The sequence below is a fragment of the Xenorhabdus sp. PB62.4 genome, assembly GCF_014467285.1.
GTDB lineage: Bacteria > Pseudomonadota > Gammaproteobacteria > Enterobacterales > Enterobacteriaceae > Xenorhabdus.
On sequence record NZ_NKHR01000003.1, the window covers coordinates 132,577 to 190,247 of the forward strand.

At 44.9% G+C, this 57,671-nt stretch carries 48 protein-coding genes and 6 tRNA genes (1 of these 54 running past the window's edge); 40 read left to right on the forward strand and 14 right to left on the reverse strand.

The genetic code is table 11. The annotated features are described in order from the left end of the window. The first annotated feature begins 48 nt into the window (after positions 1 to 48). Positions 49 to 125 (forward strand) — tRNA-Asp (locus Xenpb_RS03855). An 8-nt stretch (positions 126 to 133) separates the two neighbouring features. After that, positions 134 to 209 (forward strand) — tRNA-Trp (locus Xenpb_RS03860). A 173-nt stretch (positions 210 to 382) separates the two neighbouring features. On the opposite strand, the gene hdfR is transcribed toward Xenpb_RS03860, so the two are convergent. Continuing rightward, positions 383 to 1,219, reverse strand: coding sequence for an HTH-type transcriptional regulator HdfR (hdfR, locus tag Xenpb_RS03865; protein WP_208620372.1), 837 nt, complete (start codon positions 1,217 to 1,219; stop codon positions 383 to 385). A gap of 116 nt (positions 1,220 to 1,335) precedes the next feature. On the opposite strand from hdfR, the gene Xenpb_RS03870 reads away from it, so the two are divergent. Next, positions 1,336 to 1,674, forward strand: coding sequence for a DUF413 domain-containing protein (locus Xenpb_RS03870; protein WP_099112763.1), 339 nt, complete (start codon positions 1,336 to 1,338; stop codon positions 1,672 to 1,674). A gap of 55 nt (positions 1,675 to 1,729) precedes the next feature. On the opposite strand, the gene Xenpb_RS03875 is transcribed toward Xenpb_RS03870, so the two are convergent. Then, positions 1,730 to 3,256: a YifB family Mg chelatase-like AAA ATPase gene (locus tag Xenpb_RS03875; protein ID WP_187653172.1), complete on the reverse strand. Its 1,527-nt coding sequence runs from the start codon at positions 3,254 to 3,256 to the stop codon at positions 1,730 to 1,732. A 601-nt stretch (positions 3,257 to 3,857) separates the two neighbouring features. Between Xenpb_RS03875 and ilvL the strand changes: the two genes are divergently transcribed. From ilvL to ilvA, 6 genes are all read left to right on the forward strand, one after another. Beyond that, on the forward strand, positions 3,858 to 3,953 hold the full coding sequence (gene ilvL / locus Xenpb_RS03880) for an ilv operon leader peptide (RefSeq protein WP_099112761.1): 96 nt from the start codon (positions 3,858 to 3,860) through the stop codon (positions 3,951 to 3,953). A gap of 144 nt (positions 3,954 to 4,097) precedes the next feature. Continuing rightward, positions 4,098 to 5,753 (forward strand): acetolactate synthase 2 catalytic subunit, encoded by a 1,656-nt coding sequence (gene ilvG / locus Xenpb_RS03885; protein ID WP_187653173.1) that lies wholly within the window; start codon positions 4,098 to 4,100, stop codon positions 5,751 to 5,753. Then, positions 5,750 to 6,007, forward strand: a complete 258-nt coding sequence (ilvM, locus tag Xenpb_RS03890) for an acetolactate synthase 2 small subunit (RefSeq protein ID WP_187653174.1) — start codon at positions 5,750 to 5,752, stop codon at positions 6,005 to 6,007. The genes ilvG and ilvM overlap by 4 nt, the downstream gene beginning before the upstream one ends. A gap of 24 nt (positions 6,008 to 6,031) precedes the next feature. Next, on the forward strand, positions 6,032 to 6,958 hold the full coding sequence (locus tag Xenpb_RS03895) for a branched-chain amino acid transaminase (RefSeq protein ID WP_099112758.1): 927 nt from the start codon (positions 6,032 to 6,034) through the stop codon (positions 6,956 to 6,958). A gap of 89 nt (positions 6,959 to 7,047) precedes the next feature. Continuing rightward, positions 7,048 to 8,898: a dihydroxy-acid dehydratase gene (ilvD, locus tag Xenpb_RS03900; protein WP_187653175.1), complete on the forward strand. Its 1,851-nt coding sequence runs from the start codon at positions 7,048 to 7,050 to the stop codon at positions 8,896 to 8,898. Beyond that, positions 8,898 to 10,448, forward strand: coding sequence for a threonine ammonia-lyase, biosynthetic (gene ilvA / locus Xenpb_RS03905; protein WP_187653176.1), 1,551 nt, complete (start codon positions 8,898 to 8,900; stop codon positions 10,446 to 10,448). The genes ilvD and ilvA overlap by 1 nt, the downstream gene beginning before the upstream one ends. Positions 10,449 to 10,520: 72 nt before the next feature. Here the strand turns inward: ilvA and Xenpb_RS03910 are convergent, their stop codons facing one another. From Xenpb_RS03910 to ilvY, 4 genes are all read right to left on the reverse strand, one after another. Further along, a complete protein-coding gene (locus Xenpb_RS03910; RefSeq protein WP_187653177.1) occupies positions 10,521 to 12,053 on the reverse strand; it encodes a DHA2 family efflux MFS transporter permease subunit in 1,533 nt (510 codons plus the stop codon). Between the two features lie 7 nt (positions 12,054 to 12,060). Next, the gene (emrA, locus tag Xenpb_RS03915) at positions 12,061 to 13,236 is read right to left on the reverse strand and encodes a multidrug efflux MFS transporter periplasmic adaptor subunit EmrA (protein ID WP_187653178.1); all 1,176 of its coding nucleotides are present in this window, start codon (positions 13,234 to 13,236) and stop codon (positions 12,061 to 12,063) included. Between the two features lie 124 nt (positions 13,237 to 13,360). Continuing rightward, complete coding sequence (locus Xenpb_RS03920) at positions 13,361 to 14,164, reverse strand: helix-turn-helix domain-containing protein (protein WP_187653179.1); 804 nt, start codon at positions 14,162 to 14,164, stop codon at positions 13,361 to 13,363. Positions 14,165 to 14,202: 38 nt separating this feature from the next. Then, positions 14,203 to 15,084, reverse strand: coding sequence for an HTH-type transcriptional activator IlvY (gene ilvY, locus Xenpb_RS03925; protein ID WP_187653180.1), 882 nt, complete (start codon positions 15,082 to 15,084; stop codon positions 14,203 to 14,205). A 156-nt stretch (positions 15,085 to 15,240) separates the two neighbouring features. Between ilvY and ilvC the strand changes: the two genes are divergently transcribed. Further along, complete coding sequence (gene ilvC, locus Xenpb_RS03930) at positions 15,241 to 16,719, forward strand: ketol-acid reductoisomerase (protein ID WP_187653181.1); 1,479 nt, start codon at positions 15,241 to 15,243, stop codon at positions 16,717 to 16,719. 111 nt (positions 16,720 to 16,830) lie between these two features. On the opposite strand, the gene Xenpb_RS03935 is transcribed toward ilvC, so the two are convergent. Then, positions 16,831 to 17,946 (reverse strand): class II histone deacetylase, encoded by a 1,116-nt coding sequence (locus Xenpb_RS03935; protein ID WP_187653313.1) that lies wholly within the window; start codon positions 17,944 to 17,946, stop codon positions 16,831 to 16,833. Positions 17,947 to 18,510: 564 nt separating this feature from the next. Between Xenpb_RS03935 and rep the strand changes: the two genes are divergently transcribed. Continuing rightward, complete coding sequence (rep, locus tag Xenpb_RS03940; RefSeq protein WP_187653182.1) at positions 18,511 to 20,541, forward strand: DNA helicase Rep; 2,031 nt, start codon at positions 18,511 to 18,513, stop codon at positions 20,539 to 20,541. Positions 20,542 to 20,596: 55 nt separating this feature from the next. On the opposite strand, the gene gppA is transcribed toward rep, so the two are convergent. Then, positions 20,597 to 22,108, reverse strand: a complete 1,512-nt coding sequence (gppA, locus tag Xenpb_RS03945; protein ID WP_187653183.1) for a guanosine-5'-triphosphate,3'-diphosphate diphosphatase — start codon at positions 22,106 to 22,108, stop codon at positions 20,597 to 20,599. Positions 22,109 to 22,165: 57 nt separating this feature from the next. Continuing rightward, positions 22,166 to 23,449 carry an ATP-dependent RNA helicase RhlB gene (gene rhlB, locus Xenpb_RS03950; RefSeq protein ID WP_187653184.1) on the reverse strand — a complete coding sequence of 428 codons (1,284 nt, stop codon included), beginning with the start codon at positions 23,447 to 23,449 and terminating at the stop codon, positions 22,166 to 22,168. Positions 23,450 to 23,569: 120 nt separating this feature from the next. Here rhlB and trxA point away from each other — a divergent pair, with 120 nt between their 5' ends. From trxA to Xenpb_RS04045, 19 genes are all read left to right on the forward strand, one after another. After that, positions 23,570 to 23,896, forward strand: a complete 327-nt coding sequence (gene trxA, locus Xenpb_RS03955; protein ID WP_187653185.1) for a thioredoxin TrxA — start codon at positions 23,570 to 23,572, stop codon at positions 23,894 to 23,896. Between the two features lie 674 nt (positions 23,897 to 24,570). Beyond that, positions 24,571 to 25,830 (forward strand): transcription termination factor Rho, encoded by a 1,260-nt coding sequence (gene rho, locus Xenpb_RS03960; RefSeq protein WP_074020680.1) that lies wholly within the window; start codon positions 24,571 to 24,573, stop codon positions 25,828 to 25,830. A gap of 356 nt (positions 25,831 to 26,186) precedes the next feature. Beyond that, positions 26,187 to 27,275, forward strand: coding sequence for a UDP-N-acetylglucosamine--undecaprenyl-phosphate N-acetylglucosaminephosphotransferase (gene wecA / locus Xenpb_RS03965; RefSeq protein WP_187653186.1), 1,089 nt, complete (start codon positions 26,187 to 26,189; stop codon positions 27,273 to 27,275). 30 nt (positions 27,276 to 27,305) lie between these two features. Next, complete coding sequence (wzzE, locus tag Xenpb_RS03970; protein WP_187653187.1) at positions 27,306 to 28,385, forward strand: ECA polysaccharide chain length modulation protein; 1,080 nt, start codon at positions 27,306 to 27,308, stop codon at positions 28,383 to 28,385. Positions 28,386 to 28,531: 146 nt separating this feature from the next. Beyond that, positions 28,532 to 29,662, forward strand: coding sequence for a non-hydrolyzing UDP-N-acetylglucosamine 2-epimerase (gene wecB, locus Xenpb_RS03975; protein WP_187653188.1), 1,131 nt, complete (start codon positions 28,532 to 28,534; stop codon positions 29,660 to 29,662). Further along, a complete protein-coding gene (gene wecC, locus Xenpb_RS03980; RefSeq protein WP_187653189.1) occupies positions 29,659 to 30,921 on the forward strand; it encodes a UDP-N-acetyl-D-mannosamine dehydrogenase in 1,263 nt (420 codons plus the stop codon). The genes wecB and wecC overlap by 4 nt, the downstream gene beginning before the upstream one ends. After that, on the forward strand, positions 30,918 to 31,988 hold the full coding sequence (gene rffG / locus Xenpb_RS03985; protein ID WP_187653190.1) for a dTDP-glucose 4,6-dehydratase: 1,071 nt from the start codon (positions 30,918 to 30,920) through the stop codon (positions 31,986 to 31,988). The genes wecC and rffG overlap by 4 nt, the downstream gene beginning before the upstream one ends. Positions 31,989 to 32,006: 18 nt before the next feature. Further along, entirely contained in the window at positions 32,007 to 32,888 is an 882-nt protein-coding gene (gene rfbA, locus Xenpb_RS03990; RefSeq protein WP_187653191.1) for a glucose-1-phosphate thymidylyltransferase RfbA, read from the forward strand. After that, positions 32,866 to 33,579, forward strand: a complete 714-nt coding sequence (gene rffC / locus Xenpb_RS03995) for a dTDP-4-amino-4,6-dideoxy-D-galactose acyltransferase (protein ID WP_187653192.1) — start codon at positions 32,866 to 32,868, stop codon at positions 33,577 to 33,579. Before rfbA ends, rffC begins: the two co-directional genes overlap by 23 nt. Position 33,580: 1 nt before the next feature. After that, positions 33,581 to 34,711, forward strand: coding sequence for a dTDP-4-amino-4,6-dideoxygalactose transaminase (gene rffA / locus Xenpb_RS04000; protein ID WP_187653193.1), 1,131 nt, complete (start codon positions 33,581 to 33,583; stop codon positions 34,709 to 34,711). A 1-nt stretch (position 34,712) separates the two neighbouring features. Beyond that, positions 34,713 to 35,963 carry a lipid III flippase WzxE gene (gene wzxE / locus Xenpb_RS04005; protein WP_187653194.1) on the forward strand — a complete coding sequence of 417 codons (1,251 nt, stop codon included), beginning with the start codon at positions 34,713 to 34,715 and terminating at the stop codon, positions 35,961 to 35,963. Further along, positions 35,960 to 37,060: a TDP-N-acetylfucosamine:lipid II N-acetylfucosaminyltransferase gene (locus Xenpb_RS04010; RefSeq protein WP_187653195.1), complete on the forward strand. Its 1,101-nt coding sequence runs from the start codon at positions 35,960 to 35,962 to the stop codon at positions 37,058 to 37,060. Before wzxE ends, Xenpb_RS04010 begins: the two co-directional genes overlap by 4 nt. Continuing rightward, positions 37,057 to 38,481, forward strand: coding sequence for an ECA oligosaccharide polymerase (gene wzyE, locus Xenpb_RS04015; protein WP_187653196.1), 1,425 nt, complete (start codon positions 37,057 to 37,059; stop codon positions 38,479 to 38,481). The genes Xenpb_RS04010 and wzyE overlap by 4 nt, the downstream gene beginning before the upstream one ends. Then, on the forward strand, positions 38,468 to 39,205 hold the full coding sequence (gene wecG / locus Xenpb_RS04020) for a lipopolysaccharide N-acetylmannosaminouronosyltransferase (RefSeq protein ID WP_187653197.1): 738 nt from the start codon (positions 38,468 to 38,470) through the stop codon (positions 39,203 to 39,205). The genes wzyE and wecG overlap by 14 nt, the downstream gene beginning before the upstream one ends. 344 nt (positions 39,206 to 39,549) lie before the next feature. Continuing rightward, complete coding sequence (locus tag Xenpb_RS04025) at positions 39,550 to 40,926, forward strand: amino acid permease (RefSeq protein ID WP_099112735.1); 1,377 nt, start codon at positions 39,550 to 39,552, stop codon at positions 40,924 to 40,926. A gap of 161 nt (positions 40,927 to 41,087) precedes the next feature. Further along, positions 41,088 to 41,164, forward strand: a tRNA-Arg gene (locus Xenpb_RS04030). A 104-nt stretch (positions 41,165 to 41,268) separates the two neighbouring features. After that, positions 41,269 to 41,344: transfer RNA gene (locus Xenpb_RS04035), tRNA-His, on the forward strand. A 15-nt stretch (positions 41,345 to 41,359) separates the two neighbouring features. Further along, a tRNA-Leu gene (locus Xenpb_RS04040) sits at positions 41,360 to 41,446 on the forward strand. 23 nt (positions 41,447 to 41,469) lie between these two features. Beyond that, positions 41,470 to 41,546: transfer RNA gene (locus Xenpb_RS04045), tRNA-Pro, on the forward strand. A 756-nt stretch (positions 41,547 to 42,302) separates the two neighbouring features. Here Xenpb_RS04045 and hemY read toward each other — a convergent pair. The 4 genes from hemY to hemC are packed head-to-tail and all read right to left on the reverse strand — an operon-like array spanning position 42,303 to position 46,436. Next, positions 42,303 to 43,508: a protoheme IX biogenesis protein HemY gene (gene hemY, locus Xenpb_RS04050; RefSeq protein ID WP_187653198.1), complete on the reverse strand. Its 1,206-nt coding sequence runs from the start codon at positions 43,506 to 43,508 to the stop codon at positions 42,303 to 42,305. A 2-nt stretch (positions 43,509 to 43,510) separates the two neighbouring features. Next, positions 43,511 to 44,737 carry a uroporphyrinogen-III C-methyltransferase gene (gene hemX / locus Xenpb_RS04055; protein ID WP_187653199.1) on the reverse strand — a complete coding sequence of 409 codons (1,227 nt, stop codon included), beginning with the start codon at positions 44,735 to 44,737 and terminating at the stop codon, positions 43,511 to 43,513. Positions 44,738 to 44,757: 20 nt separating this feature from the next. Then, positions 44,758 to 45,498, reverse strand: coding sequence for a uroporphyrinogen-III synthase (hemD, locus tag Xenpb_RS04060; RefSeq protein WP_187653200.1), 741 nt, complete (start codon positions 45,496 to 45,498; stop codon positions 44,758 to 44,760). Next, positions 45,495 to 46,436, reverse strand: a complete 942-nt coding sequence (hemC, locus tag Xenpb_RS04065; protein WP_187653201.1) for a hydroxymethylbilane synthase — start codon at positions 46,434 to 46,436, stop codon at positions 45,495 to 45,497. Before hemC ends, hemD begins: the two co-directional genes overlap by 4 nt. A 630-nt stretch (positions 46,437 to 47,066) precedes the next feature. Between hemC and Xenpb_RS04070 the strand changes: the two genes are divergently transcribed. Further along, the gene (locus tag Xenpb_RS04070) at positions 47,067 to 49,664 is read left to right on the forward strand and encodes a class I adenylate cyclase (RefSeq protein WP_187653202.1); all 2,598 of its coding nucleotides are present in this window, start codon (positions 47,067 to 47,069) and stop codon (positions 49,662 to 49,664) included. Positions 49,665 to 49,751: 87 nt separating this feature from the next. Here Xenpb_RS04070 and cyaY read toward each other — a convergent pair whose 3' ends face one another. Beyond that, positions 49,752 to 50,072: an iron donor protein CyaY gene (cyaY, locus tag Xenpb_RS04075; protein ID WP_187653203.1), complete on the reverse strand. Its 321-nt coding sequence runs from the start codon at positions 50,070 to 50,072 to the stop codon at positions 49,752 to 49,754. 78 nt (positions 50,073 to 50,150) lie between these two features. Here cyaY and Xenpb_RS04080 point away from each other — a divergent pair, with 78 nt between their 5' ends. The 9 genes from Xenpb_RS04080 to Xenpb_RS04120 form a co-directional block, all read left to right on the forward strand. Continuing rightward, a complete protein-coding gene (locus Xenpb_RS04080; RefSeq protein ID WP_099112782.1) occupies positions 50,151 to 50,339 on the forward strand; it encodes a lipoprotein in 189 nt (62 codons plus the stop codon). A 31-nt stretch (positions 50,340 to 50,370) separates the two neighbouring features. Next, positions 50,371 to 51,195 carry a diaminopimelate epimerase gene (gene dapF / locus Xenpb_RS04085; protein ID WP_187653204.1) on the forward strand — a complete coding sequence of 275 codons (825 nt, stop codon included), beginning with the start codon at positions 50,371 to 50,373 and terminating at the stop codon, positions 51,193 to 51,195. Positions 51,196 to 51,243: 48 nt separating this feature from the next. Next, positions 51,244 to 51,948 carry a DUF484 domain-containing protein gene (locus Xenpb_RS04090; RefSeq protein WP_187653205.1) on the forward strand — a complete coding sequence of 235 codons (705 nt, stop codon included), beginning with the start codon at positions 51,244 to 51,246 and terminating at the stop codon, positions 51,946 to 51,948. After that, positions 51,945 to 52,859 carry a tyrosine recombinase XerC gene (gene xerC, locus Xenpb_RS04095; RefSeq protein ID WP_187653206.1) on the forward strand — a complete coding sequence of 305 codons (915 nt, stop codon included), beginning with the start codon at positions 51,945 to 51,947 and terminating at the stop codon, positions 52,857 to 52,859. The genes Xenpb_RS04090 and xerC overlap by 4 nt, the downstream gene beginning before the upstream one ends. After that, on the forward strand, positions 52,859 to 53,575 hold the full coding sequence (yigB, locus tag Xenpb_RS04100; protein ID WP_187653207.1) for a 5-amino-6-(5-phospho-D-ribitylamino)uracil phosphatase YigB: 717 nt from the start codon (positions 52,859 to 52,861) through the stop codon (positions 53,573 to 53,575). Before xerC ends, yigB begins: the two co-directional genes overlap by 1 nt. Positions 53,576 to 53,631: 56 nt before the next feature. Then, positions 53,632 to 55,806 (forward strand): DNA helicase II, encoded by a 2,175-nt coding sequence (gene uvrD, locus Xenpb_RS04105; protein ID WP_187653208.1) that lies wholly within the window; start codon positions 53,632 to 53,634, stop codon positions 55,804 to 55,806. Positions 55,807 to 55,894: 88 nt separating this feature from the next. Beyond that, positions 55,895 to 56,845: a magnesium/cobalt transporter CorA gene (gene corA / locus Xenpb_RS04110; protein ID WP_187653209.1), complete on the forward strand. Its 951-nt coding sequence runs from the start codon at positions 55,895 to 55,897 to the stop codon at positions 56,843 to 56,845. Positions 56,846 to 57,127: 282 nt separating this feature from the next. Continuing rightward, positions 57,128 to 57,448, forward strand: a complete 321-nt coding sequence (locus Xenpb_RS04115; RefSeq protein WP_187653210.1) for a type II toxin-antitoxin system RelE/ParE family toxin — start codon at positions 57,128 to 57,130, stop codon at positions 57,446 to 57,448. Continuing rightward, a protein-coding gene (locus Xenpb_RS04120; protein ID WP_187653211.1) for a helix-turn-helix transcriptional regulator crosses the window boundary here: on the forward strand, positions 57,438 to 57,671 show its 5' portion. It continues 72 nt past the right edge of the window; 234 of the gene's 306 nt are visible here — the first part of the coding sequence; its start codon is at positions 57,438 to 57,440; its stop codon lies off the right edge, out of view. The genes Xenpb_RS04115 and Xenpb_RS04120 overlap by 11 nt, the downstream gene beginning before the upstream one ends.

Sequence of the window (57,671 nt, forward strand, 5' to 3'; positions counted from 1 at the left end):
TAACAGCCGGTTGCCGGTACCAAAGGCAGCGGGAAAAAGAAATTCGGTGGTGCGGTAGTTCAGTTGGTTAGAATACCGGCCTGTCACGCCGGGGGTCGCGGGTTCGAGTCCCGTCCGCACCGCCACCGTATTTAGGGGCGTAGTTCAATTGGTAGAGCACCGGTCTCCAAAACCGGGTGTTGGGAGTTCGAGCCTCTCCGCCCCTGCCAGTTAACAACTAAGTAATAATTGATATAGCTTTCAGATTAATAGCCCAGCTAGCTTTAGCTGGGTTTTTTCTTTATTTATCATTTCTCCGTGTAGTTTCTTATCTATCTTTCTAATTTAATTGCAGGCTTTGTTCTCCTGCGCATTTTCCCTATTTTTACTATGAAAACAGCTTTCAGGCAGTTATAGGTGCTTTTTCAACAGGAATTTTTAGTAACTGTTGGATAAAGGCTTGTTGATCACTATTTTGCAGCCACACAGCGTACAGTGGGCGTTCTATTAACTCATTATCAAGTGAGGCTACGAGTTTTGGGTATTTTTCTTGCCAGTGTATTGGGAGGAAGGTTGCAGCATTCACGCTATCCAATAATTCTCTCGCAATATGTGCTGATGTGGTTGTAATGATAGGAGGGTGATCATGCTTTAAAATTTGTTGTTCTTGTTGATGGAAATCAGCGCCCCATTCCAACTTAATGTAGTTCTCAACGCCTTTTTCAAGATTACGCTGGGTCGTTAATAGAACAAGCTGGATGTTACCAATCAACTGACTTTGGAACTCATCCATTTTTGGCGGTTCCGTGGTAATTAAAAGATCTAATTCACGAGAATGTAATTGTTTGACCAGTGATTGGCGCGTAGATACCAGAGATTCGATTCTCGTTTCTTGATGGAATTTGTAAAACGTATTTAACCAGGATGTCAGGTAGCCTTCCCATAAGGAGGCTGTAGCCCCGATGGAAAGTTTTGTATGTTGGGCAACGTAGTTGATTTCTTTCTTTGCTAATTGCCATGTATTCATTAGCGACTCTGCATAGGGCACAAGGCGCTCTCCGGCCGCAGTTAAGCGGATATTATTGCGATGCCGTGTAAATAAATTGGTACCCAACTGGTTTTCGAGTTGGCGGATCCGAAAGCTAACAGCAGATTGTGTTAGATAGAGCGATTCAGCTGCCCGACCAAAGTGACGAGTCTTACTGACTTCCAAAAAGGTTTTCAGTAATTCAGTGTCCACATGCATCTCCAATAGTTTTTGTCGTTAAGATTTAAATATTTTGTTTTACAGAATGTCAAGCCTCCCTAATACTCCGCGCCATAATTGGTATGACATCAGAGTTAGGAGTGTGTCAGATGGCTGAAAGCTTCATCACGACTAATCGTTTTTTTGATAATAAAAACTATCCACGTGGATTTTCCCGTCATGGTGATTTCACCATCAAAGAGGCCCAATTGTTAGAACGTCATGGTCATGCGTTCAATGAATTGGATCTTGGTAAACGTGAACCTCAAACAGAAGAAGAAAAACTGTTTGTTGCAGTTTGTCGAGGTGAACGTGCACCTGCAACGACAGAGGAAAAAGTATGGACTAAATATTTGGCAAAAATTAGCCGTCCAAAACGTTTTCATACTCTTTCCGGCGGGAAACCGCAGGTAGACTCCACAGAGGACTATACCGATACTGATGATTAATACCAGCATTGATATTAATCATCTATTAAGAGGGGCAAATCGCCCCTCTTCTAATTTACCCAGTCTGTTTTTGTAGTTGAATAAGTAACCTATCCATACATCGGTAGCTGAGTGCCTCCATAATATCGGGTTTTTCTATTTCTTTTTGTTCTTTTAAGTCTGCAATTGTACGGGAAACTTTGAGTATTCTGTGCCAAGCACGTATAGATAATCCCAATTTCAATAAAGTATTTTCCAGAAAAATGGCATCTTCAATTTTAATTTTGCAGATCTTTTCAGTTTGTTTGCTATTGAGATGAGCATTGATATACCCACATCGCTCTATTTGTATGTTTCTGGCGGCTTGTACCCGTTTTTTAACTTTATGGCTACTTTCTCCATGTTTTACTAATGATTGACTGAGAATTCCGGGAGGAAGCAAAGGGACTTCAATCGAAAGATCAAAACGATCTAAAAAAGGGCCTGAGAGTTTGGAAAGGTAACGTAATACCTGTTGCGGGCTACTTCTGTTATGTAATCCCTGATGGTAGCCAGTTGGGCTTGGGTTCATGGCTGCAATCAGTTGAACTTGGGCGGGGAAACAGACTTTTGCTCTTGCTCGGGATATTATTATTTCACCGGACTCTAAAGGCTCACGGAGTGCATCAAGAACGCTTCGATTAAATTCAGGTAATTCGTCCAGAAATAACACCCCATTATGAGCAAGAGAAATTTCTCCGGGTTTAGGTATTGAACCGCCTCCAACGAGAGCGGCCATTGATGAACTGTGATGAGGCGCTCTAAATGGCCGTGTATGCCATTTTTGAGGGTTAACCGGATTACCAGCTAAGCTTTTGATTGCTGCGACGTCTAGCGCTTCCTGATGCGTTAATGGAGGCAGCAAACTACATAACCGGCTCGCAAGCATAGTTTTACCTGTTCCAGGGGGGCCAAGTAGCAGAAGATTGTGACCGCCGGCGGCAGTAATTTCCAGCGCTCGTTTTGCCTGCTCCTGTCCGATAATATCCTGCATATCTAAGATAGATGATTCAGTTTGTATTTCTATGGGAGAAGGGGAGGATAAAGAAGTTTTTTCTCCCTTCAGGAAATGGCAGACTTGAAGTAAATGGTTTGCCATTAATGTTTCGTTCTGGGACAAGATTGCCAGTTCAGCTTGGTTCTCTGAGGAGAGAATAAGTTGCCTTCCTGCCTTTTTTGCACTCAATGCTGCTGGGATAGCTCCCGTGACTCGTCGTATTTCACCAGAAAGCGCTAATTCTCCTAAAAATTCATAATGGTGTAGCTTTTCTGTTGTGATTTGCTCTGATGCTGCCAAGATTGCTATAGCGATAGGTAAATCATATCTTCCTCCTTCTTTGGGGAGATCTGCTGGTGCTAAATTGACAGTTATCCTTTTAGGGGGATAAATAAAACCGCTATTGATCAGAGCGCTCCTGACACGATCTCTGGCTTCCTTAACAGTCGTTTCAGGTAAGCCGACGAGTGTTAAACCGGGTAAGCCATTACTGATATGTGCTTCTATTGTGACGATTGGGGAATCAATACCAATTGTTGCCCGTGTGTGAATGACAGCGAGTGTCATGGTGCTCTCCTTAGCAAGAAAGCAGTTATCATGAATCGATAAAAAATAATAAAAAGTCGTCTTTGCCTATTTTGCGAAAAGGCTCGTAAATATATTTATCATTTCGACTGTTGTGGGATTATTTTTTATTTAGAGATAGATAATAACTTAATGTTATTTATGAATAATGTAACAACCAGAAGTCTTCCCACTAACACCTTCTAAAGGCACACAGATGTCATAGTTTTCAAACTGCTTTACTTATTTTATTAATGATTTTTTCTAATGTTTCTTTGGGGCGTATTTTGTTAATGGTAATAACTATTAACCAACTATACTAATTTGGGTTATGTTGTTATGTCGTATTATTTGTAGCGAGATGATTAACTTTCTTTTTATTATTTGGTTTATTAAATATTTTACAAAACAAACAGATAGTGATTCTTTACGAGTGAAAAAGTAATAAATTTCAGTGAATTTATCTGTTTATATATCTATCTGAATGAAAAATATAAATAAAATAATTTTGTTATGAAAAAATAAAAATAATCATTGTCAATGATCACAGAAAGTGGTAACTCTTAAATATACGTCAAGCATACGAGTTAAAACGAACAAAATTATGAACACATTTGTCCTAGTGATTAGCCTAATTATTGTGAGCGTGGTGGTGATTATTCCACCGTGCGGGGCTGCACTTGGACGAATGAAGGCTTAGACAGAAAAATAGCCGGATTCAAAAAAGACCCCCGCACCGAAAGGCGCGGGGGTTTTTTTTGGCACGGTTTTTAGCACCTGACAACGAGCATAACACAACATCACAATGGCCAATTGCAAGGTAAACATAACAGGGGAGGCGGCAATGAACGGGGCACAATCGGTTATAGAAGCATTACGAACGCAGGGAATTGAAAAAGTTTTTGGTTATCCCGGCGGGGCTATTATGCCGGTTTATGATGCGCTGTATGACGGAGGAATTGAGCACGTGTTATGCCGTCATGAACAAGGTGCTGTCATGGCAGCAATCGGCTATGCCAGAGCAAGTGGTAAGCCAGGAGTCTGTATCGCAACATCAGGGCCGGGTGCAACAAATTTAATCACGGGGTTAGCTGATGCCTTGTTGGATTCTGTTCCTGTTGTGGCGATTACTGGTCAGGTGAGTTCGGAATTTATAGGGACGGATGCCTTTCAGGAAATCGATATGTTGGGAATGTCCCTGTCCTGCACAAAACACAGTTTTCTTGTAGATTCACTGGAAAAATTACCCCAAATCATGGCTGATGCTTTTACGATTGCCATGAGTGGACGTCCCGGCCCTGTTTTAGTTGATTTACCGAAAGATATCCAGTTGGCTCAAGGTGATTTTACTCCGTATCTGGTATCAGATTTATCAGACTCGCCAACATTTCCATTCCCTGAGCAAGAGCTGGATCAGGCTCGTCAACTGTTGGCGTTATCGTGCAAACCCGTCTTGTACGTAGGCGGCGGCGTTGGAATGTCTGGTGCCGTTCCTGAATTTCGCAGTTTTGTTGCAGAAACCGGAATACCTGTTGTTTCCACCTTGAAAGGTTTGGGGGCTGCGGATCCTGAGCATGAGTGTTATTTGGGCATGTTAGGGATGCACGGAACCAAAGCGGCTAATTTTGCTGTTCAATCCTGTGATTTATTAATTGCCGTTGGTGCTCGTTTCGATGATCGCGTAACTGGAAAGCTGAATACCTTTGCTCCTCATGCCAAAGTGATCCACTTAGATATTGATCCTGCTGAGTTCAATAAATTACGTCAAACCCATGTTTCATTATTGGGTGATTTAAAAACATTGTTACCTCAGTTACAGCAATCTGTATCAATTCAGGACTGGCAGCAAGAAATCAAGCAATTAAAAAATGATCATGCGTGGCGTTATGACTATCAGGGGAAAAGCATTTATGCCCCGCTGTTGTTGAAACAGATTTCGGATCGTGCATCGCCTAATACTGTGGTTACAACTGATGTTGGACAACATCAAATGTGGACTGCCCAGCACATGACATTTAGCCAGCCAGAGAATTTCATCACATCAAGTGGTTTGGGCACGATGGGGTTTGGCATTCCAGCGGCAATTGGTGCTCAGATGGCACGTCCTGAAGATACGGTTATCTGTATATCTGGTGACGGCTCTTTCATGATGAATGTTCAGGAGTTGGGAACAATCAAACGTAAACAATTGCCGGTTAAAATGATCTTATTGGATAACCAACGACTAGGGATGGTTCGCCAGTGGCAAGAGCTGTTTTTTGAAAAACGTTACAGCGAAACTATCTTAACTGATAACCCGGATTTTCTTACGTTGGCACAAGCCTTTGATATTCCGGGGCAAAGAATCACCGATACAGCGCAAGTAAGTGAAGCTTTGGATGCTTTGTTCAACAGTGATGGCGCTTATTTATTACACGTATCTATTGATGAATTAGAGAACGTCTGGCCATTGGTTCCACCAGGCGCAAGCAACGATACCATGTTGGAGAAGTCATTATGATGCAGCATCAACTTGCTATTCAGGCAAAATTTTGTCCTGAGATTTTGGAACGAATTCTGAGAGTTACCCGTCATCGTGGATTTCAGATACGCGCATTGAATATGGATCATACAATAGATAGTGATAATGTAAGCATTGAACTCACAGTAGCCAGTCAGCGTCCCGTTAATTTACTTTTTTCTCAATTGATGAAATTAGTGGATGTTGCTGGTGTTGAGATCCAACATAAAAAATCACAATTAATAAGCGCATAGTGCGCAATCGAAGGAAGATTTAGAATGACAAAGCAAGCTGATTATATTTGGTTCAATGGTGAAATGGTGCCTTGGGCTGATGCTAAAGTTCACGTTATGTCCCATGCCCTGCATTATGGCACTTCAGTATTTGAAGGTATCCGTTGCTATGATTCTCACAAAGGTCCTGTTGTATTTCGTCATCGTGAACATATGCAACGCTTACGTGATTCAGCCAAGATTTACCGTTTTCCAGTGAGCCAGAGTGTTGATGAGTTAATGGAAGCTTGCCGCGAAACACTCCGCAAAAATAAATTGGTTAGTGCTTACATTCGTCCATTAGTATTTGTTGGTGATGTTGGAATGGGGGTGAATCCTCCTGCTGGCTATAAAACAGATGTCATTATTGCGGCTTTTCCGTGGGGCGCTTATCTCGGAGAAGAAGCGTTGGAGCAAGGCATTGATGCGATGGTTTCGTCATGGAATCGCGTAGCAGCAAATACTATCCCGACAGGAGCGAAAGCAGGAGGTAATTATCTCTCGTCTCTGCTGGTGGGAAGTGAAGCAAGGCGTCATGGTTATCAGGAAGGGATTGCTTTGGATGTTAATGGTTATATTTCAGAAGGGGCAGGTGAAAACCTATTTGAAGTGAAAGATGGAATTCTGTTCACGCCGCCATTTACTTCCGCTGCCCTGCCGGGGATCACTCGTGATGCGATTATCAAGTTGGCGCAGGATCTTGGCCTGGAAGTCCGCGAACAGACACTTTCTCGTGAATCACTCTATTTGGCGGATGAAGTATTCATGACAGGAACTGCGGCGGAAATCACGCCAGTTCGTAGTGTAGATGACATTCAGGTTGGTATTGGCAAGTGTGGCCCTATCACCAAAAAAATCCAAAATGCGTTTTTTGGCCTGTTTAATGGTACGACAGAAGATAAATGGGGTTGGCTGGATCCCGTTAATCCTTAATAAAAAATATAACCCCCAACAGGCGGTCGTTCCCCGCCTGTTTTAATTGTTGAAGTTAATTAGATAAGACAGATTTGGGAGTGAAGACAATGCCGAAATACCGTTCTGCTACAACAATACACGGCCGCAATATGGCGGGAGCCCGTGCTTTATGGCGGGCTACAGGTATGACAGACGCCGATTTTGGGAAACCCATCATTGCCGTTGTTAACTCATTCACACAGTTCGTGCCGGGCCATGTCCATCTGCGTGATCTCGGCAAGCTGGTGGCAGAACAGATTGAAGCATCAGGGGGAGTGGCGAAAGAATTCAATACCATCGCGGTTGATGATGGTATTGCGATGGGGCATGGCGGCATGCTCTATTCACTGCCTTCGCGTGAATTGATCGCAGACTCGGTGGAATACATGGTCAATGCCCACTGCGCTGATGCCATGGTATGTATTTCTAATTGTGACAAAATCACGCCGGGGATGCTTATGGCCTCTTTGCGTCTGAACATTCCGGTTATTTTTGTTTCCGGTGGCCCAATGGAAGCGGGTAAAACACGCTTATCTGATCAGATCATCAAGTTGGATCTGGTTGACGCCATGATTCAGGGAGCCAATCCAAACGTCAGTGATGAACAAAGTGACCAAATCGAACGTTCGGCTTGTCCGACATGCGGTTCTTGCTCTGGCATGTTCACTGCGAACTCAATGAACTGTTTGACTGAAGCATTAGGGCTTTCGCAACCGGGGAATGGTTCACTGCTCGCCACACATGCAGATCGCAAAAATCTATTCATCAACGCGGGTAAGCGCATTGTTGAATTAACCAAACGTTACTACGAAGAAAATGATGACAGCGCTTTACCACGCAATATTGCAACTAAAGCCGCATTTGAAAATGCCATGACACTGGATATTGCGATGGGCGGTTCGACGAACACTGTTCTGCATTTATTGGCAGCGGCGCAAGAAGGTGAAGTTGATTTCACGATGGCAGATATTGATCGCCTGTCTCGTCAGGTTCCTCATTTATGCAAGGTTGCTCCAAGTACCCAGAAGTATCATATGGAAGATGTACACCGTGCTGGTGGAGTGATTGGTATTCTTGGAGAACTGGATCGTACAGGGTTGTTGCAGCGAAATGTAAAAAACGTCCTGGGTTTGGACTTACCACAAACATTGGCTCAGTACGATATCATGCTGACAAAAGATGAAGATGTTAAGAGCATGTATGCGGCAGGGCCGGCCGGAATTCGTACTACCCAAGCTTTCTCGCAGGATTGTCGTTGGCCATCGTTGGATACTGACCGTGAGAAAGGTTGTATTCGTGAGCGTGCACATGCTTACAGTCAAGATGGAGGTTTAGCTGTTCTGTTTGGTAATGTTGCTGTGGATGGCTGCATCGTGAAAACGGCGGGGGTGGATGAAGGCAGCTTGATTTTCCGTGGCCCTGCCAAAGTTTATGAGAGTCAGGAAGATGCGGTAGACGCGATTTTGGGTGGGAAAATCGTGGCAGGCGATGTCGTTGTCATTCGCTATGAAGGCCCGAAAGGTGGCCCCGGCATGCAGGAAATGCTCTATCCCACGACCTACTTGAAATCGATGGGATTAGGCAAAAGCTGCGCATTGATCACTGATGGCCGTTTTTCGGGAGGCACATCGGGGTTATCCATTGGTCATATCTCCCCAGAAGCGGCAAGTGGCGGTTTAATAGGGTTAATTTATGATGGCGATATCATCGATATTGATATTCCAAACCGCAAAATCCAGTTAGATGTTAGCGAAAAAGAACTTGCTGAACGCACACAGGTTGAATTATCCCGCGGTGATGAGGCGTGGACACCTAACTCCAGAAAACGTCAGGTTTCTTTTGCATTGCGGGCTTATGCTTCGTTGGCGACCAGTGCTGACAAAGGGGCTGTGCGTGATAAGGCTAAGCTAGGGGGTTAATGGTGGCGGTTTATTCTCTTAATTCTGAACCCAAAGGCGCGGAATATCTCAAAGCCGCACTGAGTTCACCAGTTTATGATGTTGCACAAGTTACCCCGTTACAGGAAATGAAAAAAATCTCTGCTCGTTTAAATAATACCATTTTAGTTAAACGGGAAGATCGCCAGTCAGTACACAGTTTCAAATTGCGTGGTGCATACGCGATGATTGCAGGTTTGAAGGGAGAGCAAAAAACCAAAGGCGTTATTACGGCATCGGCGGGCAACCATGCGCAGGGCGTTGCGTTATCGGCCAGTAAGGTTGGTGTAAAGTCTATTATCGTGATGCCAATAGCTACCGCGGATATTAAAGTCGATGCAGTACGCGGTTTTGGTGGGGAAGTGCTGTTACACGGCGCAAACTTCGATGAAGCGAAAGCAAAAGCGATCGAAATGGCAAAAGAGCATGGCTACACCTTTGTTCCCCCGTTTGACCATCCTACAGTGATCGCGGGTCAGGCAACGTTGGCGATGGAATTATTGCAGCAGGATGTTTACCTTGACCGCATCTTTGTTCCTGTTGGTGGAGGGGGATTAATTGCGGGGATCGCAGTTCTTATCAAACAACTTGTGCCTGAAATGAAAGTGATAGGCGTGGAAGCTAAAGACTCTGCTTGTCTGAAAGCCGCGCTGGAAGCAGGGCATCCGGTTGATTTACCAAGGGTTGGATTATTTGCGGAAGGTGTAGCCGTTAAACGTATTGGTGATGAAACATTCCGTTTATGCCAGCAATATGTTGATGATGTTATTACGGTAGACAGTGATGCTATTTGCGCTGCCATGAAAGATATTTTCGAAGATGTCAGGGCAATTGCTGAGCCTTCTGGTGCACTGGCATTGGCGGGATTGAAGAAATATGTTCAGCAACATCAGATTCAAGGAGAGCGGTTAGCGCATATTCTTTCTGGTGCCAACGTGAATTTTCATGGTCTGCGTTATGTTTCAGAGCGCTGTGAGCTGGGAGAGCAACGTGAAGCTTTGCTGGCGGTCACTATTCCTGAACAAAAGGGCAGTTTCCTGAATTTTTGCCAAATATTGGGCACCCGTGTTGTGACAGAATTCAGCTATCGTTACTCAGATTCCACCGATCCAAGCAAAGCCTGTATTTTTGTTGGTATCAGATTAAGTCGTGGAAATGCTGAACGTCGAGAAATCATTGAAGAACTAAAAGCATCGGGATATCAGGTAGCTGATTTTACTGATGATGAAATGGCGAAACTGCACGTTCGCTACATGATAGGCGGCAGGCCATCCAAGCCATTGCAGGAACGATTATTTAGTTTTGCCTTTCCTGAATCTCCGGGGGCGTTGCTGAAATTTTTGCAAACATTGGGCACTCATTGGAATATCACCTTGTTCCATTATCGTAGCCACGGCACAGACTATGGGCGTGTATTGGCTGCTTTTGAGCTTTCAGGCTCGGAGTTATGCTTTGATCGCCATTTAGATGAGTTGGGCTATGAATATCATGATGAAACAGAAAATTCCTCATTTAAATTATTTTTGACTTAAGCAATTAATAGCAGAATAGCCCCCTTTTGGGGGGTATTTGCTGATTTTACTCTTTATTTTTACTCCTGTTTTTTATTCCTTATTTTTATGCTTTTTATCTGTGGTGGTTGGATGGGCCAGCCAAATTAGAAAGAGCATGATCAGGAAAAGAAAGGCGAATAACCAATAAATTTCATTGGCAGCAATAATCAGCCCCTGATTAGTGATTTCGTGTGCTAATTTACTACTGATTTGTGCATGTGACAGGCCAAATTGCTGCATATTTTCATAGGCTTGGGTTGCAATGGGATTATAGGGGCTTACTGCTTGTGTAAGTTGGACATGATGAACTGACTCGCGGTTTGACCAAATCGTTGTTGTGATAGAGGTTCCCACCGATGTTGCCAGAGTGCGCAGGAAGTTGAACAAACTCACCGCAGAGGCAATTTTATCAGGCTTAATATCGGATAGGATGATGGCGTTAAGCGGCATAATCAGGCAGGCGATGGCGAATCCTTGCATAAATTGAGGCCAGGCTGCGGCGGCAAAATCCATAGAACGTTCGAAAGTATAAGCTCGCCAGAAGAAGCACAAAGTAAAAACAATAAAGCTGAACATCACCAGATAGCGCATATCGATTTTTGAACCGAGGCGACCAATAAGTGGTGCAAGAATGATTGGCATGATACCCAAAGGGGCCAGAGCTAATCCTGCCCAAGTTGCGGTGTAGCCAAACACCATCTGTAATAACTGAGGTTGCAGAACAAGCGTCCCGATGTGAAGCAAAAACGCCAGACTGATACACACGGTTCCAATCGTAAAATTACGGGATTTAAATAACGATAAATCAATGATAGGGGCGTTGTCAGTTAGTTCCCAGATAATCAGAAAAGTGAGGCAAACCACTGCGATGATGGCTAATGTAATAATTTCCGATGAGCTAAACCAATCAAGCTCTTTCCCGCGGTCAAGCAACAACTGAAAGCAACCAACACCAGCAATCAATAAAATCAACCCTACCGCGTTAATCGGGCTCGTTTCTGTTTTCGTTTCCCGATCCTTGAGTAATATCCAGGCGATAGCAACAACCGCCAAACCGAATGGAATATTAATCAAAAATATCCAACCCCAATGATAACTATCACTGAGCCAACCGCCGAGAATAGGGCCACAGACAGGAGCAACCACGATAGTCATCGACCACATCGCCAATGCCATGTTGCGTTTTGGTTGGGGATAGTTATTCAATAGTAAACTTTGTGAAAGAGGCATAATTGGGCCTGCGGCAACGCCTTGTACAACGCGTGATAAAATCAGCATTTCCAGGCTATTGGATATGCCGCATAACCAGGATGCGATAATAAATAAAATCGTTGATGCTAAGAAGACACGAACCTCACCGAACCGTTTTGCCAGCCAACCGGTTAATGGAATAGAAATCGCATTGGCAACGGCAAATGAAGTAATTATCCAAGTTCCTTGAGAAGTGGAAGCACCCAGATCACCGGCAATGGTCGATATTGCAACGTTAGCAATTGTCAGATCCAGTATTTGCAAAAAAGCAGCCAGTGCCAAGGCCAGTGTCAGCCAACCCAGTTTGGCGCCCGATAATGGCTTATGTGACATATTGATCTCATCCTTTGCTGGTATTCATCGAAATAATGTCACTAATCAACGACTCAATTTCTTCGGTGTCGTAAGACAAAACATCGGTTTTATACACTATTCCTTGGCGAGGTACTTGGGCGAGGACTACACCGTCTTGATTTCTGGTATCAATGGAGGCGTGCATAGATAATCCGATGCGTAATGGGTAATCAATGAGTTGTTGTGATTCCAGAGTAATTCGGACAGGCAGTCGTTGGACAACCTTTATCCAGTTCCCAGTGGCATTTTGAGCCGGCAATAAAGAAAAGGCACTGCCCGTCCCCATATCCAAACCGACAACCTTACCTGTATAAGAGATATCGTTACCGTAAAAATCGCTGATTAGCGTTACAGGTTGACCGATGCGAACATGGGTAAGCTGGACTTCTTTGAAGTTTGCTTCCACCCAAAGCTGGTCAGCAGGAACGATAACCATGAGAGGAGCACCATTTTTAATTTGTGATCCTACTTGTACATTGCGACGAGATACATAACCTGTGACGGGGGCGACAATACGGGTGCGCTGTAAAGTTAACCAGGCATCGCGGAGTTGGGTCGCCGCCAGTTTAATAGCGGGCTGATGTTTCAGCGGGGTGTCTATAACCATTGCCTTGTTGGCATGATATTGTTGCTGTGCAAAACGCAGTTCAGACCTGGCCATCTGGACATTATTTCGGGCATGGATCAGGCTTTCTTTCGCGATAGCACCTGTTACTCCTAAATGTTCACGTCGTTTTAGATCATCTATTGCCTGCTGCAATTTTGTTTGTTTCAGATCGATATTGGCTCGCAATTTCTCATTATCAATCATGACCTGATGAGTTTGCCGGACACTATTGGCAAGTACGTTTTTTGCCCGCTCAAAAGCGTGCTCAGCGTCAATGGCATCCAAGCTCACCAAAATATCGCCCTGACGGACAAAATCAGTATTGTCAGCATGAATACTTGTTACGCTGCCTGAAATCTGTGCCATTACCTGCACTTGATTGCCAACAACATAAGCATCTTCGGTTATTTGGTAATGGCGTAGCACAGTAAACCAATAAGTGAGATAACCTAAGCCAGCAGAGACAAATAGCAGGGTTGCAAGGAGCAGAGCCAGTTTACGTTTTGATTTTTTATCTGTAAGTACTGACGATTTTGGCATTATTTTTTCCACCATTTTTTGTCATCACAACTCGAAAATAGCGTTATTTATGTTTACCTGGTGTTGGCTTTCAAAATGAGCTTAATAGAGAAGTAGATTAGCGGTGGGGGAAGTTTTTTAATTGAATAAACTGGCTATCTTATCGTTTTTCCGAAGAAATCTTTCTGAGGCAAATATCAGAAAAAGCAATGCTGGCGTTTTTCAATTCAGAAGGGCTGAATCCGTATAACATCATACCTGTTCGGCTAAAATGCGCACTGTCAGAAAATCCGCTATGGGAAGCCAATAGCGTCAATGAATCTGGTGAGTCTATTTTTTCAAGTGCGTGATGGAAGCGTTTCCACAATAAATAACCACGGAAATTGGTTCCCATTTCCTGCCGGAATAAATGTAAAAATCGGCTTTCTGAAAGAAAGAGATGACCTGATATTTTACTGGAAGAGATGCTTTTAACGGGTAATTCAGTAATAAGCGTCGTCGCTTTTATAATTCGGGTATCCTGAGAACAATTACAATCATCAATATCATTCAAGCAATTGCTTAGGACAAGAATGTCTGGTGGTGCGTCTGATTGTAAGCAATGGATGAAATAATCTGCTATTAAACGAGCGGAGTCTGGTTGGAGATAGGTAATGTCGGCATTTTTAATTTGATGTAACAGTAAATGATATAAGGGATGAGCGGGATCTATCAGGAAATTGAAACAGGATTTATTTTCAGAATGTAATCTATGTTTAATATTGCCGGCGATAATAAAACCATAGGCTTGCTGTGATCCTTGTTCAGTATCAATTTTCATTTGTGAATAATCATATGAAACACTCAATTGGATACAAGGATGGCGATGCCACTCGGTTTTCATATTATGAGAAAGCACCAGGTATTGTTTGTGATACTCATATAACCTGACTGCTTCAAGATGCCTGTCTATTTTGCGTCTCATATCGAGTGACCTATTCCCAGATTACAGTCGTTCGCAGATTACAACAGCTTCCAAAACGCCTTAACTAAAGGGTCGTTTAAACGCTTACTCAGCGCACAAACACCCAATTCAAACGGTTCAACCAGCGAAATATTTTCCAGCAAGGAGATGCGGTTACGTACTGTTTCAGAACTATTTTCGACGACAACCGCAGGTATTAATGCAATCCCACAACCTAATGCCACCATGGAAACAATGGCTTCATGGCCGGAAACTGTTGCGTAAATGACAGGATGCAGGATCTTGTGCCGACGGAACCAAAGCTCAATGCGTTTACGGGAAGGGCCATGCTCAGGCAGGATAAAAGGAATGTTATTCCAATCGGGGGCGGCCTGTGTCGCCAAGGTTCTCACGGTACAAGGAAGGGAAGGCGCAATCAACACCAACGGTATTTCGCCTATTTTAGTAAAACTAACATTATCAGGTAGCTTCTCTGGCTTGCCCGCAATACCCAAATCAGCAGCATCAGATTGGACTTTATCCACGGCGTCAGCAGCATCCCCTGTTGTCAGTTTTATTTCCACCAAAGGGTGTTCAGCCCGGAATTTATCTAATACTTGTGGCAAATGGCTATATGCAGCGGTCACTGAACAGAACAGGCGTAACTCTCCTGTTAGTGATGAACTTTGATGGTTTAACGAATGCTGTAATTGTTTATATTGCAGGAGTGTTTGTTGCGCAAATTGCTTTAACTGTTCGCCGGCTGTGGTCAGTTTTACCGTTCGGTTATCGCGTAGAAAAAGTGGATGCCCCAATAATTCTTCAAGGCGCTGGATCTGGCGTGAAAGAGTGGATGGGCTAACGTGCATAGCCTTAGCAGAGCGTCCAAAATGACAACTTTCTGCAAGGTGTAAAAACAGTTTTAAATCACGTAGATCCATTGTTTCGCGCCCTTTGCCTAAAGACTTTTTAGTGTAGAAATTACTATTGCATAAATTGCAATATAGTCTTGTTAATATATCAATTTAAGCAATGGCCTGCATGTCATATATTGGCACTATGCAAACAACATCACACCTAATTATAACGGAGTCACCATGGCTAATTATTTTGATACGTTGAACTTGCGCCAGCAATTGGCGCAGTTAGGCAAATGTCGTTTTATGGCACGGGAAGAATTTGCTGACGAGACAGGGTATTTAAAAGACAAGAAAGTGGTGATCGTCGGCTGTGGTGCACAAGGGCTAAACCAAGGTCTTAACATGCGTGATTCGGGTTTGGATATCTCTTATGCTTTGCGTAAAGAAGCAATTGATGAAAAACGCGCGTCATGGCGTAAAGCAACCGAAAATGGCTTTAAGGTTGGCACTTATGAAGAATTAATTCCACAAGCCGATTTGGTTATCAACCTGACACCAGATAAACAACACTCAGCGGTGGTTCAGGCTGTCCAGCCCTTGATGAAAGAAGGAGCAGCACTGGGCTATTCCCACGGTTTTAATATCGTTGAGGTGGGTGAACAGGTACGCAAGGATATCACTGTTGTGATGGTTGCTCCTAAGTGCCCGGGAACGGAAGTTCGCGAAGAATATAAGCGTGGATTTGGTGTTCCTACCCTGATTGCCGTGCATCCAGAAAATGATGCAAAAGGCGAGGGAATGGCGATTGCGAAAGCGTGGGCAGCCGCAACAGGTGGGCACCGCGCAGGTGTTCTGGAATCTTCGTTCGTAGCAGAAGTTAAATCTGATTTGATGGGTGAACAAACCATTCTGTGTGGCATGTTACAGGCAGGTTCTCTGCTGTGTTATGACCACCTGGTTGCTGATGGTGCCGAACCAGGCTATGCAGGTAAATTAATTCAGTTTGGCTGGGAAACCATTACCGAAGCCCTGAAACAAGGGGGAATTACACTGATGATGGATCGCCTTTCCAATCCGGCGAAACTGCGTGCCTATGCCCTTTCTGAGCAGCTAAAAACTATTCTGGCTCCGTTGTTCCAAAAACATATGGATGACATCATTTCTGGTGAATTCTCTTCCACAATGATGGCTGATTGGGCGAATGACGATAAAAACCTGCTGACTTGGCGTGAAGAAACCGGCAGGACGCCATTCGAAAATTACCCTGATTACAATGGCAACATCAGTGAGCAGGAATACTTTGATCATGGTGTGTTGATGATCGCGATGGTCAAGGCTGGAGTAGAGCTGGCATTTGAAACGATGGTTGATTCCGGCATTATTGCAGAATCAGCTTATTACGAATCCCTGCATGAGCTGCCGTTAATTGCGAACACCATTGCCCGTAAGCGCCTGTATGAAATGAACGTAGTCATTTCCGATACGGCAGAATATGGCAATTACCTGTTCTCTTACGTTGCGGTTCCGTTGCTGAAAGAAAAATTCATGGCGACTCTGCAAGCGGGAGATTTAGGAAAGGCAGTTGCAGATCGTGGTATCGACAATACCCAATTGCGTGATGTGAATGAAGCGATCCGTAACCACCCGATTGAAACTATCGGTCGTACCTTGCGTGGTTATATGACTGATATGAAACGTATTGCGGTTGGTGGATAATATCAGCCGGCGAAGAAAATCATATATTCCCTGCCCGACGTTATTTCATCGGGCAGGTTGTTTCTTTCACCTTCAGGCAATTATTTGAAATCTGCTGGCTATAGGTAAGTCTTACAGATTGAATTGCCGTTTCAGCTCATCAATGGCCTGGCGCTGAAATGCTTCAAATCGCTCTTTAGGTTGCTGCAATTGAATATTGTTCAGTAAAGGGTCAATGACATCGGTACGAATGCCACTGAGTTCCTCCATGACAGCCAATCCACAGAAAGGGACATAGGCTTCGGCATAACCGCCTTCGTGAACCATAACTAATTTGCCATGACACAATTCATCCGCTGCTTGTTGTACATTGCGGGTCATTTCACGGAAACTGTCGCTGTGCAGTTGCATCCGTGCGAGAGGATCGAAGGCATTAGCATCATAGCCGCAGGCAACGATAATCAGCTCTGGTTGGTAACGTCGCAGGGCAGGAAGCACAATTTGATCCATGGCATAGAGATAACTATTATGTCCAGCACCGGCCATCAATGGAATATTGATATTGAAGCCTTCTCCCTTGCCTGTACCGATATCTTCTTCACCACTGTAGCCTTCTGGATAACAACCATCCTGATGCAGTGAAATAGTCAAAACGTCATCACGCTCCCAGAAGATATGTTGTGTACCATTACCGTGGTGAACATCCCAGTCAATAACGGCAACCCGACCAACACCAAGCTGTTCTTTGGCATGCTCAATGGCAAGGGCGATATTGGCAAGGAAACAGAAGCCCATCGCTTTATCCGGCAGGCAGTGATGTCCGGGAGGGCGGGAAAGGCTGTAAGCATTATCTAATTCGCCTTGTAACACGGCTTTTACCGCCGCATAGGTGAGTCCGGCGGACAATTTAGCGATTTCATAGCTGCCTTGTCCCATCGTGGCTTCAGATCCTAACATTCCTCCGCCATTATCACTTACGGATTTAAAACATTGTAAATAATCTTCGGTATGAACGAGTCTTAAGGTTGCGTCATCAAGAGGTTCAGCACTCCGTAATTGCAGTGAGCGGCTTAAACCCGAAACATCCATCAGGCTTTTCATTCTGCGTTTGGTTTCTGGTGATTCAGCATGTCCCGCACTGCTAGGGGGCTGTACCCATCCACCAACGGGCAGTACGACGACATGTTGTAACCCAGCATTATGCCAGAAACAGTATTCGTCAAAGAAAAAGCCTGTCTTACGTAGCATCATATTACCTCCCTTTTATTGACTTCATGTTAATAACGTAATGATTGTTATAGCACTAATGAAAGTAAACAAATGTTATGTATTTCAGTTAATAGATAATCACTATTTATTCAGGTGAATTAATTGAAATCCTCAGTGGAAAATTACCGGGTTAATTTGCTACCTTAATAATAATCAATTAATACTCATGTAAAAAGGTTGATGATGATATTGATGACGGCTAACTAGCAAGGTGATGAATAATATATGATTTTCCCATCTGCTGCTCTGGTGTTCTTGGGTATAAGATGAAAAATGATAAATAACAGAAGAATAAAAATAGTTATGGCTAAGGCTATCGGCTGGTATTTATTCTTAATTTTTCTATTTTTTATTAATCCATTAAAAAATAAAATGATCGAGAATTTTAATATGAATTGAAAATTTAACAATAGAATATATTGACACTTCTTACTCTTTTATCTTGCAATAATTTACTTACGTAAAGAAAACCGCCTCTGAGACTTGCTTTCTGCTACAATTCTGTTTCCTGATCTTTCATCCAGATATAATCTTCGAAAAAGTATGCGATTAAATCCAAGCCAACAACAAGCGGTTGAATTTGTCACAGGGCCTTGTCTGGTTCTGGCAGGTGCAGGTTCCGGTAAAACCCGAGTGATCACCAATAAAATAGCCCATTTGATCCGCACCTGTGGTTATCAAGCGCGCCAGATTGCCGCGGTGACTTTCACCAATAAGGCGGCACGTGAGATGAAAGAGCGTGTCGCGCAGACTTTAGGCCGCAAGGAAACGAAAGGGCTGACGATCTCAACTTTTCATACTTTGGGCTTGGAGATCGTCAAGCGTGAATACAAAGCGCTGGGCATGAAAAGTAATTTTTCACTGTTTGATGATCAAGATCAGATGGCATTGCTGAAAGATCTTACTGCGGATCTGCTGGAAGAAGATAAAGATCTGTTACAAAAACTTATCTCCTGCATCTCCAACTGGAAGAATGACTTAATGCCGCCAGAGCAGGTGATCAGGACAGCTCGTTCGGCACAAGAACATCAATTTGCAGAGTGTTATCGCCGCTATGATTTGCATCTGAACAGTTGTAACGTCCTTGATTTTGATGATCTGATTACCAAACCAACACTGCTACTAATGCGTGATGAAGAAGTCAGGGAACGCTGGCAGAATAAAATTCGCTATTTGCTGGTGGATGAATACCAAGATACCAATACAAGCCAGTATCAATTGGTGAAGCTATTGGTTGGGAACCGCGCACGTTTTACGGTGGTTGGTGATGATGATCAATCCATTTATTCATGGCGTGGCGCTCGCCCACAAAATTTGATCCTGCTGAAAGAGGACTTTCCGCAGTTGAATGTCATTAAGCTGGAACAAAATTACCGTTCATCGGGACGGATACTGAAAGCGGCGAACATCCTGATTGCCAACAACCCTCATGTATTTGAGAAAAAACTCTTTTCAGAGTTGAATTATGGTGACCCGCTCAGGGTGATAGAAGCGAATAATGAAGATCATGAAGCTGAGCGTGTGGTAGGAGAATTGATCGCTCATCACTTTATCAATAAAACGGAATATAAAGATTACGCGATCCTTTATCGTGGTAATCATCAGTCCCGGATCTTCGAAAAAATGTTGATGCAAAACCGCATTCCTTATCGTATTTCGGGAGGAACGTCGTTCTTTTCCCGACCTGAAATCAAAGACTTGCTCTCTTACCTGCGTGTTTTAACCAATCCTGAAGATGATAGTGCGTTTCTGCGCATCGTTAATACACCACGGCGAGAAATTGGTGCGGTAACGATCCAGAAATTGGGAGAGTGGGCGAATCAACGTAACAAAAGTCTGTATCAGGCCAGTTTTGACCTTGGCTTGGAACAACATCTGAGCGGACGTGGTCTGGCTGCATTACAGCGTTTCACTCATTGGATGGAGGAAATATCCCGTCAGGCGGAGCGTGAACCATTGCTGGCAGTGAGAGACTTACTTCGTGGTATGGATTACGAAAGCTGGTTATATGAGACTTCGCCTAGCCCAAAAGCGGCTGAAATGAGAATGAAAAACGTCAACCAACTCTTCACCTGGATGAGTGAAATGCTTGAAGGCGATGATTTGAATGAGCCAATGACGCTTTCTCAAGTCGTCGCTCGTTTTACATTGCGAGATATGCTGGAACGGGGAGAGGAAGATGAAGAGCTGGATCAGGTTCAGCTAATGACGTTACATGCTTCTAAGGGATTAGAATTTCCTTATGTGTTTCTGGTGGGGATGGAAGAAGGCTTGTTGCCGCATCAAAGCAGCATTGATGAAAACAATATAGAGGAAGAGCGCCGTCTGGCTTATGTCGGCATTACCCGTGCGCAGAGAGAGCTTTTTTTCACACTGAGCAAAGAACGTCGCCAGTATGGTGAACTCATTCGTCCTGAACCAAGCCGATTCTTGCTGGAATTGCCACAAGATGACTTGCATTGGCCGCGGGGGAAACGGGTGATAAGTGCAGAAGAACGAATGAAACAGGGGCAATCACGCCTTGCGGATATTAAATCGCGTTTGGGACTTGGACAGAAAACTATTGGCAGGTAAACCACTTGATGAAAACCCTGTATCCGGCATGAATACAGGGTATGGAAATACAGGATCAGCCTAGTCGGGAGTTATTCTGTTCTTCAAGAAACAGCGGCCATTGGACATAACTTTGCCATTTCATTTCCTGCTGCAACGCTTCAGCCCTGAGTGAGTGTTTCATCTGCCATTGGTAGGGAAGGGTGATCATGAGAGTTTCATTTTCTTCTACCCGTAACCGCAAAGCAGGTAAAGAGTCATCTCGCCGACGGCTGGCGAAAATAATTGCGAGGCGCAATAAACGACATAGCCGTTGTGCCTGCAATGATGGCAGGGCATTCTGCTGGCTGAGTGATGCTAAGTCCACAGGGCCCCTTTGATTTTTCAACAGGGCGGCCAGCAGGCGTTTTTGCGCAGGTGTATAACCGGGCAGATCTAAATGGCTAACCAGATAAGCGGAATGCGCGGATCCCTGACGAAAATCAATGAACAGGCCGATTTCATAGAGTAAACATGCGCTGCTCAATAATTCGCGGCAGCGTTCATTCAACTCCCAGGACTTGGCGATTTGCTGGCAAAAGTGTTCTGCCAACTGCCTGACACGTTGTGCTTGTTCGATATCCAGTTGAAAGCGATGCTGTATATTACGCAGGGTTTTTGCGCGAATATCTTGCTCAATTGGCAAATCCAGCATCCCGTAAACCAAACCTTCACGCAATGCGCCACCTGCCAGTGTCATGCTCTCGATTTTCAATGCCTGAAAAATAGCAATTAAGATTGCCAAACCGCTGGGAAAAACCAATGCCCGTTCGAGTGTCAGTCCATCAATTTCCAGTTCTTCCAGTTTGCCGCACTCAATTGCCTGATGTTTGAGTTGCTGAAGCTTAGGCAGGGTAATCAACTCATCCATGCCCTGAGCGATCATGATTTCCTGCAAAGCCTGTACTGTACCGGAAGCGCCCACGCAAATGTGCCATCCCTGCTCAAGCAGAGTTGTAGTGACAGAACTTAGAATGACATGGGCAGCAGATTCCGCTTTGGCGAAATTTTCTTCTGTCAGGCTGCGATCATTGAAATAACGTTCCAACCAAGTGACGCAGCCCATTTCAAGACTGAATAGCTGACTGGCCTTAGCCCCGGTGCCTGTTACGAGTTCTGTACTGGCACCTCCAATATCTACGACAAGCCGTTGTTCAGGCCCGCCTGTGGTGTGGGCAACGCCTTGATAAATCAGGCAAGCCTCTTCTTCACCACTGATGACATTGACAGGACTACTCAATATTGCTGAAGCTTTTCTCACAAACTCATCCGCATTTGCTGCAAGACGCAAGGTCGCTGTAGCAACAACGCGGATCTGCGTGGCAGGAATATCCTGCAAGTATTCGGAAAAAAGGCGGAGGCACTGCCATCCCCGTTCCATTGCCTGCTGTGATAAATGGTTATTTTTATCCAACCCGGCGGCCAGCCTGACTTTGCGCTTGATGCGGGTGACCACTTGAATACTACCGGATATTTCACGGACCACCAGCATGTGGAAACTGTTTGAGCCTAAATCGATAGCGGCATAGAGCGAAGAAGAACTCAGCATAGTATTTATTCCGGCATGTGTTATTTCAGCATCGTATTATTTCATCATTGCGTCATTTTAGCTTGGGCGCTTGCGATTACGCGTTGGGTTGCCACGGCGCGGCATATTGGTGCGGCGTGGGTGTCCCCCTGAACGGGCGCGGTTACGGCGCTTGGGTACGGGTAAATCTTTCAGTAATGCTTCGCTGTTGTATTTGCTGACAGGTATCTGGTGCTGAATATACTCTTCAATAGCAGGTAGGTTCAGCGCGTACTCTTCACATGCCAGGCTGATGGAATGACCACTTTCTCCGGCACGACCGGTCCGGCCAATTCGATGGACATAATCTTCACAGTCATCTGGCAGGTCATAGTTAAAGACATGCGTCACTGAGGGGATATGCAGCCCACGGGCGGCAACATCGGTGGCGACCAGAATATCCAGATTGCCCTGACTGAATTCTTCGAGGATCCGCAGGCGCTTTTTCTGTGCAACATCACCTGTCAGCAAACCGACGCGATGACCGTCAGCGGCCAAATGAGCCCAGACATCTTCACAACGATGTTTGGTGTTGGCAAAAATAATGCAGCGATCAGGCCACTCTTCTTCCAGCAAGGTCTGTAGCAGACGCATTTTTTCTTCATTGGAAGGATAAAACAGCTCTTCCTGAATGCGATGCCCTGTTTTCTGCAAGGGTTCTACTTCCACATATTCAGGATTATTCATTTGTTCGAAAGCCAGTTCACGCACCCGGTAAGACAGCGTTGCAGAAAACAGCAAATTCATTCTTTCAGTCGCTGCCGGGATCCGGCGGAACAACCAACGGATATCTTTGATAAAGCCCAGGTCATACATGCGATCGGCTTCATCAAGCACAACAACTTGAATGGCACCAAGCTGGATATGCCCCTGTTTTGTGTAATCGATCAGGCGACCGGTTGTGCCAATGACGATATCGACGCCAGATTCTAACACCTTAAGTTGCTTATCATAGCCATCGCCACCATAAGCAAGACCCATTTTCAAGCCGGTGACTTCTGCCAGTTCTTCTGCATCAGAATAAATCTGGACAGCCAGTTCGCGGGTAGGCGCCATAATCAGCGCTCTTGGCTGATTGATTTTACGCGCCTTAGCAGCAGGATTAGTCAGTAAATAGTTGAAAGTAGACGTCAGGAATGCCAGCGTCTTGCCTGTTCCGGTTTGTGCTTGCCCTGCAACATCTCGGCCTTCGACAGTAAAAGGCAATGTTAGCGCCTGTATTGGCGTGCAGTTTGAAAACCCTTTTTTATCAAGAGCTTCTAAGATTTTGGGGTGCAATGCGAAGTCGGAAAACTTCTTTTCTGTCAAATGTGTTTTGCTCATAGAGTGGTAGAATATCAGTTAACTATTGCTTTAAGAAAGTGTATCCGCTGAAATAAAGACACCCGTATGTTGGTTAATGTACAGTGATACTGTAAAAGATTTTATTTTTGGAGTAAAAAAATGAGTGCGAATATTACCCATCTGACCGATGCTGGTTTTGAAAACGATGTACTGAAAGCTGAAGGTCTGATCCTCGTGGATTTTTGGGCTGAGTGGTGTGGTCCTTGCAAAATGATTGCCCCTATTCTGGATGAAATTTCTGAAGAATACGCAGGCAAACTGACCATCGCCAAGTTGAACGTTGATGATAACCCAAATACAGCACCAAAATACGGTATTCGCGGAATTCCTACACTGATTTTGTTTAAGAATGGTGAAGTGGTAGCGACAAAAGTGGGCGCTTTGTCAAAAACTCAGTTGAAAGAGTTTTTGGAGCAGTACCTCTAATTTAGAGTCCGGTCACAGTAATTACGGGCGTTTAGCGTATAGAGTGATTTATCCTATTGACCGCTAGACGTCCGCTACGAAGCGTGGTAAGTTAGCGGCCACGTGCTTGTATGAAACATTACTTGTATGAAACCTTGCATGAGTGAATTCTTTATTCGATATAAAGGATTATTGATGTAAAGAGTTGACATTAAGCCTGTTGCATACTAAACAATCTGTAGTGTCTGATAAATCTGTTATTTCTGGATCACCTGAAGTATCTGATAGCATATCGCATTTAGTAAAGTTTCTGAGTCTATATACGGAGCATTCGGTATATAGCTTGGTACGCTGATAGCGTCCTGATGCTGAACATCTTTAAACGGGATGTTTTTATAGTTATAACAGGATGTTTTTATAGTTATAAGCAGTGCTCATACTGAGATAATGCTTACGCTGAGACAGTTCCGATATTGAAGTTAACCACGTTTCGTTATTATCTCAGTCGTGTTTTGACAGTTTGTCAGCCTTATTTTGAAATCAATCAGAGTACTTCAAACTATTGCCTTGTAATATAATTTAATATGTTAGAAGGATTTATTCGTTTCTGGTACAAATAAACAGGCACCGATAACGCTGCCATACCATTCACGTTCATAGTTCGAGATATACCCCGAGTTAAAGAACCCACCATTATGAATCTTACCGAATTAAAGAATACGCCGGTATCTGAGTTGATTACTCTCGGCGAAAATATGGGGCTGGAAAATCTGGCTCGTATGCGTAAGCAAGACATCATTTTCTCTATTCTCAAACAGCATGCGAAAAGCGGAGAGGATATTTTCGGAGATGGTGTGCTGGAGATATTACAGGATGGATTTGGTTTCCTCCGCTCCGCAGACAGTTCTTACCTTGCAGGTCCTGATGATATCTACGTTTCTCCTAGTCAAATCCGCCGTTTTAACCTCCGTACCGGTGACACCATTTCAGGGAAAATCCGCCCGCCAAAAGAAGGTGAACGCTATTTTGCCTTGCTGAAAGTTAATGAAGTTAACTTTGACAAACCTGAAAACGCCCGCAGTAAAATCTTGTTTGAAAACCTGACACCACTTCATGCCAACAACCGTTTGCGCATGGAACGCGGTAATGGTTCTACTGAGGATTTGACTGCCCGTGTTCTGGATTTGGCAGCGCCGATTGGCCGTGGTCAGCGTGGCCTGATTGTTGCTCCGCCAAAAGCAGGTAAGACCATGCTGCTGCAAAATATTGCAGCTAACATCGCCCACAACTACCCAGACTGTGTTCTGATGGTTCTTCTGATTGATGAACGTCCAGAAGAAGTGACCGAAATGCAACGTCTGGTAAAAGGTGAAGTGATTGCTTCAACCTTTGATGAACCGGCTTCCCGCCACGTGCAAGTGGCTGAAATGGTTATCGAAAAAGCCAAACGTCTGGTTGAACATAAAAAAGACGTTATTATTCTGCTGGACTCCATTACTCGTCTGGCTCGTGCATATAACACCGTGGTTCCTGCTTCCGGTAAGGTATTGACCGGTGGTGTGGATGCGAATGCGCTGCATCGTCCAAAACGTTTCTTTGGTGCAGCACGTAATGTTGAAGAAGGTGGTAGTCTGACCATCATCGCAACGGCGCTGGTTGATACCGGTTCTAAGATGGATGAGGTCATTTACGAAGAATTTAAAGGTACAGGTAACATGGAGCTGCACCTGTCCCGTAAGATTGCTGAAAAACGTGTTTTCCCTGCCATTGATTACAACCGTTCTGGAACACGTAAAGAAGAGTTGCTCACTGCACAGGATGAGCTACAGAAGATGTGGATTCTACGTAAGATCATTCACCCGATGGGTGAAATCGATGCAATGGAATTCCTTATCAACAAACTGGCTATGACAAAAACAAACGAAGAGTTCTTCGACTTTATGAAACGTTCATAGTTCTGAAATAGTTTTTAATAAAGAAAAGCAGCTATTACACCAAAGCGCCACATTCCTGTGGCGTTTTTTTTATCAGTGACTTACTCTATTGCCCTGAAATGGTACATTTTTTGCATGTTTTTCGAGTGATTAAATGAGTGTTTTCTGAACTTACGCTTTATAGTGCCTTATAGATAGTTGTTCAGTAGATGATTATCAGTCACGTTCTACTATTTGCATGATCCATTTAATAATTTTTATAAGTCAGTAAGCCTTGTTTTGTTAACAGGGAATTTATGGGATTGGGGTTGAATGGGACATCCATAAGTGAATGAAAAATAGATGCCCCATCATTATTTTTACAGAGAGTTGTTATTGTGAATATTCCTAGCATGAGTGCCGAAATTTTTTGCGTATTTATATTCTCATTCGCATTTTTGTTTGTGTCTCGCAAGATAGCAAAAAAGATTGGTCTGGTTGATAAACCAAATTACCGTAAGCGCCACCAAGGCTTAATTCCTTTGGTTGGTGGGATATCTGTTTTTTTTAGTGTTTGTTTTGCATTCGTTATCACGAAAGAGTTCATTCCTCATAAGTGGCTATACTTGGCTTGTGCAGGAATATTAGTTTTTATTGGTGCATTAGATGACCGTTTTGATATCAGCGTAAAGATTCGGGCAACCATCCAGGCGCTCGTTGGTATCGGCATGATGCATTTTGCCGGCCTTAAGCTTGAAAGCTTGGGTAATACCTTCGGGCCATGGGAAATGACACTAGGCCCATTCAGCTACGTTGTGACTTTATTCGCCGTTTGGGCTGCTATCAACGCCTTCAATATGGTGGATGGTATTGATGGCTTGTTGGGCGGACTCTCTTGTGTCTCGTTCGGCGCATTGGGAATTCTGCTATATGAAAATGGCAATACCGCACTGGCATTTTGGTGTTTTACGTTTATTGCAGGGATCTTGCCTTATATCTTTCTCAATCTGGGATTAGTCGGAAAACGTTTCAAAGTCTTCATGGGAGATGCAGGAAGTACCCTGATTGGTTTTACTATTATTTGGTTACTGACTACAACGACTCAAGGGGAAAGCGCTTCTATCAGTCCTGTGACAGCACTGTGGATAATCGCGATCCCATTAATGGACATGGTTGCGATTATGTACCGTCGATTGCGTAAGGGAATGAGCCCATTCTCTCCGGATCGCCAACATATCCACCATTTGATCATGCGTGCCGGATTTACTTCTCGTCAGGCATTCATCTTGATTACTTTAGCCGCAGTTTTGTTGGCATCGGTTGGAATTATTGGAGAACGGTTAAGTTTTGTTCCTGAGTGGGTGATGTTGGCATTATTTTTGCTTGCTTTTGTGCTATATGGCTATTGCATCAAACGAGCATGGCGGGTAGCCCGTTTTATCAAACGGTGTAAACGTCGTATGCACCGGACAGCAAGTCATCATTAATACATTGACTTATCAAAGAGGTTTTGTGCAGTGATAAACTCAGAAACGCAACCTAAACAGGATCAACAGGCGATAGAGCATGAGCTGGATATTCGTGCGCTGTGTTATGCTCTGTGGCGTGGAAAGATATGGATTATCGCACTGGCAATCATTTTCGCTGCCGTCGCTCTGGGTGCATCTTCTCTGATGCAGCAAAAGTGGAGCGCAACCGCTGTTGTGGATTTACCGACGACCAATAATCTGGGTAGCTATTACTCGCAACAACAATTTTTGCGTAATTTGGATACCCATATCAATGCCTCACCAGAAGCACAATTGCCGACTATTCCCGATGGTGCATACAAAGAATTCATGATACAGGTTGCGGCGTATGATACCCGTCGTGAATTTTGGCTTGATTCTGATTATTACAAACAGCGCAGGAAAGGGGCTGCCAAAGCGGATGCTGTGTTGCTGGATGAGTTGATCAACAATATTCAAATCACGCGGAGTGATGACCGAAAAGTACCTAATGACAATATCAAGCTGACAGCAGAAACAGCAGTTGATGCGAACCAACTGCTGCGCAGATATATTGCATTTGCCAATCAACGGGCGAGTACCCATCTGAATAACGAAATTAAAGGTGCATGGGCGACACGAACCCAGTCAATGAAAGCCTTGGTTAAACGTCAGGAGATGGTAGCCAAGGCAATGTACAATCGTGAACTGAATGTCTTGCAGCAGTCACTGAAAGTGGCTGAGAAACAAGGTATTCACCGTAATCAAACAAACATTCCTATCGAAGAATTGCCTGAGTCCAAAATGTTTATGTTGGGTATGCCATTGTTGCAGGCCCAGATTGAAACGTTGGAAGCGACGGGTCCGAATTACAGCATCGATTATGATCAAAACATGGCGATGCTGGCTACATTGAATGTCGGCCCAACTTTACAGGGGACTTTCCAGACTTACCGTTATCTCAGGACACCCGAGGAACCTGTCAATCGAGACAGCCCTCGCCGTGCTTTCATGATGATTATGTGGAGTGCCATTGGCATGTTGGTTGGTGCTGGAGTTGCTTTGGTAAGGCGCTCACGCTCCGTCAGTTCATATAATAACTTCATGTAAAAAACTCATAAGTTCTTTAGGGTTAATGACTGTTCTCGGTAGCCTGTATCTGCGTGCATCTTGCTCAGGAGTAGGAATGGAAATGGTAATTAACCCTCCGCTTTTGTGGAAACATTTGCAATGATTGACAAAATAAGAGAGCCACTGTGAAAGTGTTGACTGTGTTTGGTACTCGACCGGAAGCCATCAAAATGGCACCGTTGGTACACGCATTGGCTAGGGATACTGCCTTTGACGCAAAAGTGTGTGTCACTGCCCAGCATAGGGAGATGTTGGATCAGGTGTTGCACTTGTTCGGAATAACGCCAGATTTTGATCTCAATATCATGCAAAAAGGGCAGGACCTCACGGATATTACCTGCCGGATCCTGCAAGGTATAAAGCCTGTATTGGAAGAATTTAAACCGGATGTGGTGCTGGTGCATGGCGATACGACTACGACTATGGCAACCAGTCTGGCCGCATTCTATCAGCATATTCCTGTGGGCCATGTCGAAGCAGGACTGAGAACCGGAGACCTTTATTCTCCCTGGCCGGAAGAAGCCAACCGTAAAATTGCCGGGCACTTGGCGATGTACCACTTTGCGCCAACGGAAAACTCCAGAAATAATCTCTTAAAAGAGTCTATTGCAGAAAATCGTATTTTTGTTACAGGTAATACGGTTATTGATGCGCTGCTGTCGGTACGTGACCGCATCATGAATGACGAAGCCATATATGGCCAGCTTGCTGAACTTTATCCCTTCATTGATCCGAATAAAAAAATGATTCTGGTGACAGGCCATCGTCGTGAGAGCTTTGGTAAGGGATTTGAGCGGATATGTGAAGCGTTAGCCCAGATTGCCAGAGCGCATCCTGAAGTTCAGGTGGTTTATCCGGTTCATTTGAACCCAAATGTCAGTGAGCCTGTTAAGCGTATTTTGCATGGCATTGATAACATTATCCTTATCAAACCCCAGGATTATCTGCCATTCGTCTATTTGATGAATCATGCCTACATGATTCTGACCGATTCAGGGGGCATTCAGGAAGAAGCCCCCTCTTTGGGAAAACCTGTGCTGGTTATGCGCAGTACCACCGAACGACCTGAAGCGATTGATGCGGGGACGGTGCGATTGGTAGGGACAGAGACACAAGCTATTGTTGCAGAAGTGACGCGCTTATTGACGGATGACATCGCTTACCAACAGATGAGCCATGCCCATAACCCTTACGGTGATGGTAAGGCTTGCCAGCGAATTCTTGAAGCATTAAAGAAAAATCAGGTGACATTATGAGTTTTGAAACAATTTCTGTGATCGGGCTTGGTTATATTGGCTTACCCACCGCAGCAGCATTTGCCTCCCGCAAAAAAACCGTCATTGGTGTGGATGTCAATCAACATGCGGTAGAGACGATTAACCGTGGCGCAATTCATATCGTTGAACCTGATTTAGATAAAGTAGTGAAAGTTGCCGTTGAAGGCGGTTATTTGAAAGCCGTAACCGTTCCACAAACTGCGGATGCTTTCTTGATTGCTGTGCCTACACCTTTCAAAGGCGATCACGAACCGGACATGGCTTATGTGCGCTCTGCTGCGGAATCAATAGCGCCAGTCCTGAAGAAAGGCGACTTGATCATTCTGGAATCTACTTCGCCGGTTGGTGCGACAGAGCAGATGGCAGAGTGGTTGGCTGCGGCACGCCCTGATCTTTCATTTCCCCAACAATCGGGTGAAGATTCGGACATTGATATCGCTTATTGTCCAGAACGCGTACTGCCGGGCCAGGTTATGGTGGAATTGATCAAAAACGATCGCGTGGTGGGAGGTATGACAGCCAAATCATCCGCCAGAGCAAGCGAACTGTACAAAATTTTCCTTGAAGGCGAATGTGTTATCACTAATGCCAAAACGGCAGAAATGTGCAAACTGACGGAAAATAGTTTCCGCGATGTTAATATCGCGTTTGCCAATGAACTTTCTTTGATCTGTGCTGAACAAGGCATTAATGTTTGGGAGCTGATTAGTCTGGCAAATCGTCATCCTCGCGTAAATATCTTGCAGCCCGGTCCGGGGGTTGGCGGGCACTGTATCGCGGTCGATCCGTGGTTTATCGTATCGCAAAATCCTGAACAATCTCGTCTGATCCATACCGCGCGTTTAGTTAATGATGGAAAACCGCTTTGGGTGGTTGATCAAGTGAAAGCGGCAGTGGCGGATTGCCTGGCAGAAAGCGATAAACGGGCAAGTGAAGTTAAAATTGCCTGTTTTGGGCTGGCTTTTAAACCGAACATTGATGATTTGCGCGAAAGCCCGGCGGTTCATATCACTGAAATGGTTGCGCAGTGGCATGTAGGGAAAACCATGGCTGTTGAGCCCAATGTACATGAACTGCCAAAGTCATTGAAAGGTCTGGTTGAGTTGATGGACGTGAACCAGGCACTGGAAGAGGCCGACGTTGTATTGATGCTGGTGGATCACCGTCAGTTTAAAGCCATTCATGGCGATGAAATAAAGCAAAAATGGGTTGTTGATACAAAAGGAGTTTGGCGTTGAAACGTATTCTAATTACAGGTGGTGCAGGCTTCATCGGCTCTGCGGTTATCCGTCATATTATCAGCCAGACAGAAGACAGCGTCGTCATCGTCGATAGTCTGACTTATGCCGGTAACCTTGAATCACTGGCTCCGGTGGCTAATCATCCTCGCTACGCGTTTGAACAGGTGGATATCTGTCAGCGTGATGCCTTGGATCGTGTATTCCTGCAATACCAGCCGGATGCGGTGATGCATCTAGCGGCAGAAAGTCATGTTGACCGTTCCATTGATGGGCCAGCCGCCTTTATCGAAACCAACATCATTGGTACTTATACTTTACTGGAAGCGGCGCGGGCGTTTTGGCAGCAATTGGATCAGGAAAAACAGGCCAAATTCCGTTTTCACCATATCTCAACAGATGAGGTTTATGGTGACCTGCACGGTGAAGACGGCTTCTTTACTGAAACGACGCCTTATGCACCGAGCAGCCCATACTCTGCATCTAAGGCTTCCAGCGACCATCTGGTCAGGGCGTGGCGCCGTACTTATGGTTTACCGACGGTGATCACCAATTGTTCCAATAACTATGGCCCTTATCACTTCCCTGAAAAACTGATCCCATTGATGATCCTGAATGCGTTGGCGGGTAAGCCACTGCCGGTTTATGGCAAAGGTGAGCAAATCCGTGACTGGCTGTATGTGGAAGATCACGCACGCGCATTGCATTTGGTGGTGTCCAAGGCTGAACCCGGTGAAACCTATAACATCGGTGGACATAATGAGCGCAGAAATATTGATGTGGTGGAAACGATTTGTTCCTTGCTGGAAGAATTCCGCCCCGAAAAACCTGCGGGGGTAGAGCATTATCGTGATCTGATTACCCATGTGACGGATCGTCCGGGACATGATATGCGTTATGCGATTGATGCAGCGAAAATTGAGCGCGAACTGGGCTGGACGCCACAAGAAACCTTTGAGTCTGGCATTCGCAAGACCGTGCAATGGTATTTAGAGAATGAGAATTGGTGGCGTAGGGTTCAGGATGGCTCTTATGCAGGGGAACGTCTTGGGCTGGGAAACGAATAAACCCGTCTGGGGGATAGCATGAAAGGAATTATACTGGCGGGGGGATCTGGCACCCGTTTGTATCCAATAACACGTGGCGTATCAAAACAATTATTGCCTATTTATGACAAGCCGATGATTTATTATCCGCTGTCAGTTTTAATGCTGGCGGGAATACGCGATATCCTGCTTATTTCTACGCCCGATGACTTACCCGCTTTTAGGCGACTATTGGGCAATGGTGAGCAATTTGGCATTCGTCTGAGCTATGCTGAACAGCCCTCTCCCGATGGATTGGCCCAAGCGTTTTTGATTGGCGAAGAGTTTATTGGCAATGATACTTGTTGTCTGGTGCTTGGCGATAATATCTTTTTTGGTCAGGCATTTAGCCCGAAACTGCAAAATGTGGTGGCGCGTGAAACAGGGGCTACCGTATTTGGTTATCAAGTGATGGATCCAGATAGATTTGGCGTCGTGGAATTTGATGATCAATATCGGGTACTTTCCATTGAAGAAAAACCCGTACAGCCTAAATCCAACTGGGCGGTGACAGGACTCTATTTTTACGACAACAAAGTGGTCGATTTTGCTAAACAAGTGAAGCCTTCCGCCCGTGGTGAATTAGAGATCACCAGCATCAATCAAATGTATCTGGAATGTGGCGAATTGAATGTTGAATTGCTAGGGCGTGGCTTTGCCTGGCTGGATACGGGTACCCATGACAGTTTAATTGAAGCGAGCACCTTTGTTCAGACCGTTGAAAAACGGCAAGGCTTCAAAATTGCCTGTCTGGAAGAGATAGCATGGCGTAATGGTTGGCTGAGCGTTGAGCAATTAAAAGAGGCTGCTGCGGAGCTGGCTAAAACGGGTTACGGCAAATATCTGATGGATTTGCTCAATGTTTATTCACGCCAACCTTGAACCTTTGATTTGGGATAGCCAATTCTTTGGGTTATCCACTGCGCGTCTGAATTTTTCACCGGAAGCCGCAGCACTAACGACGGCTCAGTTGGATGAGTATGCACTGGTACAGGCAAAAGTTCCTGCACAGCAAACATCCCTTATTGACGGGCTGTCCGCTTTGGGATTTTCTTTGGTGGAAGGTGAGGTGGATTTACGGTTATCGATTGATGCCGGGGATAATGCTGATATTCATACGGGACAAGAATTCATTTCTGCAAAACGACAAGATATACCCGAATTAAAATCAGTAGCGTCTCATGTGTTTACGGATAGCCGTTTCCGTAAGCCGTGGTATCAGCCGGATGACAGTGGTCGATTTTATGCGACTTGGGTCGAAAAAGCCGTTTTGGGAACGTTTGACCACGAATGTCTGCTTATCAATGATGAACGCGGTAGAATGATGGGATTTGTCACCCTGAGAGACATTGGAAGCCATGAAGCACGTATTGGCTTATTGGCGGCTGCACCGGGGAATCATCATCAAGGAATTGGAAAAAAATTAATGTCGGCGGCGCAGCAATGGTGCCAGAACCACCAGATACAACGGCTGAGAGTGGCAACACAAATCAGCAACATCACTGCCTTGCGTCTTTATACACGTCGCGGTGCCATTATTGAGAGCACTGCATATTGGTTATACAGAGGATGAAATGATTCCATTTAACAAACCCCCGGTAGTCGGCACTGAATTGGAATACATGAAACAAGCGATGGCCAGTGGTAAATTGTGCGGCGATGGCGAGTTCACCAAACGTTGTGAAGCCTGGATAGAGCAACGCTTTGGTTGTCCAAAGGTGTTGTTGACACCATCTTGTACGGCTTCACTGGAAATGGCGGCTATTTTGCTGGATATCCAGCCGGGTGATGAAGTCATCATGCCGAGTTATACCTTTGTTTCTACTTCTAATGCTTTTGTTCTGCGTGGAGCAACCATCGTGTTCGTAGATATTCACCCTGATACTATGAACATTGATGAAACCCAGATTGAAGCGGCCATTACAGAGAAAACCCGCGCCATCGTGCCAGTGCATTATGCGGGTGTTGCTTGTGAAATGGATACCATTATGGCATTGGCAGAAAAATATAACCTGTATGTAGTGGAAGATGCGGCACAGGGTGTCATGTCCACATATAAAGGTCGTGCATTGGGCACGATTGGACATATTGGTTGCTACAGCTTTCATGAAACCAAAAATTATTCGGCGGGTGGTGAGGGTGGTGCGACATTAATCAATGATAAATCCATGATCGCCCGTGCCGAAATCATTCGTGAGAAAGGCACTAACCGTAGCCAGTTTTTCCGTGGGCAAGTAGATAAATATACCTGGCGTGATATTGGTTCCAGTTATCTGTTATCTGATCTGCAAGCCGCTTACCTGTGGGGACAATTAGAGCTTGCTGAAGAAATTAACCAGCGTCGTCTGGCCTTGTGGGATAACTATTATCAGGCCCTGAAGCCATTGGCCGATGCGGGACACTTGACCTTGCCAATCATCCCGGAAGGCATAGAACACAACGCCCATATGTTCTATATCAAGCTGAAAGATGTGGAAGAACGTAGTGAATTCAACCGTTACATGAAAGAGAACGGTATTCTGAGCGTATTTCACTACGTGGCATTGCACACCAGTCCAGCGGGTGAAAAATGTGGCCGTTTCCACGGAGAAGATAGTTTTACGACCCGTGAAAGTGACCGGTTAGTGCGTTTACCGATGTTCTACAATATCACTGACGAAGAACAGCAAGTTGTCATCAACCGTATCAAGGAATTTTTCGCCTGATATGTCACTTGCTAAAGCTTCTGTTTGGACGGCTGGCTCCACATTGATCAAAATTGGTGCGGGGCTGCTGGTTATTAAATTGCTGGCGGTCTCATTTGGCCCAACAGGGGTGGGGCTGGCTGGTAACTTTCGTCAACTCATCACCGTATTAGGCGTGTTGTCTGGTGCGGGGATTTTTAATGGCGTCACTAAATATGTGGCGGAACATCATCAGCAACCGGAAAAACTCAGGGCCGTACTGGGAACCTCATCCTCGATTATTCTCGGTTTTTCGACCCTGCTGGCGGTGATTTTCCTCTTGTTCAGTGATGTCATCAGTATTGGTTTATTTGGTCACAATCATTACAAATCTGTTGTGCAGGCGCTCGCATTTATTCAAATGGGCATCGCTTACGCCAACTATTTTCTGGCTATCTTGAAAGGATTCAGGGATGCTCAGGGAAACTCGCTGGCAATTATTCTGGGCAGTTTGACGGGCGTAATTGCCTATGGCCTCTGTTATTGGCTGGGTGGCTATGAAGGTGCGTTGGCTGGTTTGGCGTTAGTTCCTGCGTTGGTGGTTTTACCCGCAGGGATGATGATCTTGCACCGCAAAGTCATTGCATTTTCCGCCTTGAAACCTATGTGGGATCGGGCGATTGCCAGTCATTTGGGTAAATTTACCCTTATGGCATTGCTGACCTCTATAACGTTGCCCGTTGCTTATGTCATGATGCGAAATTTAATGGCGGCACGTTATAGCTGGGAAGAGGTTGGAATTTGGCAGGGAGTGAGCAGCATTTCTGATGCCTATTTACAATTTATTACGGCTTCTTTCACGGTCTATCTGCTGCCGACTCTTTCTCGTTTAGAGAGTAAGCAGGATATTACCAGCGAAATAGTGAAAGCCCTGAAATTTGTCTTACCTGCTGTGGCTGCTGCCAGCTTTTCAGTCTGGTTGTTGCGTGATTTTGTTATTTGGTTGCTGTTTTCAGACAAATTCACCGCGATGCGGGAGTTATTCGCATGGCAGTTAGTGGGTGATGTGTTGAAAGTTGGCGCTTATGTTTTTGGTTATCTGGTGATAGCAAAAGCTGCACTGCGTTTTTATGTTCTGGCTGAGGTCAGCCAGTTCCTTTTGCTGAGCGGTTTCTCTCATTGGCTAATACCGAAAAATGGGGCATTGGGTGCAGCTCAGTCATATATGGCAACTTACATTGTTTATTTCATTCTTTGTTGTAGCGTATTTATCATTTATCGCAGGCGAGCATGACAACCCTCATTCACGTTTTGGGATCGGATATCCCACATCACAATCAAACGTTGCTGCGTTTCTTTAATGACGTCTTGGCTCAGGAAATACCTTTTTCGGCCAAACCGTGTTTTATGGTGGTGTCCAAAGACCACACATGGCTATCGAATTCTAATTATTCTGGTTTGACGATCTCTGTTTATGAGAATAAAGCCGCTCTTTCACAGGCGGTGATTGAAAAAGCAAGGGCAGATAGCACAACCCGTTTTTTCTTCCACGGGCAGTTTAACGCTGCTTTGTGGCTGGCTTTATTAGTGGGCAAAATTAAACGACATCAATTTTGGTGGCATGCGTGGGGAGCTGATTTATATGAAGAATCCCATCAACTGAAATTTCGCTTATTCTATCTGCTTCGTCGCTTGGCACAGAAACGAGTAGGGCATATTTTTGCCACGCGCGGTGATCTCCGGTATTTTCTCCGGCACACAGGCCAATCCAAAACCCGAGTGCCATCATCATTGCTCTATTTCCCCACCCGGATGGACCCTACTCTTACGGTAACGGAAAAAACATTTTCACCGGAAGGGATCACTATTCTGCTGGGGAATTCAGGGGATCAATCCAACCGTCATATAGAAGCACTGCATAAGATCCACCATCAGTTTGGGGATGAGGCACGGGTGATCATTCCGATGGGTTACCCTGATAATAACCAGCCCTATATCCAGCGCGTAAAACAAACCGCATTGTCGCTGTTTCCAGCGCAAAACGTCCGTACCTTGCAGGATAAAATGGCGTTTGACGAATATTTGTCGCTGCTGCGTCAATGCGATTTGGGCTATTTCATTTTCAATCGCCAACAGGGTATTGGAACACTCTGTTTGCTGATTCAATTTGGTATTCCGTTTGTTTTGAGCCGCCAGAATCCATTCTGGCATGATTTGACGGAGCAGCAGGTGCCTGTTCTGTTTGATGGTGATGAATTGAATAAACACTGGGTGCAGGAAGCACAGCGTCAGATGCTGTCCCTTGATAAAAAGGCGATTGCCTTTTTTGATCCCAATTTTATTGATGGGTGGAAACGCGCCCTATTGGCGGCATCTGGAGAATATCAATGACCTTGACACAATTCGGTGGGCTGTTTGTCGTTTACGTGAGTTCATTGGTCTTTATCCTGACCTTGACGTATCAAGAATTTCGGCGTGTCCGCTTTAATTTTAATGTTTTTTTCTCATTACTGTATCTGCTGACGTTCTATTTTGGCTTCCCGCTGACCAGCATGTTAGTGTTCCAGTTTGATGTACAGGTTGTTCCGGTAGATTCGTTGCTGCATGCAATGTTGGCGTCAGGCTGTTTTTACGCTATTTACTATGTAGCGTATAAAACGCGCCTTAGCTATAAAACACGCAGAAATAATAGGGAGCCTGAAACACCATTGGTTGCTTCTGCGCGAAAGCCCTTATTCAATATGAATCGGGTAGAAACTAATCTCACATGGTTGCTGCTTGCTGGCATTGCTGTCGTTACGGTGGGATCGTTCTTTATGCAGAACGGTTTCTTGTTATTTAAGTTACAGTCCTATAGCCAGATATTTTCCAGCCAAGTTTCCGGTGTCGCACTCAAGCGTTTCTTCTATTTCTTCATTCCTGCCATGTTGGTGGTGTTTTTTCTGAATCCGACCAAAATGCGTTGGGTGTGTTTTTTGGTAGGAACCGTCGGATTTGGCATTCTGACTTATGTGATTGTTGGAGGAACGCGGGCTAATATCATTATCGCGTTTGCACTGTTCCTGTTTATTGGCATTGTCCGTGGTTGGATCACGCTGTGGATGCTATTTGCTGCGGGCATATTTGGAATTATTGGCATGTTTTGGCTGGCGTTAAAGCGTTATGGCCTGGATGTGAGTGGTGCGGAAGCCTTTTATACGTTCCTGTATCTCACGCGGGATACCTTCTCGCCGTGGGAAAATCTGGCTCTGCTGCTGGATAACTACAGCAAAATAGATTTTCAGGGTTTGGCTCCGATCATTCGTGATTTTTATGTCTTTATTCCCAGTTGGCTGTGGCCGGATAGACCTAATCTGGTCTGGAATACAGCCAATTACTTTACATGGGACGTGCTGAATAACCACTCTGGCCTTGCAATTTCACCAACACTGATTGGTTCTCTCGTGGTAATGGGAGGTGTGTTCTTTATCCCTCTGGGCGCGATTGTTGTCGGTTTGCTTATCAAATGGTTTGATTGGATCTACGAAGCAGGGAAGCAGGAAACTAATCGCTATAAGGCAGCGATTTTGCAAGCTTTCTGTTTTGGTGCCATTTTTAATATGATTGTACTTGCCCGTGAAGGTGTAGATTCTTTTGTTTCTCGGGTCGTATTCTTCTGCATTGTTTTTGGCCTATGCCTGATCGCGGCGAAATTACTGTACTGGCTGTTTGAAAGTGCAGGGCTGGTTAGAAAGTTTGTAGTCAGTAACTTGGCTACCTCGCGAAAAACATCTGTGATTTTGGATGTAAGGAAGAAAAATGGTGTTGAATAACGTTCCTAAATACCGTATTCGTGGCCTCAATATCTGGGGATTTCGTGGTATGTCGCATTTTCTTGATCATCTATTCCAGGATGGACAAGTCAAAACAGGTACGCTGGTTGCGATTAATGCAGAGAAAGTCCTTACTGCGGAAAAAGATAATGCACTGAGCATGTTGCTGGATGAGGCTGAATATTTATATGCCGATGGTATTAGCATGGTGCGGGCCATTCGTCGTAAATACCCTGATGCAGATGTATCCCGGATTGCGGGAGCCGATTTGTGGGAAGCCTTGATGGAACGGGCCGGCAGTGAAGGAACCCCCGTCTTTCTGGTAGGTGGAAAGCCTGACGTTTTGGCACAGACAGAAAATAAATTGCGTACCCAGTGGAACGTCAATATCGTAGGCAGCCAGGACGGTTATTTTACACCAGAAACGCGTGATGCGGTGTTAGAGCGGATTCATGCCAGCGGTGCAGCGATTATTACTGTCGCAATGGGATCGCCGAAACAGGAGATCTTTATGCGTGACTGCCGAAAAATACATCCAGATGCGCTATATATGGGAATCGGCGGGACTTATGATGTTTTTACGGGGCATGTCAAACGGGCACCGAAAATTTGGCAGAATTTAGGCCTGGAATGGCTGTACCGTCTGCTATCTCAGCCAAGCCGCATCCGTAGGCAATTCAAGCTATTGAGGTTCCTTGGCTATTATTACGGGGGCAAACTCTAGCCCGGTAATTCTTTGTTTTAAGCCTGCCACGTGGAAAGTGTGTTATTCATATGTGGCTCATATGTGGCAGGTTTCCGCTTTGTCTCTCATCGCCGTCCCTTCGCACTTAGCAAAGACGTTGAAATAACTACCTTGTTATGTGATTAGATAATAGCCATCATTGATGCTGTTCTCCCCAATTGCGATGCCAAACAAGATTGGTATTGGTGTAATTTTATAATTTTTTATTTCACTGATTGGCAAAACGTGTTTTGATCCCTGCCTTTTTTACAACGATTGATTATCAATTCCTGTATTTTTTCTGTTTGCAAATATAGACATCATAAAAGTGGATAGGGAGTTTTATGAGTGATTCAAAACAGAGCCTGCAAAGGGGACTTGAGGCACGTCATATTGAACTGATTGCGCTAGGTGGCACAATCGGCGTAGGGTTGTTCATGGGGTCGGCCAGTACTTTGAAATGGGCTGGCCCTTCCGTTTTGCTGGCTTACATTATTGCTGGACTTTTTGTCTTTTTCATCATGCGTTCAATGGGAGAAATGTTGTTCCTTGAACCTGTCACCGGCTCATTCGCGTCTTTTGGGCATAAGTACCTTAGTCCTTATTGGGGCTGTCTGACGGCATGGGGCTATTGGTTCATGTGGGTTTCTGTGGGTATTTCCGAAATCACTGCCATCGGCGTATATGCCGAATTCTGGTTCCCGGAATTACCTCAGTGGGTTTCTGCGCTGGTAGCGGTCGGGTTAGTGGCTCTGGCGAATTTGGCGGCTGTACGCCTGTATGGTGAATTGGAATTCTGGTTTGCCATGATCAAAGTCACAACGATTATTGTGATGATTTTGATTGGCATTGGTTTGATTTTTTTTGGTTTAGGCAATGACTGGCAACCTATAGGATTAGATAACCTAACCTCACATGATGGTTTTTTCTCCGGTGGCTGGAAAGGCTTTTTATTTGCCCTGTGTATTGTTGTTGCTTCCTATCAGGGAGTTGAGCTGGTTGGTATCACTGCGGGTGAAGCGAAAAACCCACAAGTTACACTTAAGAAAGCGATCAACAATATTCTGTGGCGTATCCTGATCTTCTATGTTGGTGCTATTTTTATTGTTGTGACGCTGTTCCCGTGGACAGAAGTTGGCACGCATGGCAGCCCGTTCGTGATGACCTTTGCTAAAGTGGGTATTGCTTCTGCGGCCGCAGTGATTAACTTTGTTGTACTGACTGCGGCACTTTCTGGGTGTAACAGCGGCATGTACAGCGGTGGCAGGATGTTGTATGCCCTGGCTCAAAACCGTCAATTGCCTGCTTCGTTGCTGAAATTGTCGAAGAACGGTGTGCCGGTGAAATGTATCGCCATCACCATTGGCTGTTTGATTGCCGGTTCGAGCCTGAATTACCTGATTCCAAATCCACAATCGGTATTTGTTTACGTTTATAGTGCTAGTGTATTGCCTGGTATGGTGCCGTGGTTTGTGATTCTGGTAAGCCAACTGCGTTTCCGCAAACATCACGAAGAAGCGCTGAAACAGCATCGGTTTAAATCGATCCTATTCCCTTATGTCAATTACCTGACCTTGATTTTCCTGAGTTGTGTATTAGTCGGAATGGCGGTTAACCCGGATACGCGTTTCTCACTGATGGTAGGTGGGGCATTTTTGCTGATTGTGTCATGTATTTATTTCTTGGTTAATAGAATTTATTCACAGAAAAAATCACACTAGTTTGGTGGATTGATTCTTATACAATAAGACCTCTTGCGGTGGAAAAGTGTTGTCTTTATCAACTAAATGAGTAAAGCGTAAGCAAATGAATCATTTCTTTTAAAAAAGCACTGGACAGTACGACATTAAATCCGTACTATCCTCCACCGCAACGGCGTTAAGCGCCCGTAGCTCAGCTGGATAGAGCGCTGCCCTCCGGAGGCAGAGGTCTCAGGTTCGAATCCTGTCGGGCGCGCCATTTTAAGCGTGCAAGAGCAGTGACAATGAGTTATCGTGGTCGATAGCGCTTCGTTGTGGCAGTAGTTTTAAGTAGTAAACAGTATATAAAAGATAGCTGTTATGGTGGCTATAGCTCAGTTGGTAGAGCCCTGGATTGTGATTCCAGTCGTCGCGAGTTCGAGTCTCGTTAGCCACCCCATCTTTTTTATGACACGCGAGGGTGGCGGAATTGGTAGACGCGCTAGCTTCAGGTGTTAGTGTCCTTACGGACGTGGGGGTTCAAGTCCCCCCCTTCGCACCATAAAAAAGAGAAAAAATATATTTCGGCGAGTAGCGCAGCTTGGTAGCGCAACTGGTTTGGGACCAGTGGGTCGGAGGTTCGAATCCTCTCTCGCCGACCAGATTCTGAGAAATCCCCGCAATAGCGGGGATTTTTCTTTGTATTGCTTTGCCAATCAAAAATTTTCCTATCAATAAAAAATTCCCTTGCGGATAAAAACACTTATTTTTCCCTTTTATTTCTTTTTAATTTCTTTATTGATTCCCTTGGTATGGCATTAAATATCATGGTTTTTCTTAAGGAATTAACCGGTTGTTTTAAAAGTTATTTTTAGATTGATGTTGTATTTCAACGACAAACCATACCATCAGGTGTCTCAGAATAACGACATTTAACTTATTGATTTTTATTGTATAAATGTGAACACCTTGAAGCACGTCTCAAATGGGAGACGGTATTTTTGATTGTTTTTAGTAAAAATCAGGATATCTATTATAGAAAGTCAGTCAAAACGTGGGTAAGGAAAGCTTATCTTGGTTGAAAAAGTTGGCACGTTAAGTGCATTATAAAAAATTGTAGATACTCATCCTACTCCTTATGACAGCACATGACTTCATAAACTCCGGGATGATGTAGAGCTGATTGTCAGTGCCTATGGTCCACGTTATAGATGAGTAAGCATCACTGTCTTTTCATCACAAACCGGACACAACGTTGAGTGAGGCACTATCCGTCTGTAGACCTGATTGTATTTATACACCTGTCTTTTTGATAGGTGTTTTTTTTGTCTGTAGAAATACGGCGCACCTCAGTTAATGTCTCAATGGTATCCATATCGTTGTTAACTGAGGTGTGAAATAGCCGGGTTTATGCTTCGTTATTTTTCAAGGTCGTCATTGCGCTTTAAAGTCAGCATAAAACCTTTGCTACGGATTTGGGCGGCTTCTTCGCGTTTCTGCAATCTGTCGAGTGCATCGGCAAGCCATGCGTAATCATGGGCATCCGGTCGCTGTGCAAGCGCTGCTTTAAAGGCCGTTTCAGCGTTAACCCATTCACCATTGCGTAAAGCAACCTGCCCTATGGTGCTGTTGAGCAGCGGTGTCGCACCATGTTGCTTTAATTGATGGGTAAGCGTTTTTTGTATCGCTTCGGGATCGCTGGTTTTAAGATGCGGAATCAAGAGCAGGAGACGTTCGTCGTATTGCTGTTTTAATCCATTCAGAATGATTTGCTGGGCTGTATCGTGATCATTGCACTCAATCAAATGTTCGGACATAGCGACTTGTAGCACGATATCATTGCGGATCTTGCGGCTTTGCTCTTTCCACCATGCCTTCAGACCAGAACTGCCTTTTTCTGCCATAATTTGATTCATTAACCCGACATAGGCTTGCTGACGCAGTTTAAGGATTTCGTCTTCACTATGCAGATCAATTTTCATGATTGAAGGCAAGATATCAATCAATGATTGATAAGCACCTGAAAGAGAATAAGCCTGTTCAGCCAGCCGCAATACTTCAGGGTGGCGAGGGGCATAGTTCAGCAGTTTATCCACACCATTGCGTGCGGCATGAATTTCGCCTTGTGCCAATTGGATACGTACACGGGTAATATCGACAGGGAGTTGATCCTTATCTGCAACTTCTGCGGCACGCTCAATATACTGGTTGGTACGGAAATAGTCACCGCGCTGTTGAGCTGCTTCTGCTGCCAACAAATAGTTCACGACAGGATGCTCTGCATGATCAACATTGCGGGTCATTAGACGCTCAACCTGCTTGAAATCTCCTTCGGCCAGTTTGAGCAGGGCCTGTTTGGTTTGTGAACGTGCCCGGCTGCGTTTATATCCACCAAAGATCCAGCTATGGGTGAACGTGCTGGTACGCTTTAACCGACGATAACACCAACCGATAAAAATCAGCAGGAATTGTAACAAGAGAAACATAATCACCATAGCAGTGATGCTGGTGGTGATATTCTTACTGTCTGTTTGGATCAAAACGTACCCTTGATGCCCGGACATCAAGGGGCCAAGTATGATGCCCACAATAAGAATAATGAACAGCAATAATATCTTCAGCATACTTAGCTCTCCTCAGAAGATGTATCTGCCTGATCGGAAGCTTCTGCTGCTGGAGCCGGTTGTGATTGCGTTTCTGGTTGAGTTTCAGGCTTGGTTCCTGATTCTGTTTCAGGTTTGGTTTCTGGTTGGGATGATATGGAATGCGGTAGATTGTAGATCCGCTTACGCACAAGATCTGCCAATATTGGTTGGCTGCTCAATTGTTCAGGAACATCAATAGAAAGAGGACGTTCTTGCAGTGAATCAACTTCATGTAAAAAATTTTCTGTATCTGGCGCTGAGGTATCAAAATAACTTCTTACCCATTCTCCGACGGAGCTCAACGCTTTCTTGTAAATTTCACTCTGATGGCGGGGAACTGCCTGTGCAGCGATCAGCAGTTTGGAACGGATGTTTTCACGTAGGTAAATATCCTGATTAGGCGCCAATAGTGGTTCTTTGTTGCTATCACGAGGAGTAATAGTAATGAAGTTATCCATAAAGCTGTGCCAACTACTGCTCAGGTTTTTACGCCAGTCGGAAAGTGAGGCCGTGATTTCATCATTGTTAGTTTCCATCGGCGTGGCTTGTTCCACTTTGTCAAACAGGGGCAAGTTATTGACTTGGTTTGATAGTTGGTTCAGAGTCAGAATAATACCATCCAAATCAAGCTGATTGATTTTAGTCAGAGATTCAATATCCTCCCTGATAGCTTGGCGGGCATAGAGCAGGCTGGGATCATCCATCTCAGCAAGATTCTGGTCAGCATCTTTCATCAATGCGATGGCTGTTGTGACATCTTGCTCACTCCATATTTTGCGCCCGGCCATTTTAACGAGAGAACTTGCTTGTGCCAGTCGCCAGTTTTCGATATCCGTATTTGAAAGTTCTGAAACACGGGATTGAAGCTCTGCCAGATGGTCATCCAGTTGCTGGTTTCGTGATTTGAATTCTTGTAAGGAAGAATCGAATTTTTGGAGTTTGGCATCAACGTCTTGTTTATTGGCAGAGTGCTGTTGTGTCAGAGAGGCGATTTCTTGCTGAAGAGCGAGATTTTCGGCGCTTAATGCTGCATTCTGCTGTTTACCATGATAATAAATGTAAAGACCACCAACACCGATTGCCAGCGAAATGGCAATTGAGAGCGTATTGCCTACCCATCCATAACGTTTGGGTTTATGGGGAGCCGTTTCAGGCTGCTGAGGGCGTTTTGTCTCAACCGCATCGGTGGACTGCTTTTGTTCCGTCATAATGGACATCCCATATTGGTTTATTCCAGCGCCTGGATTAAGGCGTCATTATCTGCACTCTTGGCTACTTTTATTGTTTGCCAGCCCAATGTTTGGGCAATATTAGCAAGGCGTTCGCTGACTACAACCAGACAGCAACTCAACAACCACGCTTTTCCATCGCTATCAGTTACTAAGTTATATAACAGTTGCAGCATTTCGCCACTTGTAACAACAATGGTTTTTATACCATATTGTTGCCAGTGATAACTGAAATCGGCTGCATGATATTTAACTGGCTGTCGTGAATAACATTCACAGTAATCCACTACTCCTCCCCGCATTCTTAACGTGGAAGCAATGACCTCACGGCCGCCATTACCTCGGAGCAATAAAATCTTTTTATTACTCGTCTTCTGTAGAGCGGGGAGTTTTAGTAGATCTTCACTGGTTTCACCTTGTCTGGACCAAGCGATTTCTAACCCGGTTTGTTGATGAAACATCAGGGAAGTCGATTTACCGATGCCATAGTAAGAGAGCTTATCAGGCCATGACAGGCCCTCTTGAATAAGCCGCTGATTGGCATAATGAACGGCGTTTTTTGATAACAGGAAAACCAGATCCCCCGCAGATAACCATTGCAGTTTTTGTGACAACAATGGCAAATCGGCTCCCGGATAAATTTCGATGAGTGGTGCGCTGAAGGCTGTTTTTCCGCTAGCCCGCAATCGCCTGACTAAGTCCTCTCCTGCGGGAGCAGGGCGGGTGATCAAAATGCTCATTCAGGTGGATTCCTCTGGTATACGCTGGCCAAAATTTGGCGGGCGCCTTTTTCCAATAACTCCTCCGCCAATGCTACTCCAGCCTGACGGGCCTCTTCTGGTAATACCCTTCTTTCGCCGCGTACGATAACTTTACCATCAGGTGCGCCAACCAGAGCACGTAGCCAGATCTTGTCTTCTTGCCAGACGGCATAACTGCCAATCGGTACCTGACAACCCCCTTCAAGGCGGGTATTCATGGCCCGTTCAGCAAGCACACAAGTTTCTGTTCTGGCGTGGTTCAAGGGAGCCAGCAGTTCACGGGTTTGCTGATCATCAAGCCGGCATTCAATCCCCACAGCACCTTGACCGACGGCTGGCAGCAGTAACTCTGGTGCCAATGGCGTGCGAATGCGCTCTTCGAGCCCTAGTCTTTTTAGCCCTGCCGTTGCAAGGATAATGGCATCGTAATCGCCGTTATCAAGTTTGCTCAGGCGGGTGCCGACATTACCGCGCAAATCACGGACGACAAGGTCAGGGCGTATCTGGCGAATTTGGCACTGACGGCGTAAGCTGGATGTCCCAACAATACTGCCTGCCGGCAAATCATCAAGCGAGGCGTATTTTACTGAAACAAAAGCATCCCGTGGATCATCCCGTTCGCAGATTGTGACCAACCCCAAACCGTCGGGAAATTCGACAGGGACATCTTTCATAGAATGGACAGCGATATCAGCGCGTTTTTCAAGCAATGCCAGTTCTAATTCTTTCACGAACAGGCCCTTGCCTCCCACCTTTGCTAATGGTGTATCAAGGATAATATCGCCACGTGTGACCATTGGAACCAGCTCTACTTTCAATTCTGGATGAAAGTGTTCCAGTTGTTTTTGAACATATTGCGCTTGCCACATAGCCAATGGGCTTTGGCGGGTAGCGATACGAATGATTTTCATTGTCATGGATAAATATATTGGGTATGGCGGCTTTTTAGCCACTAATTAGCCACCAATGAGTGAGAAAATAGCGCCAGTTTTAACATTTCAATGATTTTTTTTCCAGTTACGAAAAGACCAGAAAAAGTAAAATAGTATATGGATATACAGTTTATAAGATAAAAATAATTTTAAATATTAAAATAATGTTTTATTTAAATGGAGAAAATAAACAAAAAGATTGATTTAAAAGCAAATTAACATTTTAAGATGAGTTGGTTAGTAAAAAACGACGAGAGATTATTAACAATTAAAAAATATTATCAGGGGAATATAACTCTGGAAGTCTGATGCTTTACAATACCTTACATCCTTTATATGAAAAATAATCAACTATAATACTTATTTGAAAAAACATATTTTTGTATCTGTTTTGTGATTAAATTAATATTTTACAAAGAGTTAATTGCTATTTGGCTATTGCAGGTGAGGCGAAAGAGTGGTAGCGCATACTTTACGCTTCGACTGCAAGGTGTTAAATTGATCACGTTTCCGACAATAAGTTTGTAAAAATAATTTTAAATCATCTTGTAATACCACGCGTTATCGGAAACAGGGGACTACTTTAGGCACTGGAACTGATATCAGGCGAAACTCTTGTATCTCTATATTGAAACGCTGAAGCAGCGACTGGATGCAATTAACCAACTTAGACTAGAGCGCGCAACTAGCTCAATGAGTGACGCTTTTAAACAAGTTTACAGTTTAATTCCAGTATTATTACATTATCATCATCCAATGATGCCAGGTTATATCAAAGGCAGCGTTCCTCATGGCGTTTGCTTTTTTACGCCTGATGAATCACAGCAGTTTTGGATTAATGATCTGGAAAGCCAGCTTGCTGGTGCCTTGTCGCATACCTCCAATGGTGAATTGCCGATTACGGGAATTTACTCAATGGGCAGTACTTCCTCTATAGGCCAAAGTTGTTCCTCTGACGTGGATGTTTGGGTTTGTCATCAATCCTGGCTGGATAGTGATGAGAAAGCGTTATTGGAGCAAAAATGTACCTTGATAGAACAGTGGGCAGCGACGCTGGGCGTTGAGGTTACCTTCTTTCTGATTGATGAAAATCGTTTTCGGCATCATGCCAGCGGCAGTCTGGGTGGTGAAGATTGCGGTTCTACCCAACATATTCTTCTGCTTGATGAATTTTATCGCACTGCGGTTTGTATGGCCGGTAAACGCTTGCTGTGGGCGATGGTTCCTGTGGAAGAGGAAGCACATTACGATGAATATGTGCTTTCCCTCTATGCGCAAGGTGTTCTAACGCCAAATGAATGGCTGGATTTGGGCGGTTTGGGTGAACTGTCTGCGGAAGAATATTTTGGAGCGAGTCTTTGGCAGCTTTATAAAAGTGTGGATTCTCCTTATAAGGCGGTATTGAAAAGCCTGTTGCTGGAAGCTTATTCATGGGAATACCCCAACGGAAAACTACTGGCTATGGAAATGAAACAGTACTTCCATGATGGCGCGATTGTTTCTTTTGGCCTTGATGCTTATAGCATGATGTTGGAACGTGTAACCCGTTATCTGACTGCCACAAACGACCTTACGCGCCTGGATTTGGCGCGTCGTTGTTTTTACCTGAAGGTATGTGAAAAGTCACTGGAAGGCCGTGATGATAAAGGCTGTACAGGATGGCGTCATCAGGTTATATCCCAGTTGGTGCATGAATGGGATTGGGATGATAACAAACTCGCAATGCTGGATAATCGCAACTCGTGGAAGATTGAGCAGGTGCGTGAGGCACATAATGAATTGCTCGATACCATGATGCAGAGTTATCGCAACCTGATTCGTTTTGCCCGCCGTAACAATTTAAGTGTGAGTGCCAGCCCGCAGGATATCGGGGTATTGACCCGTAAATTGTATGCGGCTTTTGAAGCATTACCGGGTAAAGTGACGCTGGTGAATCCTCAGATATCCCCGGATTTGTCAGAACAAGATCTGACTTTCATTTATGTTCCGCCGGGACGTGTCAACCGCAGTGGTTGGTATCTTTACAACTGTGCTCCCACGATAGGATCGATTATTGGGCACCAACCACTGGAATATAACCGCTATTTGAATAAGTTAGTTTCCTGGACATATTTTAATGGATTACTGACCAAAGACACCCGGATTCATGTTCATCATGGGAAATCACAGTGCGACAGAAATAAATTGTGTGATTTGGTCAATGATATTGCCACGCATTTTCCGATCCGTCTGCCGGCACCTACGCCAAAAGCGTTGTACAGCCCTTGTGAAATTCGCCACTTAGCGATCATTGTCAACTTGGAAGAAGATCCGACAGCGGCATTTTCCAATCAGTTTGTTCATTTTGATCTGAGGAAACTGAATGTTTTCAGTTTTGGTGAGTTGCAGCAATGTTTGGTGGGCAGCATCGATTTACTTTACCGCAACTCATGGAATGAAGTGAGAACCCTGCATTTCAGTGGAGAACAATCAGTACTGGAAGCATTAAAGACCATATTAGGTAAAATGCATCAGGATGCCGCACCACCGTCTGACGTTGAAGTCTTCTGTTACAGCAAACATCTGGGCGGGCTTATCTGTACCCGTATCCGGCAACTGGTTTCAGAATGTATAGAATTGCGCCTTTCCAGTAATCGTCAGGATCCTAATCGCTTTAAAGCGTTACGTATTTCAGGCCAAACCTGGGGGCTCTTTTTCGAACGGTTAAACGTTTCGGTTCAAAAACTGGAAAATGCGGTGGAATTCTATGGTGCAATTTCCAATACCAAACTGCATGGTCTGCCAGTCAAAATTGATACTAAAGAAAAACATTTACCGCCTGTGATCGATGGGTTTGCTTGTGAAGGTATTATCCAGTTTTTTTTCGAAGATATTGAGAAGAAGCAAGGATTCAATATTTATATCCTTGACGAATCAAATCGGGTAGAAATCTATTCGCATTGTGAAGGAAGTAAAGAAGAGTTGGTACGTGATATCAGCCGTTTTTATTCTTCATCACACGATCGCTTTACTTATGGTTCCAGTTTTATCAATTTCAACTTGCCGCAATTCTATCAAATCGTTAAGAAAGGCGAGCGTACTCATGTGGCGCCCTTTGTGGATGGAACGTTCCCGCTGGATAATATAGAGACCAACGATACAAGACCCTATGATGGCCGCCTTGAGGGATCCTGTGGCGCTCATGATACCTATCGCTCTTTGTATCACTGTTGATATATCCCAATAGGTTTCAAGTATCAAGTAGTCGTCAGCAAGGCCGCAACATTAAGCGCCTGTTTTTTAGGCGCTTGTAAAAGGCGGTCACGAAAAGTGAAATGCTTCACCGCTCTGCTCTGTAATGGCTTGTGCCAGCATGGAGATAAAATCGTTACCACTGCGATCACAAATCCATTGATTATCACGATAATCAAAATGATACCCTCCATTTTTGGTTGCCAGCCAAATTTGATGGAAAGGTTCCTGACGGTTGATGATGATTTTGCTGTCGTTTTCAAAACTTAGCGTCATCACACCGCCATTGGTTTCACAGTCAATGTCTGCATCCCCATCGTAATTATCCAGTTGTTCTTCAAGATGAAGCATCAATTGATCGGCTAATTGATGAAATTCGCTATCGTTCATGTTTATTTCCTATTTGCTTTTCAGGGCCTAGCTGCGATTATAGAGAGTATTGGCGCATGAATCACAGGCATTAATATGATGAAAAAACAACTCCGTTGGTCATTGACTATCATAACACTACTCTCTCTGGCTGGTTGCGGTTTGAAAGGCCCTCTTTATTTTCCACCTGCGGAGGCATCTGCAACACAGGCTCCTGTGAAGAAGGTGGATAAAGTGCAGCCAGAGAGCACGTCAGACAGTACGCCAGCGGATGCTCAAAGACAGTGAGTCGGTAATGTGATTTTTCTTGGAGTCGTATATGCAGTTCTCCAAAATGCACGGTCTCGGCAATGATTTTATGGTCGTTGATGCAGTGACCCAAAATGTTTATTTTTCTCCAGAATTAATTTGCCGTCTGTCTGATCGGAATACCGGGATAGGTTTTGATCAGCTTCTGATTGTTGAAGCACCTTATGATCCTGACTTAGACTTTCACTATCGTATTTTTAATTCAGATGGCAGCGAGGTTTCTCAGTGTGGTAATGGGGCGCGCTGCTTTGCCCGTTTTGTTCGTTTGAAGGGCTTGACGAATAAGCGTGATATTAAAGTCAGTACGCGAGCAGGTCGGATGGTATTGAGCATCACAAATGATGATCAAGTCTGTGTCAATATGGGGGAACCGGACTTTGAGCCGCAACGCGTTCCCTTTCGGGCCAATAAAGCTGAGAAAACCTATATTATCCGGGCGATCGAACGCACGGTACTGTGTGGTGTAGTGTCGATGGGAAATCCTCATTGTGTCATACAAGTTGAAGATATAGACACGGCTGATGTGGAAGTGCTTGGGGCTGTGTTGGAAAATCACGAGCGCTTTCCTGAGCGGGTGAATGTCGGTTTTATGCAGATTATGAATCGGGGCCGTATTCGGCTGCGGGTCTTTGAGCGTGGAGCGGGCGAGACACGGGCGTGTGGCAGTGGTGCATGTGCAGCCGTGGCGGTAGGTATCCAGCAAGATCTTCTGGATAAGCAGGTTCAAGTTGATCTTCCGGGCGGCTCTTTGCAGATTCGTTGGGACGGGCCGGGCAAACCTCTCTTTATGACCGGGCCTGCAACCCACGTTTATGACGGCACGATTCATTTGTGATTGATTCTGTGTTTATTGAGTCATTCTTGGAATATGGGGCATTGGAAAATGGGTGAAAAAGACGAACCATTGCGTATCGAAGACAGACTGAATGATCAAGCGGTAGTGGATTATTTGCTGAATAATCCAGATTTTTTTATCCGCAATGCCAATCTGGTCGATAATATAAGAGTTCCCCATCCGGTGCGGGAGTGCGTTTCTTTAATGGAATGGCATATGAACCGCCAGAGGAAACGCATCCGTTATTTGGAAGATGATTTAATCCATTTGATGGAGCAGGCAAAACAAAATGAAGTGCTATTTAGCAGCCTGCTGCAATTACTGTCAGATCTCTCTGGTGCCAAAAGTTTACAGGATTTTCTTTCCCGTTTGAGTTCATGGACAAAAACACTTGGATTAAGTAACAGCTATATTCGGTTGTTCAGTGATAAATGGCATCTTGGGGCACCACTGAACTCACCGGAATTGGCGATATCCCGCCATTCTTTTGAACCTGTCCGCATAAAGCGATTTGGTGATACAAATCATTACCTTGGTATTTTGCATGGCCCGGAAATTTTATTACTGATGCCACAAGCGCGTCATGTTGGTTCTGTAGCGATTTCCCTTTTAGGGTCACAGGGGGATTTGGGTATGGTGATTTTCAATAGCCATGATAAACGGCATTATCATGAAGATATGGGAACTGACCTTCTCGGCCATTTGGCGAAACTGCTGCCGGGGCTATTATCCCGCTGGATTGAACGCGCATGAACCAGCCTATCGATCTGCTGTTGGAGCCTGTCGAAGCCTTTTTACACTATTTGAGGGTTGAACGGCGCTTAAGCCCGGTCACGATAACCAACTATCGACGCCATTTGGCCGTTCTGGCGGAAATGTCACTGGAGATAGGAGTTTGTGAGTGGCAGGCGCTTGATCCGGCAAAAGTCAAAATGTTTGCTTCTCGCAGTCGCCGGGCAGGATTGCAGTCAGCCAGCCTCGCCCTGCGTCTTTCTTCCTTACGCAGTTTTCTTGACTGGATGATGACACAGGGAAAGTTGGATGCCAATCCTGCTAAAAGTGTCAGTGCGCCCCGTAAAAAAAGACACTTACCGAAAAACATGGATGTGGATGAAGTTAATCAATTACTCAACATTAATTTGAATGATCCTCTGTCAGTGCGTGACAGAACCATGCTGGAAGTAATGTATGGAGCGGGCCTGCGTCTGTCTGAGTTGGTTGGCCTTGATTGTCGCCATTTGGATCTGGAAGGTGGCGAAGTTTGGGTACACGGCAAAGGCAGCAAAGAGCGTAAAGTGCCGTTCGGCCATATGGCGCAGGAATGGCTTCAGCGTTGGCTGGAAATGCGGGAGCTGTTTGAGCCAGAAGATAATGCGCTTTTTATTTCCACCAAGAGTGGAAAACGGATCTCTGCCCGTAACGTACAAAAACGATTTGAGCAATGGGGTATCCGGCAAGGCGTAAATAGCCATATCAACCCCCATAAATTGCGCCACTCTTTTGCTACGCATATTTTGGAATCCAGTGGTGATCTGCGTGCTGTACAGGAATTGCTTGGTCATGCCAACCTGTCAACGACTCAGATCTATACGCATCTGGATTTCCAGCATTTGACCAAAGTCTATGATGTCGCCCACCCCAGAGCTAAACGAGGGAAATCATAATGCGTTTTTATCGGCCTCTCGCACCGTTTGCTGCGATGACATTCGATCTGGACGATACTCTTTACGATAACCATCCTGTGATCGATAAAACCGAAAAAGAAGTGTTGTGTTTTATCAGGCAGTACGATGCCAAATTTCGCTACTTTGAGCGTGAAGATCTGTATTTATATCGTCAGGCTGTCCTTGAACAAGAGCCTGAAATCTATCATGACGTTACATCATGGCGTCGGCAATCCGCTGAGCTGATGTTTAACCATCACGGTTTTAACTATGAGGAAACGATACGTGGCACGGATGAGATTATGTCTTGCTTTAGGTACTGGCGTAATAAAATCACCGTTCCGGAATCGACCTATAAGACCTTATCCGCGTTGGCGGAAAAAATTCCGTTGGTCGCAATCACCAATGGGAATGCTGAACCTGAGGCATGTGGGCTTGCCCCTTATTTCGAGTTTGTGCTGAAAGCCGGATTGGATGGGCGTTCCAAGCCTTACCCGGATATGTACCGTCTGGCGGCTGAACGGTTGAATCTGCCGATAAATCAGATCCTGCATGTGGGGGATAACTTAAATACAGATGTCGAAGGTGCCCTGTACAGTGGAATGCAGGCGTGTTGGATTAACATTGAGAATAAAGATCTGATGCAGGAACCCGAAGGGCGCTTGGTTCCACATGTTGAGATTTCTGATTTGGCTTCTTTGATAGCACTGATATAATTTCAGATTGTAATCTGTATAAAAAAACAGTGATACTGAGTCATTGCAAATAACTGATGGTAATTATGGACGTTTCTTATCTGCTCGAAAGCCTGAATGATAAACAACGCGAAGCGGTCGCGGCATCTCGTACTAATATGTTGGTGCTGGCAGGGGCTGGTAGCGGGAAAACGCGCGTATTGGTTCACCGAATCGCCTGGTTACTGTCAGTTGAAAATGCCTCACCGTTTTCCATCATGGCGGTCACGTTTACCAATAAAGCCGCCGCTGAGATGCGCCATAGAATTGAAAGCCTGATTGGCACCAGTCAGGGTGGAATGTGGATCGGTACATTCCATGGCCTTGCCCACCGCTTGCTGCGAGCCCATCATCTTGATGCCAACCTGCCACAGGATTTTCAGATCCTTGATAGTGAAGATCAGCATCGCTTAATCAAGCGTATCATCAAGGCAATGAATCTGGATGACAAACAGTGGCCGGCTCGTCAGGGTATGTGGTACATCAATGGTAAAAAAGATGAAGGCTTGCGTCCGCAACATATCGAAAGCTACGGCAATCCGGTGGAAGCAACCTGGCTGAAAATCTATCAAGCCTATCAGGAAGCGTGTGATCGCGCCGGATTGGTCGATTTTGCTGAGTTGCTGTTGCGTGCTCATGAATTGTGGCTGAATAAGCCGCAGATTCTGCAACATTATCGGGAACGTTTTACTAATATTCTGGTAGACGAATTTCAGGATACCAACAGTATTCAATACGCTTGGATTCATCTATTGGCTGGCGATAGCGGCAAGGTAATGATTGTCGGGGACGACGACCAGTCTATTTATGGTTGGCGTGGTGCGCAGGTGGAAAATATCCAGCGTTTCCTTAAAGATTTTCCGGGCGCGGAAACTATTCGTCTGGAACAGAATTACCGTTCGACCAGTAATATTCTTAAGGCTGCCAATGCCTTGATCGCGCATAACAACGATCGTTTGGGCAAAAATTTGTGGACAGAAGGGAGCGAAGGCGAGTCTATTTCATTGTATTGCGCCTTCAATGAACTGGATGAATCCCGTTATGTGGTTGGCCGAATCAAGCATTGGTTGGATAATGGCGGAGCATTGAAAGAGTGTGCGATTCTGTATCGCAGTAACGCTCAATCTCGAGTGCTGGAAGAAGCCTTGTTACAAGCCTCCATGCCCTACCGCATTTATGGTGGTCAGCGCTTCTTTGAGCGTCAGGAAATCAAAGATGCCTTATCTTACTTGCGCTTGGTGGCAAACCGTCATGATGACGCGGCTTTTGAACGTGTGGTGAACACACCGACACGCGGCATTGGTGACAGAACGCTTGATGTTGTACGCCAAGTGGCGCGTGATCAGCAAAAAACCTTATGGGAAAGTTGCCTGTCGCTGATTCAGGAAAAAGTGCTGGCAGGACGGGCTGCATCGGCATTGCAGCGTTTCATAGAATTAATTGAAGCGCTGGAAACAGAAACACAAGAAATGCCGCTGCATGTCCAAACTGATCGTATTATCCGCGATTCTGGTTTGTGGGCGATGTATCAGCAAGAAAAAGGTGAAAAAGCGCAGGCGCGTATCGAAAACCTTGAAGAATTGGTGACGGCAACTCGTCAATTCAGTTATCAGGATGAAGACGAGGATCTACTGCCATTACAAGCCTTCCTTTCTCATGCGGCGCTTGAATCTGGGGAAAGCCAGGCAGACGCTTATCAGGATGCTGTGCAATTGATGACTTTGCACTCGGCAAAGGGTCTGGAATTTCCGCAAGTCTTTATTGTGGGCATGGAAGAGGGCATGTTCCCGAGCCAGATGTCCATTGAAGAGGGCGGACGACTGGAAGAAGAGCGTCGTTTGGCCTATGTGGGTGTCACAAGGGCGATGCAAAAACTGACATTGACCTATGCTGAAAGTCGTCGCTTATATGGTAAAGAAGTGTACCACCGTCCATCTCGTTTTATTGGTGAATTGCCGACAGAATGTGTAACAGAAGTTCGTTTGCGAGCTACAGTATCCCGTCCGGTCAGTCACAAACGGCTGGGTACGCCGATCAGTGCCAGCGATAGTGGTTATGCACTGGGTCAACGCGTACGCCATCCCAAATTTGGTGAAGGGACAATTATCAATATAGAAGGCAGTGGGGAACATTGCCGCTTGCAAATCGCGTTTCAGGGTGAAGGCATTAAGTGGCTGGTGGCTGCTTATGCCAGACTCGAAACGGGCCAATAATCCGGTCGAATGTTGACAGGCTTTTTCTTCTAAGCGTAACATTCGCGCCTTACGATAAACGTAGGGAGTATAAGGAGACTTATGGTACATGCTGAACGCATTTAAATTAGAGAATAATCGCCTGCTCCGTCTTGAACTTGAAGAAGGTGATCAGTTATCTGACTCCATGTGGGTAGATTTAGTGGGATTGGGTGATGATGATCGTCTCCGCGTCCAGAATGAGCTGGGACAAGTCTTGGCGACCCGCACAGAATTGGATGACATTGAGGCGTCGGCCCGTTTTTTTGAAGATGAAGATGGTATGCACGTCCACTCATTCTTCTATTTCGAAGACGCCGAAGACCATGCCGGCAACTCGACAGTCGCATTTACTATTCGTGACGGTCGTCTCTACACATTGCGAGAGCGTGAACTCCCTGCATTTCGATTGTACCGAATGCGCGCCCGTAACCAGACAATGGTTGACGGGAATGCCTATGAACTGCTGATGGACTTGTTCGAAACCAAAATCGAACAATTGGCGGATGTCATTGAAAATATCTACAGCGTGCTGGAATCCCTGAGCCGGGTCATTATGGAAGGCAAACAGGGGGATGAATTTGATTCGGCTTTGTCTAACCTTGCAGAGCAGGAAGACATTGGCTGGAAAGTTCGCCTGTGTTTGATGGATAGCCAACGCGCCCTGAACTTCCTTGTGCGCCGTGCCCGTTTGCCTGCCAATCAATTGGAGCAGGCTCGTGAAATTCTGCGGGATATTGAATCCCTGTTGCCGCACAACGAATCGTTGTTTCAGAAAGTTAACTTCCTGATGCAGGCCGCGATGGGTTTTATCAACATTGAACAAAGCCGGATTATCAAAATTTTCTCCGTTGTTTCTGTGGTATTCCTGCCACCAACGCTGGTGGCTTCCAGCTATGGAATGAACTTCGAATTTATGCCGGAGCTGCATTGGACATTCGGCTATCCTGCGGCTATCGGCCTGATGATTGCGGCGGGATTGGCTCCTTACCTCTACTTTAAACGGAAAAACTGGCTGTAATCATTCCGGCTTTCATTTTTTAACTAGTCGCTTTGTTGGTTTTTCTGCCGACCCCAGTTACATAGTCAGCTATGTTTCTGGGGGCTGTCTCTCGTTATACTGCGATTTGAAATCTATTAGAGTGGTATCTGTATTCAGTAATTTTACTTAATACAGAGAGTTGTTGTGGGAACTATAAAATTTATAACTTATAAGTAATATATAGCTCTTGAGTTATAATTGTTTCTATTATACGCTAACTATCAAATTTGGCAGGGCGTTTATGCTTAATTGAGGGGGAATATGTTTCAACTAGAGTTTCACCCTGAAGTGCTGAATGAAATTTCCCGGTTAAATAAAATAATAAAAGCTAAAGTTTTGAATGCGCTGGATAAGCTGGAAATGCGAGGTTATGAATTGCGTTACCCAGATACGAAACCTATCCAAGGACAGCTTCTTGAATTAAGGACAAACGGGAAAGATATATCGAGGACTTTTTTTGCATTTGAGAAAGACAGAAGAATCTATATTCTTCGTACCTTTATCAAGAAAAGTGCAAAAACACCAACCTCAGAAATTGAACTGGCATTAAAACGACTGAAGGAGTTACTTGATGAAAGTTAAAGGTATCCCATACTCTGACGTTAAAGCTACACTGCTTCAAGATCCTGAAGTTTTATCAGCGTATTTGGTTGAGAAGAAAAAAGAAGAAATGAGAGAGTTTCTCATTAATATGAGGAAGAAAGCAGGTTTAAATAGTAGTCAACTTGCTGAAAGAATGGGAATTAGTCAACCAGCAGTCAGCAAATTGGAAAACAACGCAATCAATGCGAGCTTATCCCGACTT

Excerpts from the sequence above, each read along its gene's own strand:
- Xenpb_RS03870 (WP_099112763.1), top strand. The coding sequence starts at position 1,336 with ATGGCTGAAAGCTTCATCACGACTAATCGTTTTTTTGATAATAAAAAC.
- Xenpb_RS03875 (WP_187653172.1), bottom strand. The coding sequence starts at position 3,256 with ATGACACTCGCTGTCATTCACACACGGGCAACAATTGGTATTGATTCC.
- ilvL (WP_099112761.1), top strand. The coding sequence starts at position 3,858 with ATGAACACATTTGTCCTAGTGATTAGCCTAATTATTGTGAGCGTGGTG.
- ilvG (WP_187653173.1), top strand. The coding sequence starts at position 4,098 with ATGAACGGGGCACAATCGGTTATAGAAGCATTACGAACGCAGGGAATT.
- ilvM (WP_187653174.1), top strand. The coding sequence starts at position 5,750 with ATGATGCAGCATCAACTTGCTATTCAGGCAAAATTTTGTCCTGAGATT.
- Xenpb_RS03895 (WP_099112758.1), top strand. The coding sequence starts at position 6,032 with ATGACAAAGCAAGCTGATTATATTTGGTTCAATGGTGAAATGGTGCCT.
- ilvD (WP_187653175.1), top strand. The coding sequence starts at position 7,048 with ATGCCGAAATACCGTTCTGCTACAACAATACACGGCCGCAATATGGCG.
- ilvA (WP_187653176.1), top strand. The coding sequence starts at position 8,898 with ATGGTGGCGGTTTATTCTCTTAATTCTGAACCCAAAGGCGCGGAATAT.
- Xenpb_RS03910 (WP_187653177.1), bottom strand. The coding sequence starts at position 12,053 with ATGTCACATAAGCCATTATCGGGCGCCAAACTGGGTTGGCTGACACTG.
- emrA (WP_187653178.1), bottom strand. The coding sequence starts at position 13,236 with ATGGTGGAAAAAATAATGCCAAAATCGTCAGTACTTACAGATAAAAAA.
- Xenpb_RS03920 (WP_187653179.1), bottom strand. The coding sequence starts at position 14,164 with ATGAGACGCAAAATAGACAGGCATCTTGAAGCAGTCAGGTTATATGAG.
- ilvY (WP_187653180.1), bottom strand. The coding sequence starts at position 15,084 with ATGGATCTACGTGATTTAAAACTGTTTTTACACCTTGCAGAAAGTTGT.
- ilvC (WP_187653181.1), top strand. The coding sequence starts at position 15,241 with ATGGCTAATTATTTTGATACGTTGAACTTGCGCCAGCAATTGGCGCAG.
- Xenpb_RS03935 (WP_187653313.1), bottom strand. The coding sequence starts at position 17,946 with ATGCTACGTAAGACAGGCTTTTTCTTTGACGAATACTGTTTCTGGCAT.
- rep (WP_187653182.1), top strand. The coding sequence starts at position 18,511 with ATGCGATTAAATCCAAGCCAACAACAAGCGGTTGAATTTGTCACAGGG.
- gppA (WP_187653183.1), bottom strand. The coding sequence starts at position 22,108 with ATGCTGAGTTCTTCTTCGCTCTATGCCGCTATCGATTTAGGCTCAAAC.
- rhlB (WP_187653184.1), bottom strand. The coding sequence starts at position 23,449 with ATGAGCAAAACACATTTGACAGAAAAGAAGTTTTCCGACTTCGCATTG.
- trxA (WP_187653185.1), top strand. The coding sequence starts at position 23,570 with ATGAGTGCGAATATTACCCATCTGACCGATGCTGGTTTTGAAAACGAT.
- rho (WP_074020680.1), top strand. The coding sequence starts at position 24,571 with ATGAATCTTACCGAATTAAAGAATACGCCGGTATCTGAGTTGATTACT.
- wecC (WP_187653189.1), top strand. The coding sequence starts at position 29,659 with ATGAGTTTTGAAACAATTTCTGTGATCGGGCTTGGTTATATTGGCTTA.
- rfbA (WP_187653191.1), top strand. The coding sequence starts at position 32,007 with ATGAAAGGAATTATACTGGCGGGGGGATCTGGCACCCGTTTGTATCCA.
- rffC (WP_187653192.1), top strand. The coding sequence starts at position 32,866 with ATGTTTATTCACGCCAACCTTGAACCTTTGATTTGGGATAGCCAATTC.
- rffA (WP_187653193.1), top strand. The coding sequence starts at position 33,581 with ATGATTCCATTTAACAAACCCCCGGTAGTCGGCACTGAATTGGAATAC.
- wzxE (WP_187653194.1), top strand. The coding sequence starts at position 34,713 with ATGTCACTTGCTAAAGCTTCTGTTTGGACGGCTGGCTCCACATTGATC.
- Xenpb_RS04010 (WP_187653195.1), top strand. The coding sequence starts at position 35,960 with ATGACAACCCTCATTCACGTTTTGGGATCGGATATCCCACATCACAAT.
- wzyE (WP_187653196.1), top strand. The coding sequence starts at position 37,057 with ATGACCTTGACACAATTCGGTGGGCTGTTTGTCGTTTACGTGAGTTCA.
- wecG (WP_187653197.1), top strand. The coding sequence starts at position 38,468 with ATGGTGTTGAATAACGTTCCTAAATACCGTATTCGTGGCCTCAATATC.
- Xenpb_RS04025 (WP_099112735.1), top strand. The coding sequence starts at position 39,550 with ATGAGTGATTCAAAACAGAGCCTGCAAAGGGGACTTGAGGCACGTCAT.
- hemY (WP_187653198.1), bottom strand. The coding sequence starts at position 43,508 with ATGCTGAAGATATTATTGCTGTTCATTATTCTTATTGTGGGCATCATA.
- hemX (WP_187653199.1), bottom strand. The coding sequence starts at position 44,737 with ATGACGGAACAAAAGCAGTCCACCGATGCGGTTGAGACAAAACGCCCT.
- hemD (WP_187653200.1), bottom strand. The coding sequence starts at position 45,498 with ATGAGCATTTTGATCACCCGCCCTGCTCCCGCAGGAGAGGACTTAGTC.
- hemC (WP_187653201.1), bottom strand. The coding sequence starts at position 46,436 with ATGACAATGAAAATCATTCGTATCGCTACCCGCCAAAGCCCATTGGCT.
- cyaY (WP_187653203.1), bottom strand. The coding sequence starts at position 50,072 with ATGAACGATAGCGAATTTCATCAATTAGCCGATCAATTGATGCTTCAT.
- Xenpb_RS04080 (WP_099112782.1), top strand. The coding sequence starts at position 50,151 with ATGAAAAAACAACTCCGTTGGTCATTGACTATCATAACACTACTCTCT.
- dapF (WP_187653204.1), top strand. The coding sequence starts at position 50,371 with ATGCAGTTCTCCAAAATGCACGGTCTCGGCAATGATTTTATGGTCGTT.
- Xenpb_RS04090 (WP_187653205.1), top strand. The coding sequence starts at position 51,244 with ATGGGTGAAAAAGACGAACCATTGCGTATCGAAGACAGACTGAATGAT.
- xerC (WP_187653206.1), top strand. The coding sequence starts at position 51,945 with ATGAACCAGCCTATCGATCTGCTGTTGGAGCCTGTCGAAGCCTTTTTA.
- yigB (WP_187653207.1), top strand. The coding sequence starts at position 52,859 with ATGCGTTTTTATCGGCCTCTCGCACCGTTTGCTGCGATGACATTCGAT.
- uvrD (WP_187653208.1), top strand. The coding sequence starts at position 53,632 with ATGGTAATTATGGACGTTTCTTATCTGCTCGAAAGCCTGAATGATAAA.
- corA (WP_187653209.1), top strand. The coding sequence starts at position 55,895 with ATGCTGAACGCATTTAAATTAGAGAATAATCGCCTGCTCCGTCTTGAA.
- Xenpb_RS04115 (WP_187653210.1), top strand. The coding sequence starts at position 57,128 with ATGTTTCAACTAGAGTTTCACCCTGAAGTGCTGAATGAAATTTCCCGG.